The sequence below is a fragment of the Pseudomonas endophytica genome, from assembly GCF_001411475.1.
Taxonomy (GTDB): Bacteria; Pseudomonadota; Gammaproteobacteria; order Pseudomonadales; family Pseudomonadaceae; genus Aquipseudomonas; species Aquipseudomonas endophytica.
Genome location: NZ_LLWH01000057.1, coordinates 1 through 57,671 on the forward strand (window position 1 = coordinate 1; position 57,671 = coordinate 57,671).

Here is a 57,671-nt window from a genome sequence, read left to right on the forward strand (position 1 = left end):
CGAGGTCGTACGCCGCTTCCACCAAGCGCCAGTCGAGTTTTTCGAGGGTGGAGTAAATGGGCAGAATCATGAACGGCAAAAAGCTGTAGACCAGCCCTACGCTGACCGCAAAGTCGTTATAGAGGAGGGTGATGCCCCCGGCTTGAGGCAACAGCGCATTGAGGGTCTGGGCGACCCAGCCGTGCTCACGCAAGATGATTAACCACGCGTAGTTGCGGATCAGCAGGTTGGTCCAGAACGGAATGGTGATCAGCAACACCATGAGGTTGCGACGGCGCGGGGTCAGACTAGACATCCACAGCGCCACAGGGAAGCCAAACAGGAAACACAAAAGGGTTGTGCCGCCCGCCTGAAACACTGAACGCAGCAGTGCTTGGGCGTATACCCAATTGAGTTCCAACTCACCGTCGAAACCTTCTTGGAAAAAAAGCTGCACGTAGCTTTGTAAGTGCCAGTCAGCCTGCCAATCGACACCGCCATAGACGTTGCGCGGCAGCAAGCTGATGTAGCCCATGATGCCCAACGGAATGGCGATCAGCGCCAGCAAAGTGAGAATGACCGGGCTTAGCAACAGCGCACGGTTGAGCGCGGGAGAAGTGCTACTGACGCTCATCTCAAGCCTCCATCAACAGGCAGGCATGGGGCGGCAGGTTGACCGCTACGCGATCTCCGACCACACGACCGCGGTTAAGCCCTTCGTTGTTTTCACGCAGCATGACTTTAATGTCGTTGTTCAACCGGCACTGATAAAGCGTTGCGGTGCCGACGTACAAGACGGCTTCGATCACACCGCGCAAGTGATGCGGCTGCTCGAAGTCGACCAATTGTGAGCGCTCTGGGCGGAATGCCAGTTGCACTTTCGCCCCGTCGAAGCTTTCAGCCGGGCAGGGAATTTCTACCGGCATGCCGTTGGGCACAAAGAGTTTTTGGTTGTGCTGGCCGCGTTTCAAATGGCCCGGCAAGAAGTTGATGTCACCAATAAACTGGGCGACAAACTGATGCTGCGGACGCTCGTAAATATCATTCGGCGTTCCAATCTGTAGAATCTTGCCCGCGGACATCACAGCAATTCGATCTGACAGCGTCAGGGCTTCTTCTTGATCGTGGGTCACGAAAATAAAAGTGATCCCGGCTTCCTTTTGCACACGCTTGAGTTCGACCTGCATCTCTTTGCGCAGCTTGAGGTCCAGCGCCGACAGCGGCTCATCCAGTAGCAGTACTTTGGGCTTAGGTGCCAGAGCCCTGGCCAGTGCCACGCGTTGCTGCTGCCCACCTGATAATTCGGCAGGTTTGCGCTTGGCCAAGTGTTGCATTTGCACCAACGCCAGCATCTCGTCGACACGCTTGGGGATCAGTGTGCGATCAAGCCCCTGCATCTCGAGGCCGAAGGCGATATTCTGCGCGACACTCATGTGGGGGAACAGCGCGTAACTCTGGAAAACAGTGTTGACCCGTCGTTTGAACGGCGGCAAATCTTTGACCGGCTCCCCTGCGAGGCGAATCTCCCCATCGCTGACATGCTCGAAGCCCGCGATGGTGCGCAGTAGGGTTGTTTTTCCGCAACCGGAAGGGCCAAGCAAGGTGAAGAACTCGTTGTCGGCAATGTCGACTGAAACATCATCAAGGGCTGGCGTTAGCCCCGGATCGTCGGAATACCGTTTGAAGACGTTACGCACTTCGACTGCCACTGGATGACCCATAATGGTGCATTCCTCTAATTATTGTATGCAATATCTGGATGCAATCTAGGAATAACCGGATTAATCTGCCCATGCAACCCCCTTTTTTAAAGGCTGCTCACCGCTTGGGGCCGGTTGTCGGATGCTAAAGGAGTGTTTATATGACCGATAAGAAACTTGAAACCACGGTCGACCGCGTCTACCAAGGGGTTTACGAGGCCATTAGCAAGCGTTCGTTGAGGCCAGGGATGAAGCTCGGCGAGGCGTCTTTGGCCGAGCTTTTTAATGTGAGCCGAACGTCGGTTCGTGCTGCATTGAAGCAATTAGAGGCGGATGGGCTGGTTACCACAGAGCCCAATAAAGGTGCATCCGTGTCTTTGCCGAGTGATGAAGAGATTCGCTCGCTGTTCGAAACGCGACGTCTGGTTGAGATCGGTATCGTCAGTGAACTGTGTCGACGCCGGGACACTGCAGTGACCCGCGATTTACGAGATCACCTGTTGCTTGAAGACGAAGCACACCGCAACGGGGACCATGAGCGGTTGATTCACTTGCTCGGTGAGTTCCACATCAAACTGGCGCGAAGCCTGAACAATCCGGTGTTGCTGGACTGGTTCCAGAAGCTGATTTCTCGCGCCTCGTTGTATGCCGCCGCGCTCGATGATGACAGCCACCAAGCTTGTCGCGACGACGAGCATTTGCGTTTGATCGAATACATAGAGGCTGGTAATCAAAGTGCCGCGATTGAGCTGACGTGCATCCACTTGAATGGTATTGAGAAGGCGATTCTTGATGTCGCCGCCACGCTAAAAGCTGGCCATCACCCGCTAAAACATCTGATATCGCTTTAGGCCATGATTAAACGCAAAAAGCCCTGAAATTCAGGGCTTTTAGGGGTATCGCATAAGGCTTAACCGATGCGTGCCAGGGTATGCCTTACAGACGCATTGGCATAACAACGTAGGCCGAGTCGTCGTTATCCGACTCTTGTACCAGGGCGCTGCTGTTGGAGTCAGACAGAATCAGACGCACTTGCTCAGTGGTCATCACGCCCAGCACGTCTAACAGGTAGCTCACGTTGAAACCAATTTCGAGCGAGCCGCCGTTGTAGTCAACGCCCACTTCTTCTTCCGCCTCTTCCTGCTCCGGGTTGTTGGCCTGAATTTTAAGTTGGCCATTGACCAATTGCAGACGAATACCACGGTACTTTTCGTTGGACAGAATGGCCGTGCGGCTAAACGCTTCACGCAGCGCTTGACGATCACCAATCACAACTTTGTCACCGCCTTTAGGCAGTACGCGTTCGTAATCCGGGAACTTACCGTCTACCAGTTTGGAAGTGAAAGTGAACTCGCCCGTGGTCGCGCGGATGTGATGCGCGCCCAATACGATGCTCACTTCACCGTCCGGCTCAGTCAGCAAGCGCGCCATTTCAAGAATACCTTTGCGCGGCACGATCACTTGATGGCGGTCGGGTTGACCAATGTCAGCTTTCATCGAGCACATAGCCAAACGATGGCCGTCAGTGGCCACGGCACGAATGATCCCGGCCGAGACTTCCAGCAACATCCCGTTAAGGTAGTAACGAACGTCCTGCTGGGCCATGGCAAAGCTGGTGCGCTCAATCAGGCGGCGCAGTTTGCTTTGCTGCAGGCTGCACGTTAGCGAGCCAGGGCCTTCTTCAACCGTCGGGAAATCATTGGCAGGCAACGTAGACAAGGTAAAGCGGCTACGACCTGCCTTGACCACGAGCTTTTGATCATCGAGCTTGATGTCGATCAGAGCATCGTTGGGCAAGCTTTTGCAGATATCCATCAACTTGCGCGCAGGTACGGTGATCTCGCCAGGCTCAGCTGGCTCTTCGAGCTGAACGCGGCCGACCAGTTCAACCTCAAGGTCGGTACCGGTCAGCGACAGTTGCTGGCCTTGGACAACCAACAGCACGTTGGACAATACCGGCAAGGTCTGGCGGCGTTCAACAACGCCTGCGACCAGTTGCAGGGGTTTCAACAAGGCTTCGCGTTGAATGGTGAAATGCATGGTCTAGTCCCTTGCCTTAATTAGCTGCTTTGGTGTCATCAGGTTGTCAGGGTTCGCAGCAGGTTCTTGTAGTCCTCGCGGATGTCCGCGTCGGATTCCTTGAGTTCATTGATTTTGCGGCATGCGTGCAAAACGGTGGTGTGGTCGCGACCACCAAACACATCGCCGATTTCCGGCAGACTGTGGTTGGTCAGCTCTTTGGACAACGCCATGGCCACTTGCCGAGGGCGGGCTACCGAGCGTGAACGACGCTTGGAGAGCAGGTCCGAAATTTTGATCTTGTAGTACTCGGCCACTGTGCGCTGGATGTTATCCACAGAGACGAGTTTGTCTTGCAACGCCAGCAAGTCTTTTAGAGATTCACGAATCAGCTCGATGGTGATGTCGCGGCCCATGAAGTGCGAGTGAGCAATGACGCGTTTGAGCGCGCCTTCCAACTCTCGCACGTTGGAGCGAATGCGTTGGGCAATAAAGAACGCGGCATCATGGGGCAGGTCGACCTTGGCCTGATCTGCCTTTTTCATCAGGATCGCTACGCGCGTCTCAAGCTCAGGCGGCTCAACGGCTACCGTCAAACCCCAGCCGAAGCGAGATTTTAGGCGCTCTTCAAGCCCTTCGATCTCTTTTGGGTAACGGTCACTGGTCAGAATCACTTGCTGACCGCCTTCAAGCAAAGCGTTGAAGGTGTGGAAGAACTCTTCTTGAGAGCGCTCTTTGCGGGCAAAAAATTGAATGTCATCAATGAGCAGCGCGTCTACCGAGCGGTAGAAGCGCTTGAACTCATTAATAGCGTTGAGCTGCAAGGCCTTGACCATGTCGGCTACAAAACGCTCGGAATGCAGGTACACAACCTTGGCATTCGGGTTCTTCTTTAATAGATGGTTGCCCACCGCGTGCATCAAGTGGGTTTTACCCAAGCCAACACCGCCATATAGAAAGAGCGGGTTGTAGCCATGCTTGGGGTTGTCGGCAACCTGCCATGCCGCCGCACGGGCCAGTTGGTTGGACTTGCCCTCTACGAAGTTTTCGAAGGTGAACGTTCGGTTGAGGTAGCTGGTGTGCTTAAGCGCACCTTCAACCTGCACCGTGCGTTGCTCGGCACGGGCTGGCGCCTGTTGAGAACTGGCACCGGCCATCGGGTCGAAGCTATCACGTGAAGGTTCTTCGTTCGCCGGGTTCGACTGTTTAGGCGCCGGAGCAGGAGCGGGCGCGGTATTAGCAGGTGCGCTTGGCGCTGGCGCAGACGCGGCCTGCTGTTGAGAAGCCGCTGCGGCTAGTGGCGCATTAGGCGCGGCGCGCGGTGCCGAGCTGCGTTTGCTGCCTATTAATAAGGACAGCGCTGGCGCCATGCCGTTGCTGTGCTCATTTAGGAGTTCAAGCAAACGGCTCAGGTACTTCTCGTTAACCCAGTCGAGAACAAATCGGTTGGGTGCATACACACGCAACTCGTCGCCTTCGGCTTCGACTTGTAGTGGACGGATCCAGGTGTTGAATTGCTGGGCAGGCAGCTCATCGCGCAAAAGCTCTACGCACTGCTGCCAAAGTTCCACTGACACGGATATCCCCTAAGTTGAAAGCCGGTGAGGCAAAAACAGGCGCCATTGTAGCGATCACTCGCCCACTTATCCACATGTAGGTTGCCTGCCAATAAGGAGATGTCGCGTTTTCAGCGGTTAACAAAGCGACAAATGGTATGTGCATAAGGTCTGTGGATAAGCGCCCCTAAGCTCGTTGCACAAGTGGGGTCAAAACTCTGTGCATAAGTCGCCTGTGGATAAAGGCGCCTTTCGTGCACAGCTTATCCGAGGTCGCAGCACAGGCAGAGCACCGTTTCTCGACAGTGTTGTCATTCTCTGCATGCCTTGATTTATAAGGTCTTCATTAACTTATCCACAGTTAACTGGGTGGCTAAGAGTTATAAGTTCTTTAAAAGAGCTTTAAATACTTCGTTTTTTTATTTTTATGATTGGCCAAGGTTATTCGGTGTGTACAACCGCTGGCATCTATTTAGCCCTTAGCGTTGGTTGGAAATTGACCTATTGGCCTGCATTCACTAGAATCGCCGGTCTCTTAAAACGGGGGCCATTCCGGCCCGTTGTGGACGAACCAGGTAGCACGACATGAAACGTACTTTCCAACCAAGCACTATCAAACGCGCCCGCACTCACGGTTTCCGTGCTCGCATGGCTACTAAAAACGGCCGTGCAGTCCTGTCGCGTCGCCGCGCCAAAGGCCGTGCGCGTCTGGCAGTTTGATAATCAGACAATGGTGGTGAGTCAGGACTTCAGTCGGGAAAAGCGGTTACTCACTCCCCGACATTTCAAGGCGGTCTTTGACTCCCCCACCGGCAAGGTTCCGGGGAAAAATCTCCTGCTCCTTGCGCGCAGCAACGATCTTGATCACCCCCGTTTGGGGTTAGTGATCGGGAAAAAGAGCGTAAAGCTCTCCGTTCAGCGCAATCGCCTTAAGCGTTTGATGCGTGAATCGTTTCGTCTCCACCAGGAGTTACTGGTTGGTTGGGATATCGTTATCGTCGCGCGCAAAGGTTTGGGTGACGTAGAGAACCCCGAATTGATTCAGCATTTCGGAAAACTGTGGAAACGTCTGGCCCGTAACACGCCAGTTCCAACGGTTAAATCCGAAACTGTAGGGGTAGGCAGTCCTGATGCGTAAACTGGCCCTCGTTCCGATCCAGTTTTATCGTTATGCCATTAGTCCTTTGATGGCCAACCACTGCCGTTTCTACCCCAGTTGTTCCTGCTACGCGTTGGAAGCCATCGAAAATCATGGCGTTCTTCGCGGAGGCTGGCTGACCTTTCGTCGTTTAGGTCGCTGTCACCCGTGGAATCCCGGTGGTTACGACCCGGTTCCACCTATCCCTACCTCCCGTTCTTCTTGATGGCCGAGTAATCATGGATATTAAACGCACGATCCTGATCGTCGCTCTCGCAGTCGTGTCCTACGTTATGGTTCTGAAATGGAACCAAGATTATGGCCAAGCTGCGCTGCCGACTCAGAATGTTGCCGCCAGCAATACTACCGCGCAGGGTTTGCCTGATTCGGTACCAGGTAACAACGCTTCAAACAGTGCCGATGTACCCACTGCAAATACCGATACCAGCACACCGACTGAAACGCCGGTTGCTGCTAGCAAAGATTTGATCCACGTAAAAACCGATGTCTTGGATATTGCAATTGATCCACAGGGTGGTGATGTTGCCCAGTTGCGTCTGCCGCTTTATCCACGTCGTCAAGACCACCCGGATGTCCCTTTCCAGCTGTTCGATAACGGCGGCGAGCGCACTTATCTGGCACAAAGTGGCCTGACTGGCGTTGACGGTCCAGATGCTCGCGCTTCAGGTCGCCCGGTTTTCAGCACTGATAAAAAGACTTTTGAGTTGGCTCCAGGCCAAGATCAGTTAGTCGTTGACCTCAAGTTCAGTGAAGACGGCGTCAACTACATCAAACGTTTCACGTTCAAACGTGGTCTGTACGATGTTCAAGTCAGCTATTTGATTGATAACGAGAGCGGCAAGCCGTGGACCGGCAACCTGTTCGCGCAATTGAAACGCGATGCCAGCTCTGATCCTTCTTCCAGCACCGCTACCGGCACTGCCACTTACTTGGGCGCAGCCCTGTGGACAAGTGAAGAGCCGTACAAAAAAGTGTCGATGAAAGATATCGACAAGGGCCAATTGAAAGAAGCCGTTCAAGGCGGTTGGGTTGCTTGGTTGCAACATTACTTTGTGACCGCGTGGATTCCACAGAAAGGCGATAACAACGTCGTTCAGACCCGCAAAGATAACCAAGGCAATTACATCATCGGTTTTACTGGCCCAACCTTGACAGTTGAACCAGGCAAAACAGGTGAAACCAGCGCGATCTTGTACGCAGGTCCAAAAAGCCAGGGTGTACTCAAAGAGTTGTCCCCAGGTCTGGAACTGACTGTCGACTACGGCATCTTGTGGTTCATTGCCCAGCCAATTTTCTGGCTGCTGCAACATATCCACAGCTTGGTCGGTAACTGGGGTTGGTCGATTATCTTCCTGACCATGCTGATCAAAGGGATTTTCTTCCCGCTGTCGGCCGCCAGCTACAGATCGATGGCTCGTATGCGCGCTGTGGCACCAAAACTGGCCGCTCTTAAAGAGCAGTTCGGTGATGATCGCCAGAAGATGTCGCAAGCAATGATGGAGCTGTACAAAAAAGAGAAGATCAATCCACTGGGTGGCTGCTTGCCAATCCTGGTGCAGATGCCGGTGTTCTTGTCCTTGTACTGGGTACTTCTGGAAAGCGTTGAAATGCGTCAAGCGCCTTTCATGCTCTGGATTACCGACTTGTCGATTAAAGATCCGTTCTTCATTCTGCCGATCATCATGGGCGCAACCATGTTCATCCAGCAGCGTCTGAACCCAACACCTCCGGATCCGATGCAGGCCAAAGTGATGAAGCTGATGCCAATCATCTTCACCTTCTTCTTCCTGTGGTTCCCAGCGGGTCTGGTGCTGTACTGGGTAGTGAACAACTGCCTGTCCATCGCTCAACAGTGGTACATCACACGTAAGATCGAAGCCGCTACCAAAAAAGAAGCTGCTTAACTTACTCTGTTGATCACCACTCAAAACGCCCCCTAGTGGGGCGTTTTGCTATCCGTCACTTTTGTTTTTGAGGCCCGTTTTTATGAGTGTTCCGGCACAAACTATTGCTGCTGTGGCAACCGCCCAAGGCCGAGGTGGTGTGGGGATCGTGCGTATTTCCGGACCACTCGCCAGCCTCGCAGCGCACGCGTTCACTGGCCGTGAACTCAAGCCGCGCTACGCCCATTACGGACCTTTTCATGGTGAAAGCGGTGAGGTACTGGATGAAGGTATTGCGCTGTATTTTCCAGGCCCCAATTCTTTTACCGGCGAAGATGTGCTGGAGTTGCAAGGCCACGGCGGCCCGATCGTATTGGACATGCTATTGCAGCGCTGCGTTGAACTAGGGTGCCGCTTGGCCCGTCCGGGTGAGTTCAGTGAGCGCGCCTTTTTAAACGATAAACTCGATCTGGCTCAGGCCGAGGCCATTGCCGACCTTATCGAAGCAAGTTCTGCACAGGCAGCCCGCAACGCATTGCGGTCATTGCAGGGGGCTTTCTCGCACCGTGTGCATAACTTGACCGAACAACTGATCAGTTTGCGTATCTACGTTGAAGCGGCGATCGACTTCCCGGAAGAAGAAATCGACTTTTTAGCCGATGGCCATGTGCTGGGAATGCTCGACAAAGTGCGCGAAGAGTTATCCACAGTAAAGCGTGAAGCAGGCCAAGGGGCTTTATTGCGTGATGGCATGACGGTGGTGATTGCCGGTCGACCGAATGCCGGTAAGTCCAGTTTGCTTAATGCGCTGGCAGGCCGTGAAGCCGCCATCGTGACCGAAATCGCGGGGACGACGCGGGATGTATTGCGTGAACATATCCACATAGATGGCATGCCCCTGCACGTGGTGGACACCGCTGGCCTGCGTGATACCGAAGATCAGGTCGAGAAAATCGGTGTGCAACGAGCGCTTAAAGCCATTGGCGAGGCGGACAGAGTGCTACTAGTGGTGGATGCTACTGCGCCGGAAGCCAATGATCCCTTCGCCCTCTGGCCTGAGTTTTTGGAACACCGTCCAGACCCCGCCAAAGTGACTTTGATTCGTAACAAAGCAGACCTCAGTGGGGAAGCGGTTGAACTTGAAGTCAGTGCAGATGGCCATGTGACCATTAGCCTGAGTGCTCGCTCAACAGAAGGTCTCGATTTACTGCGTGAACACCTCAAGGCGTGCATGGGCTACGAGCAGACCTCTGAAAGCAGCTTCAGCGCCCGTCGTCGTCATTTGGAGGCCTTACAGCACGCTAGCGATGCCCTTGAGCATGGTCGATCTCAGCTGACCCTGGCGGGCGCCGGTGAGTTATTGGCCGAGGATTTGCGCATGGCCCAGCAATTTTTGGGCGAAATTACCGGGGCATTCAGTTCGGATGATCTGCTGGGGCGGATCTTCTCTAGCTTTTGTATTGGTAAGTAATTGAGCAAGCGAGTTTGTACGCGACCATTTGATTTTTTAAAAGATCGCGAGCAAGCTCGTTCCTACACATGTGTGGATAACTGAGGTATTAGTCCAATGCGCCATTGATGCCGCCGCGACGTTTGCGGCCAGTTCTTGATTCCCCTGCAACAGGGGTAGATCTGTGCATCTATGGAGTACCTATGACTCACGATACTTATGTGACGCTAGAAGGCGTTTCTTATCAGTTGCCTGATGGCAGGCTGCTATTTTCTGACCTCTCTTTACACCTCGATCAGCGCCACACCGGCCTTGTCGGCCGTAATGGTGTGGGTAAAAGTAGGTTGGCGCGACTGATTGCTGGGGATATCTCGCCAACCACGGGTCGTTGCCTACGCGCCGGAAAGGTGTATTACCTATCTCAGCACATCAGTTACGGCCCGGAGCAAACTGTCGCCGGTTTGACAGGGGTTCAGCCCATCATCCAAGCGCTTGAGCGCATCGAACAAGGCAGTGTGGCGCAAGCAGACTTTGACGGTGTCGGTGAGCACTGGAACATCCGCCAGCAGTTGCTCGATCAGTTAACTCAACACAACCTGACACACCTGACCCCATCGACACTGATATCAACACTCAGTGGCGGCGAAGCCATGCGCGTCGCATTGATGGGCGCCTTCATGTCTCAGGCGCAGTTGCTGATTTTAGATGAGCCAACCAACCATCTGGATCGCGAGCATCGTTTGGCCCTGCAAGAACAACTCAGTCGCTGGTCTCACGGGTTACTGTTGATAAGTCATGATCGCGAGCTGCTGGAGTCCATGGAGTGCATCCTCGAACTCTCATCCCAAGGGATCATTTGCTACGGCGGCGGTTACTCGTTTTATGCACAGGCTAAAGCTCAGCAGCAGCATGCAGCTGAACAGCAATTGGCACAGGCCAAGCTAGAGCGTAAACGAGAAGAACAGCGGTTACGCGAACAGGTTGAACGCCTAGAGCGCAGGCAGTCCCGAGGTCAAAAAAGCGCCAGCATCAGCAATCAAGCGAAGATTTTGCTAGGACGGCAAAAAGATCAAAGCCAAAACAGTTTCGGCAAAGTACGCCAGCATCAACATGCGTTACGTGAAACGTTATCGGCGCAGGTTAAGCAGGCGGCCAGCCAGGTCGAAGAACAAAAAGCGATCTTTATCTACGCGCCTGAAGCGCCTACGCACTCAGCCACTCTCGTCGCGCAGCTGATAGATGCTCGCTTGCCATACGGCTTCGAATCATTGCGTACGCTGAGTATTACGCTCTCTCGGGGCCAACGAGTCGCCTTGATCGGACCCAATGGATGCGGCAAGTCAACCTTACTCAAGGTTTTGGCCGGGCAACTCTCAGTCATGGCAGGGCAGATCGCGCTCAAGGTGGAAACCGCTTATCTCGATCAACACCTCGCGCTTTTAGAGCTCGATCGTTCAGTTCTTGAGCAATTACGAGATTTAAACAGGCAATTGGACGAAAGTGAGTGCCGTATCCGATTAGCGCAGCTAGGGCTTGGAGCGGCACACGTCAATCAACCCTGTGCACAACTCAGTGGAGGCGAACGCTTGAAAGCCGCCATGGCCTGCGTGTTTTACGCCCAAGACCCCGCACAGTTGTTATTGCTCGATGAACCCGCGAATCACCTAGATTTAACCTCATTATTGGCGCTGCAAACCATGCTCCAACAGTACACGGGCACCTTGATCGTGACCTCACACGACGAAATGTTCCTGGATGCGATTGGCATTACCCACAGGCTCTGCGCAAGTGCCGACGGCTGGCTTAACACGCCTGTTTAAACTCCACACGGGTTACCGTCATCCTATTGATCGCCTTGTATTCGAGTGTCAGCCAGAAGAATCACTCCTTCTGGCGGCTTTCGGCTGCCTGCTAAATGGCCTTCGGGCTGATTTTTGTCCCAATAAGCCCTGTGCATAACTGGCCCTTAGCTCAGTGGGTAACTGGGTCTGTAAACTGATGATAACCACCCTTGTGGATAACCACATGATTTACCCACAGGCTTAGTGCACTTATTCACGGGGCTCCTTGGCACATGACCACAGACTTTTGAATCTCTGTACAGTATGATAAATAAGGCTCTTAGAAATCTATCCACAGAAAGTAGCCTGCATAGAAATAAACATAAAAACAAAGCTTTTATAAATCTCTTCTTTATTTATTTTTCTATCTTGCCTTATCCACAAGCTGGTTAAATTTTGTGCAAAGGGTTCTTTAAGAAGGGCTAAGTCCCTATACTTCGCGGTCTATCCAAAAAACCCCTAGTAACAGGCACGAGGTGCGTGGTGAATTTCCCTTCCCGTTTTGCAGTGATCGTCATCGGTGGCGGTCATGCCGGAACCGAGGCTGCACTTGCTTCAGCACGTATGGGCGTAAAAACCCTGCTGCTGACCCACAACGTGGAAACCCTCGGGCATATGAGCTGCAATCCTGCAATTGGTGGGATTGGTAAAAGCCATCTGGTTAAAGAAATCGATGCCCTCGGTGGCGCGATGGCGACAGCTACCGATAAAAGCGGTATTCAGTTCCGTGTACTCAATGGCCGCAAAGGCCCAGCGGTACGGGCAACCCGTGCACAGGCCGACCGCGCGATCTATAAATCAGTCGTTCGTGAAATTCTGGAAAACCAACCCAACCTGTGGATATTTCAACAAGCCGCTGATGACCTGATCGTTGAACAGGATCAAGTGCGCGGTGTTGTTACCCAAATGGGTCTACGGTTTATGGCCGATGCCGTGGTTTTAACCACCGGTACGTTTTTGGGTGGGCTTATCCACATTGGATTGCAGAACTATTCAGGCGGACGGGCAGGTGATCCACCGTCGATTGCCTTGGCACACCGTCTACGTGAACTACCTTTGCGAGTGGGTCGCTTAAAAACCGGCACGCCTCCTCGTATTGATGGCCGTTCAGTTGATTTTTCGATGATGACCGAGCAACCCGGTGATACGCCAATCCCGGTCATGTCGTTTATGGGCAACAAAGAACAGCATCCGAGACAAGTCAGTTGCTGGATCACCCATACCAATGCCCGTACCCACGAAATCATTGCCTCTAACCTTGATCGTTCGCCGATGTATTCAGGCGTGATTGAAGGCATTGGCCCGCGTTACTGCCCGTCGATTGAAGACAAAATTCATCGTTTTGCTGACAAAGAAAGCCATCAGGTGTTTATCGAACCGGAAGGTTTGAACACCCATGAGCTTTATCCAAATGGGATTTCGACGTCGTTGCCTTTCGATGTACAGCTGCAACTGGTGCAGTCGATTCGCGGTATGGAAAACGCTCACATCGTGCGACCCGGTTATGCCATCGAATACGACTATTTCGATCCTCGCGACTTGAAATACAGCCTCGAAACCAAAGTGATTGGCGGTTTGTTCTTTGCAGGACAAATTAACGGCACTACCGGTTACGAGGAAGCGGGGGCACAAGGTTTGCTCGCAGGAACCAACGCCGCTTTGCTCGCTCAGGGCAAAGACACGTGGTGCCCGCGTCGCGATGAGGCTTACATCGGTGTTTTGGTGGATGACCTGATCACATTGGGCACTCAAGAACCGTACCGGATGTTCACTTCACGGGCTGAATACCGCTTGATTCTGCGTGAAGACAACGCAGATATGCGTCTGACTGAAAAAGGTCGAGAGCTTGGTTTGGTTGATGACGCCCGTTGGGCAGCGTTCTGCACCAAGCGCGAAAGCATTGTCCAAGAAGAGCAGCGTTTGAAAAGTACGTGGGTCCGCCCTGGTACTGAGCAAGGTGAAGCGATTGCGGCCAAGTTTGGTACGCCGTTGACCCATGAATACAATTTGCTAAGTTTGTTAACCCGCCCGGAAATCGACTACGCCGGTCTGGTCGAAGTCACCGGCGAAGGGGCGAGCGATCCATTAGTCGCTGAGCAGGTTGAAATCAAAACCAAATACGCCGGTTACATTGATCGTCAACAGGACGAGATTGCTCGTTTACGCGCCAGCGAAAATATCAAACTACCTGTGGATATTGATTACACGACCATTTCGGGGTTGTCGAAAGAGATCCAAAGTAAGCTCGGTGCTACACGCCCTGAGACGCTAGGCCAGGCTTCGCGGATTCCGGGTGTAACACCCGCGGCGATTTCCCTGTTGATGATTCACCTGAAAAAACGCGGCGCAGGTCGCAAGTTGGAGCAAAACGCTTGAGTTCGCTGGTAACCGCACAACACGCTGAAGAGTTATCAACAGGCGCTGGCCAATTGGGCGTCGACTTAACCGATACCCAGCAGGCGCAACTGCTGGAATATTTGGCCCTGTTGATAAAATGGAACAAGGCTTACAACCTCACGGCTGTGCGTAACCCCGACGAAATGGTTTCGCGTCATTTGCTCGACAGCCTGAGCGTGATGCCGTTCATCGAGAACGGTCGTTGGTTGGATGTCGGCAGCGGTGGAGGAATGCCAGGGATTCCCTTGGCGATCCTGTTTCCTGAATCTCAAGTGACCTGCCTAGACAGCAATGGCAAGAAAACACGCTTCCTGACTCAGGTTAAACTCGAACTCAAATTGGATAACCTGCACGTTATCCACAGTCGTGTTGAGGAATATCGACCTGAGCTGGCGTTCAACGGAATTGTATCCAGGGCTTTCAGCAGCATGGAGAACTTCACGAACTGGACGCGACACTTGGGTGATCACCAAACGCGCTGGTTGGCAATGAAGGGCGTTCATCCAACTGATGAGCTGGTAGCATTGCCGTCTGAATTTCGTCTAGATAGCGAACACGCCTTGACCGTTCCAGGTTGCCAAGGCCAACGCCATCTGCTGATACTGCGCCGAACGGCATGATTGGGAACGCAAGCAAGAATGGCTAAGGTATTCGCAATAGCGAACCAAAAAGGCGGTGTGGGTAAAACCACGACCTGTATCAACCTCGCAGCATCGCTGGTCGCGACCAAGCGACGCGTGCTGCTGATCGACCTCGATCCACAAGGCAATGCCACCATGGGTAGCGGTGTGGATAAACACGGTCTTGAGAACTCTGTTTACGATCTTTTGATTGGTGAATGTGATTTGGCTCAAGCCATGCACATCTCGGAGCACGGCGGTTACCAGTTGCTGCCAGCTAACCGCGACTTAACCGCGGCCGAAGTTGTGTTGCTCGAAATGCAGATGAAAGAAAGCCGTCTGCGTACCGCGTTGGCGCCCGTTCGAGAAAGCTACGATTTCATTCTGATAGACTGCCCACCGTCATTGTCGATGTTGACGCTCAATGCGCTGGTTGCGGCTGATGGGGTCATTATCCCCATGCAGTGCGAGTACTTCGCCCTTGAAGGGTTGAGCGACCTTGTGGATAACATCAAGCGTATTGCCGAGTTACTGAACCCGAACCTAAAAGTCGAGGGGCTGCTGCGAACCATGTATGACCCGCGCTTGAGCCTGATGAACGATGTGTCTGCTCAACTCAAGGAACATTTCGGCGAACAGCTGTATGACACGGTAATTCCACGAAACATTCGTCTGGCCGAGGCACCGAGTTACGGTATGCCTGCATTGGCCTATGATAAAAATTCCCGTGGCGCGATTGCTTACCTTGCCTTGGCCGGTGAGCTGGTTCGTCGTCAACGTCGCACCTCCCGCACTGCTCAGCCAACTTAAGGATATTCCATGGCCGTCAAGAAACGAGGTCTAGGACGCGGACTGGACGCTCTCCTGAGTGGGCCTACGGTCAGCTCGCTGGAAGAGCAAGCAGTTAAGGTCGATCAAAGCGAATTGCAGCATTTGCCACTGGACCTGATCCAGCGTGGTAAATATCAGCCTCGTCGCGATATGGACCCGCAAGCGTTAGAAGAATTGGCAAACTCGATCAAGACCCAAGGCGTAATGCAGCCGATCGTAGTGCGTCCTATCGCTGGCGAACGTTTTGAGATTATTGCCGGTGAGCGCCGTTGGCGCGCCAGCCAACAGGCCGGCAAAGACACTATCCCGGCGATGGTGCGCGATGTGCCGGATGAAACCGCTATCGCGATGGCGCTGATTGAAAACATTCAGCGTGAAGACCTCAATCCGATTGAAGAAGCGATTGCCTTGCAGCGTTTGCAGCAAGAGTTTCAACTGACGCAACAACAAGTAGCTGATGCAGTGGGTAAGTCCCGGGTGTCAGTGGCTAACTTGTTACGTTTGATTTCATTGCCGGAAGTGATAAAAACCATGCTGTCCCACGGTGACCTTGAAATGGGTCATGCGCGGGCTTTGCTCGGTTTACCCGAGAATAAGCAGGTTGAAGGGGCGCGACATGTTGTCGCACGTGGCCTGACTGTGCGCCAAACGGAAGCACTCGTTCGGCAGTGGTTGAGCGGTAAACAAGAGCCTGCTGAACCGGTTAAACCTGATCCGGACATCGCCCGTCTCGAGCAGCGTCTGGCCGAGCGCCTAGGCTCTGCGGTGCAGATTCGCCACGGAAAGAAGGGTAAAGGCCAATTAGTAATTGGCTATAACTCCCTTGATGAGCTTCAAGGGGTGCTGGCGCACATTCGCTGAAACATTTCCTTGTGTAGCGCGTAGTCGGAAATCACTACCTGACAGTTGAATAGGGGCTTCAGCGCCCCTATACTCTGCGCGCATTTTGTCGGCACAAATTATGCCAAGTTTTAGCTTTTGGCAGCCGACCTTTGAGGAGCAATTGTGATGGAGACACGCACGCCAAACCGCTTGCCGTTCCATCGCTTGGCGGTTTTTCCGGTTTTGCTAGCTCAATTTGTCATTTTATTGCTGGCTGCTTTGGGGCTCTGGCAATGGCATGGAGTTGTAGCCGGATATTCAGGACTCTGCGGAGGCCTGATTGCTTTGCTACCCAATGTGTATTTTGCTCACCGAGCTTTCCGGTTTTCCGGTGCTCGAGCAGCGCAAGCCATCGTCCGGTCGTTTTACGCTGGAGAGGCAGGCAAATTAATTTTGACGGCAGTGCTGTTCGCGCTGACGTTTGCAGGTGTGAAGCCATTGGCGCCGCTAGCTGTATTCGGCGTCTTCGTGTTGACCCAGTTGGTCAACTGGTTCGCTCCCCTGCTAATGAGAACAACACTTTCGAGACCTTAGGGCGTTTGAGGCAACCATGGCAGAAACAACCGCTTCGGGCTATATCCAGCACCACTTACAGAACCTGACCTTCGGGCAGCTACCTGATGGCGGCTGGGGCTTTGCTCACACCGTTGCAGAAGCTAAAGCAATGGGCTTTTGGTCATTCCACGTCGATACACTTGGCTGGTCTGTATTCGTAGGCTTACTGTTTATCTTCATCTTTCGCATGGCGGCCAAGAAGGCAACTTCCGGTCAGCCAGGCGCACTGCAGAACTTCGTTGAAGTTTTGGTGGAATTCGTTGATGGCAGCGTAAAAGACAGCTTCCACGGCCGTAGCGCTGTGATTGCTCCTTTGGCGCTGACTATTTTCGTCTGGGTCTTCCTGATGAACGTCATCGACTTGGTGCCGGTTGACTGGATCCCGCAGTTGGCCATCCTGATCACTGGCGATGAGCACTTCCCATTCCGTGCGGTACCGACGACTGATCCTAACGCTACCCTGGGCATGGCCCTGTCGGTATTTGCGCTGATCATCTTCTACAGCATCAAAATCAAGGGCATCGGCGGCTTCATCGGCGAACTGACCCTGCACCCATTCGGCAGCAAGAACATTTTTGTTCAGGCGCTGCTGATTCCGGTGAACTTCCTGCTCGAATTCGTGACGTTGATTGCCAAGCCAATCTCGCTGGCACTGCGTCTGTTCGGCAACATGTACGCTGGCGAACTGGTATTTATCCTGATCGCCGTAATGTTCGGCAGCGGCCTGCTTTGGCTTAGCGGTCTGGGCGTGGTGCTGCAATGGGCGTGGGCTGTATTCCACATCCTGATCATCACCTTGCAAGCGTTCATCTTCATGATGTTGACCATCGTTTACTTGTCGATGGCGCACGAAGAGAACCACTAAGACCCGTTTCGGCGAGTCTGGTGCCCCTCTCGCTTCGGTGAGAGGGCGTCGCAAAATGATTTTGTTTTACCGCTTTAATCTAAAAACCTAAACCATACGACGTAAAAGTCGGGAGGAAAGATGGAAACTGTAGTTGGTCTAACCGCTATCGCTGTTGCACTGTTGATCGGCCTGGGTGCACTGGGTACTGCAATTGGTTTCGGCCTGTTGGGCGGCAAGTTCCTGGAAGGCGCAGCGCGTCAACCAGAAATGGTTCCAATGCTGCAAGTTAAAATGTTCATCGTTGCCGGTCTGCTCGACGCCGTAACCATGATCGGTGTTGGTATCGCACTGTTCTTCACTTTCGCGAACCCTTTCGTTGGTCAACTCGCTGGCTAATCACTCGAATTGTCGAGTTGATTAGAGAGATGGACAACGAACGAGCGAGGTGTTGGCGTGAACATTAATGCAACCCTGATTGGCCAGTCCGTTGCGTTCTTCATTTTTGTACTGTTTTGCATGAAGTTCGTGTGGCCTCCGGTCATCGCGGCATTGCAAGAACGTCAGAAGAAGATTGCGGCTGGACTGGACGCTGCTAACCGAGCAGCTCGTGACCTGGAGTTGGCCCAAGATAAAGCGGGTCAACAACTGCGCGAAGCTAAGGCTCAAGCAGCTGAAATCATTGAGCAAGCCAAGAAACGCGGTACTCAGATCGTAGACGAAGCCCGTGAACAGGCTCGCGTTGAAGCTGACCGTGTGAAGGCTCAGGCTCAGGCCGAGATCGAGCAGGAACTGAACAGCGTTAAAGACGCCTTGCGTGCCCAATTGGGTGGCTTGGCTGTTGAAGGCGCAGAGAAGATCCTGGGTGCCACAATCGATCAAAACGCGCACGCGGAGCTGGTTAATAAACTGGCTGCTGAAATTTAAGCGAGGGCGATCATGGCAGAATTGACCACGTTGGCCCGACCTTACGCTAAGGCAGCCTTCGAGCACGCCCAGGCCCACCAGCAACTGGCCTCTTGGTCAGCCATGCTCGGCCTGGCTGCAGCGGTGTCGCAAGACGACACTATGCAGCGCGTGCTCAAGGCCCCGCGACTGACGAGCGCAGAAAAGGCCGCCACGTTTATTGACGTGTGCGGCGACAAGTTTGATGTAAAAGTGCAGAACTTCATCCACGTCGTTGCAGAAAACGACCGTCTCCTGCTTTTGCCGGAGATTGCCGCTCTGTTCGACCTGTATAAGGCCGAGCAAGAGAAGTCGGTAGACGTTGAAGTGACCAGTGCTTTTGCATTGAGCCAAGAACAGCAAGACAAACTCGCCAAGGTTCTCAGTGCACGACTCGACCGGGAAGTGCGCCTGCAAGTTGCGGAAGATAAGTCCCTCATTGGGGGCATTGTCATTCGCGCCGGCGACCTGGTTATCGATGGCTCGATTCGCGGCAAACTCGCGAATCTTGCCGAAGCATTGAAATCTTGAGTTTGAAGGGGCAGCAGAGCAATGCAGCAACTCAATCCTTCCGAAATAAGTGAAATTATCAAGGGCCGCATCGACAAGCTCGATGTGACCTCCCAAGCCCGTAACGAAGGCACTGTCGTCAGCGTATCTGACGGTATCGTGCGGATTCACGGTCTGGCCGACGTAATGTCCGGCGAGATGATCGAGTTTCCGGGCGGCGTCTTCGGTATGGCTCTCAACCTGGAGCAAGACTCTGTAGGTGCCGTAATTTTGGGCGCTTACCAGTCTCTGGCTGAAGGCATGAGCGCTAAGTGCACCGGCCGCATCCTCGAAGTTCCGGTAGGTAAGGAACTGCTGGGTCGCGTAGTCGACGCACTGGGTAACCCTGTTGACGGTAAAGGTCCACTGGGCAACACCGAGACCGACGCGGTCGAGAAAGTTGCTCCAGGCGTGATCTGGCGTAAGTCGGTAGACCAGCCTGTACAGACTGGCTACAAGGCTGTCGATGCCATGATTCCTGTCGGCCGTGGCCAGCGTGAGCTGATCATCGGTGACCGTCAGATCGGTAAAACCGCTCTGGCGATCGACGCGATCATCAACCAGAAAGACAGCGGCATTTTCTGTGTCTACGTAGCGATCGGTCAGAAGCAATCGACCATCGCCAACGTTGTTCGCAAGCTGGAAGAAAACGGCGCACTGAAAAACACGATCATCGTGGCTGCCAGTGCTTCTGAATCGCCTGCGCTGCAGTACCTGGCACCTTACGCCGGTTGCACCATGGGTGAGTTCTTCCGCGACCGCGGTGAAGACGCGCTGATCGTTTATGACGATCTGTCCAAGCAAGCAGTGGCTTACCGCCAGATTTCCCTGCTGCTGCGCCGTCCACCAGGCCGTGAAGCTTACCCAGGCGACGTGTTCTATCTCCACTCCCGTCTATTGGAGCGCGCATCCCGCGTATCCGAAGAGTACGTAGAGAAGTTCACCAATGGCGCAGTGACCGGCAAAACCGGCTCCCTGACCGCATTGCCGATCATCGAAACTCAAGCTGGCGACGTTTCCGCGTTCGTTCCGACCAACGTGATTTCCATCACTGACGGTCAGATCTTCCTGGAATCGGCCATGTTCAACTCCGGGATCCGTCCTGCAGTGAACGCCGGTGTTTCGGTATCCCGTGTGGGTGGTGCCGCTCAGACCAAGATCATCAAGAAGCTCTCTGGTGGTATCCGTACCGCTCTGGCTCAGTACCGTGAACTGGCGGCATTCGCCCAGTTCGCTTCTGACCTGGACGAAGCGACCCGTAAGCAACTTGAGCATGGTCAGCGCGTTACCGAGCTGATGAAGCAGAAGCAATACGCCCCAATGTCGATCGCTGAGACGTCGAAATCGCCAAGGTCGGCAGCTTTGAACAAGCGCTGATTGCTTACTTCAACCGCGATCACGCCGACTTGTTGGCCAAGATCAACGTGAAGGGTGACTTCAATGACGAAATCGACGCTGGCCTGAAAGCCGGTATCGAGAAGTTCAAGGCCACCCAAACCTGGTAAGCCGCAGCGGGAGCCGCAAGGCTCCCGCTTGCTAACCTGATAGGTGTTACATGGCAGGCGCAAAAGAGATTCGCAGTAAGATTGCGAGCATCAAAAGCACGCAAAAAATTACCAGCGCCATGGAAAAAGTGGCGGTCAGCAAAATGCGCAAGGCACAAATGCGTATGGCTGCTAGCCGTCCTTATGCGGAGCGCATCCGCCAGGTTATTGGGCATTTGGCCAACGCCAACCCGGAATACCGCCACTCGTTCATGATCGACCGCCCAGTTAAGCGTGTTGGTTATGTGGTTGTGAGCAGTGACCGTGGTTTGTGCGGTGGTTTGAATACCAACCTGTTCAAGGCCCTGGTCAAGGACATGGCGGTAAACCGCGATAACGGCGTCGAGATTGATCTGTGTGTCGTTGGTAGCAAGGGTGCGGCCTTTTTCCGTAACTTCGGCGGTAACGTCGTTGCAGCTATCAGCCACCTGGGTGAAGAGCCGTCGATCAATGATCTGATCGGCAGTGTGAAGGTGATGCTGGATGCGTACCTGGAAGGCCGGATTGACCGCCTGTCCGTGGTATCCAACAAGTTCATCAACACCATGACCCAGCAGCCAACCGTGGAGCAATTGATTCCACTGGTGGCGACCCCGGATCAAGAACTCAAGCACCACTGGGACTACCTCTACGAACCAGACGCCAAAGAGCTGCTTGACGGCTTGATGGTGCGCTACGTGGAGTCGCAGGTGTACCAGGCGGTGGTCGAGAACAACGCAGCTGAACAAGCGGCGCGGATGATCGCGATGAAAAACGCTACCGATAACGCCGGTGATCTGATCAGTGATTTGCAACTGATCTACAACAAGGCGCGTCAGGCTGCGATCACCCAAGAGATCTCGGAAATCGTCGGCGGCGCTGCCGCGGTTTAACGGTTCAAATATTCAGAGGATCCAGCTATGAGTAGCGGACGTATCGTTCAAATCATCGGCGCCGTTATCGACGTGGAATTTCCACGCGACAGCGTACCGAGCATCTACAACGCGCTGAAAGTACAAGGCGCGGACACTACTCTGGAAGTTCAGCAGCAGCTGGGCGACGGCGTAGTTCGTACCATTGCGATGGGTTCCACCGAAGGCTTGAAGCGCGGTCTGGACGTTGTCGACTCTGGTGCAGCCATCTCCGTACCGGTCGGTAAAGCGACCCTGGGCCGGATCATGGACGTACTGGGCAACCCGATTGACGAAGCTGGCCCAATCGACACCGAAGAGCGTTGGGGCATTCACCGTCCAGCACCTTCGTTCGCCGAGCAAGCGGGTGGTAACGATCTGCTGGAAACTGGCATCAAGGTTATCGACCTGGTTTGCCCGTTCGCAAAAGGCGGTAAGGTTGGTCTGTTCGGTGGTGCCGGTGTAGGCAAAACCGTAAACATGATGGAACTGATCCGTAACATCGCCATCGAGCACAGCGGTTATTCCGTGTTCGCTGGTGTGGGTGAGCGTACTCGTGAGGGTAACGACTTCTACCACGAGATGAAGGATTCCAACGTACTGGACAAAGTAGCTCTGGTTTACGGTCAGATGAACGAGCCGCCGGGTAACCGTCTGCGCGTAGCATTGACTGGCCTGACCATGGCTGAAAAGTTCCGTGACGAAGGTAACGACGTACTGTTGTTCGTTGACAACATCTACCGTTACACCCTGGCCGGTACTGAAGTATCCGCACTGCTGGGCCGTATGCCTTCTGCAGTAGGTTACCAGCCGACCTTGGCCGAAGAGATGGGCGTTCTGCAAGAACGTATCACTTCGACCAAAGAAGGTTCGATCACTTCGATCCAAGCGGTATACGTACCTGCGGATGACTTGACTGACCCGTCGCCAGCGACCACCTTCGCCCACTTGGACGCCACCGTCGTACTGTCCCGTGACATCGCTTCCTTGGGTATCTACCCAGCGGTCGATCCACTCGACTCGACTTCGCGCCAACTGGATCCGAACGTAATCGGCCAAGAACACTACGACACCGCTCGCGGCGTTCAGTACGTGCTGCAGCGTTACAAAGAACTGAAGGACATCATTGCGATCCTGGGTATGGACGAGCTGTCGGAAGCCGATAAGCAGTTGGTAAACCGTGCTCGTAAGATCCAGCGTTTCTTGTCGCAGCCGTTCTTCGTGGCTGAAGTCTTCACTGGCGCTTCGGGTAAATACGTTTCCCTGAAAGACACCATTGCTGGCTTCAAAGGCATCCTCAACGGTGACTACGACCACCTGCCAGAACAAGCGTTCTACATGGTCGGCGGCATCGAAGAAGCGATCGAGAAAGCCAAGAAACTGTAATTCGGGCGCCCGGTAACGGGCGCTAATCAGGTTGAGGCAATCAGATGGCTAATATGACAGTCCATTGCGATATCGTCAGCGCGGAAGGAGAAATCTTTTCCGGTCTGGTTGAGATGGTGATTGCGCACGGTGCACTGGGTGATCTTGGTATCGCTCTGGGTCACGCTCCGCTGATCACTAGTCTGAAACCAGGTCCGATCCGCCTGATCAAACAGGGTGGCGAAGCCGAGGTGTTTTACATCTCGGGTGGTTTCCTCGAGGTTCAGCCGAACATGGTCAAGGTTCTTGCCGACACCGTGCAACGTGCTGTCGACCTGGATGAAGCCTCCGCTCAGGAAGCCGTTAAGGCTGCCGAGAAGGCCCTGAACGAAAAAGGCGCAGATTTCGATTACGGATCTGCTGCTTCACGTCTGGCCGAGGCCGCAGCTCAGCTGCGCACCGTTCAGCAAATCCGCAAGAAGTTCGGCGGTTAAGCCGTTTGCTTATTGTGTGATTGATTAAAAAGGGTAGCCTCGGCTACCCTTTTTTCTTTTCCGCGAATCACTTTTTGGTCGCATCCGCTGACCACCCAGGATTGGTAGCCAGTCATGTCTCTCGATATCGTTATTCTCGCCGCAGGCCAGGGCACCCGCATGCGTTCTTCCCTGCCCAAGGTTCTTCATCCTGTGGCCGGCAACTCCATGCTCGGGCATGTTATCCACAGCGCTCGCCAACTTAAGCCGACGGGTATCCATGTAGTCATAGGTCACGGAGCTGAATTGGTCCGCGAGCGTTTGGCCGCTGACGATCTGAACTTTGTGCTGCAAGACAAACAACTAGGTACTGGCCACGCCGTGGCTCAAGCCTTGCCATTTTTGACTGCCGAAAACGTTTTGGTCCTGTACGGCGATGTGCCGTTGATTGAAGTCGAGACTTTGCAGCGCTTGCTCCAGCAAGTGGGCCCAGAGCAATTGGGCTTGTTGACCGTCAACCTCGCGGATCCAACGGGCTATGGTCGAATTGTGCGTGATGGCGCAGGAAAGGTCAGCGCTATCGTCGAGCATAAAGATGCCAACGACGAGCAACGTGCAATCACCGAAGGCAACACAGGAATTTTAGCCTTACCGACTGCGCGTCTTTCTGACTGGATGAGCCGCTTGTCGAACAACAATGCTCAGGGTGAGTATTACCTGACTGACGTTATCGCCATGGCGGTTAACGATGGTTTGGTGGTTGCCACTGAACACGCCCATGACCCAATGGAAGTGCAGGGCGCCAATGATCGCAAACAACTCAGTGAATTAGAGCGCCATTACCAACTGCGCGAAGGTCGCCGACTAATGGCATTGGGCGTCACGTTGCGCGATCCGGCCCGTTTCGATGTGCGCGGTGAAGTGACCGTCGGTCGTGACGTGTTAATCGACATCAACGTGATTCTAGAAGGTCGCGTAGTAATCGAAGATGACGTGGTGATTGGCCCGAACTGCGTGATCAAAGACAGCACCCTGCGTAAAGGTGTAGTGGTCAAAGCCAATAGCCACATCGACGGAGCGGTACTGGGGGAGGGCAGCGATGCAGGTCCTTTCGCACGCTTGCGCCCTGGCAGCGTGCTGGATGCTCGCGCCCATGTGGGTAACTTTGTTGAGTTGAAAAACACCCACCTTGGCGAAGAGGCTAAGTGTGGTCATCTGACCTATTTGGGAGATGCTGAAGTTGGCCCGCGCACCAACATCGGTGCGGGCACCATTACCTGTAACTACGATGGCGCCAATAAGTGGAAAACCGTATTGGGTGCTGATGTATTCATCGGCTCCAATAACTCATTGGTAGCCCCTGTGGATATCTTGGATGGTGCTACCACCGCAGCCGGTTCTACCATCAACCAACACGTAGCGGCTGAGCAACTGGCTGTGGGCCGTGCACGTCAGCGTAATATCGACGGCTGGAAGCGTCCGGTTAAACAACCAAAGCCTTAAGACACTGCGTTTGCAGGAGCGGCCGGTCGACGCTCGATTGCTCGCGATCTTTTTATAGATCAAAAGATCGCAGCCTACGGCAGCTCCTACGGAGTAGTTATCCACAGCTCAGCAGGGTTGTTTATTAGCGTTTCAAGTCATCGTATAACTGTTTTAAATCAATAACTTGCATTAAGCCTTATTCATCGACTGTGGATAAGGCTTTGTTTTACCCTCTGCACATCGCCCGCCAACCCCCAACCCGGTGGGGGCGAAAGCAAGTTATCCACATAACAATCTGCAACAAATCCTTGACGGCTATTTCGAGATCAGGTTTCATTGCTTTCGTTTTCTTTCGAACCGAAACTTAGAGCCTTCATGTCCAAGCGCAATACACCCCAACGCAGACACAACATCATGGCCTTGCTTACGGAGCAGGGTGAAGTCAGTGTGGATGAATTGGCCAAGCGCTTCGAAACCTCTGAAGTTACGATTCGCAAGGATCTGGCGGCGCTCGAAAGTAATGGCTTGTTACTGCGTCGCTACGGCGGTGCCATCACTGTGCCGCAAGAGCTGGTGAGCGACGTTACCCAACCGGTTTCTCTCTACAAACAAGCCATTGCCCGTGCGGCAGTTGGCCTGATTAAAGAACATGCGCGGATCATCATCGACAGTGGTAGCACGACGGCCTCGATGATTCCTCAATTGGGTCTGCAACCGGGGCTGGTTGTGATGACTAACTCTCTGCACGTAGCCAACGCACTCAGTGAACTTGAACATGAGCCCGTACTCTTGATGACGGGTGGTACGTGGGATCCGCACTCCGAGTCCTTTCAGGGGCAGGTGGCGGAGCAAGTACTGCGATCGTACGACTTCGATCAACTGTTCATCGGTGCTGACGGCATAGATCTGCAACGTGGCACGACAACATTTAATGAGTTGTTGGGTTTGAGCCGAGTCATGGCTGATGTTGCTCGCGAAGTGATTGTGATGGTCGAGTCCGACAAAGTCGGTCGCAAAATACCCAATCTGGAACTGCCTTGGGGCAGCGTCCATACCCTTATTACAGATGATCGCCTGCCGTTAGAGGCGCGCGAAAAGATTCAGGCCCGGGGCATAACGCTGTTATGCGCGGCCCTCGCTTAGGAGAAAATTATGTGTGGAATCGTTGGTGCAGTCGCTGAACGTAATATCACGGCCATTCTGCTCGAAGGTCTTAAGCGTCTTGAATACCGCGGCTATGACAGCGCCGGTGTGGCGGTGTTTACCAATAATGGAACACTGGAGCGTACGCGCCGTAATGGCAAAGTGTCAGAACTCGAACAAGCGTTGGCCGGTGAACCACTGGTCGGGCGTTTAGGGATTGCACACACTCGCTGGGCCACTCACGGCGCACCGTGCGAGCGCAATGCTCACCCGCATTTTTCGGGCTCAGATCTAGCAGTTGTCCACAACGGTATCATTGAAAACCACGAAGCCCTGCGCGCACAGCTCAAAGGTTTAGGGTACGAGTTCACCTCAGACACAGACACCGAAGTTATTGCCCACCTGCTCAATCACAAGCTCAAAGAGCAACCCGACCTGACCGAAGCGTTGAAGGCAACGGTTAAAGAACTGCACGGTGCTTATGGCTTGGCCGTCATCAGCGCCAAGCAACCCGATCGTCTGGTCGCCGCCCGTAGCGGTAGCCCGCTGGTAATCGGTTTGGGTCTGGGTGAAAACTTCTTGGCCTCTGATCAGTTGGCTTTACGCCAAGTGACTGACCGTTTCATGTACTTGGAAGAGGGCGACATCGCTGAAATCCGTCGTGATAGCGTACAAATCTGGGATGTAAACGGCCAGACCGTTCAACGTGAAACCGTGCAATACCGCGACGGTGCCGAAGCTGCTGACAAAGGCGAGTTCCGTCACTACATGCTCAAAGAGATTCACGAGCAGCCAAGCGTTGTACAACGCACGCTGGAAAGCCGTTTAGGTCAAGATCACGTTCTGGTTCAGGCGTTTGGTCAGAACGCTAAAGAATTGTTCGCCAAAGTGCGCAACGTTCAGATCGTGGCCTGTGGCACCAGTTATCACGCGGGTATGGTTGCGCGTTACTGGCTCGAAAGCCTGGCGGGTATTCCATGCCAAGTCGAAGTGGCGAGCGAGTTCCGCTACCGCAAAGTCGTTGTTCAGCCCGACACCTTGTTCGTCTCAATTTCACAATCGGGCGAAACCGCTGACACCTTAGCGGCGCTGCGTAACGCTAAAGAACTGGGTTTCCTCGGCAGTCTGGCGATTTGTAACGTTGGCATCAGCTCGCTGGTACGTGAGTCAGACCTGACCCTGCTGACCCAAGCCGGTCGTGAAATTGGCGTGGCCTCGACCAAAGCCTTCACCACTCAGCTCGTTGGCCTATTGCTGCTCACTTTGTCCTTGGGCCAAGCACGCGGCACCCTTGAGGCTGGTGTTGAAGCGCAATTGGTTGAAGAACTGCGCCGTTTGCCGACGCGCCTAGGCGAAGCGCTGGCGATGGACGGGACCATTGAGAAAGTCGCTGAACTGTTCGCCGACAAACACCACACCTTGTTCTTGGGCCGTGGTGCTCAATATCCGGTAGCGATGGAAGGCGCGCTCAAGCTCAAAGAAATTTCGTACATCCACGCCGAAGCGTATCCAGCGGGTGAACTGAAACATGGCCCGTTGGCCCTTGTGGATAACGACATGCCGGTGGTGACCGTTGCTCCGAACAACGAGCTGTTGGAAAAGTTGAAATCTAACCTGCAAGAAGTTCGCGCCCGTGGCGGTGAGTTGATCGTCTTTGCTGACGAGCAAGCGGGTATGAGCAATGGCGAAGGCACACACGTGATCAACATGCCGCACATCCACGACGTGCTGGCACCGATCCTCTACACCATCCCGCTGCAACTGCTGTCTTACTACGTTGCTGTGCTTAAAGGCACTGACGTCGATCAGCCGCGTAACTTGGCTAAATCGGTCACAGTGGAATAACGTCTGCCGCAACGACATGACTGATGGTTTTAGAGAATTAAAACTGTCACAGGAGCCGGTTAGGTTTGACCTACCGGCTCCTACTTTTTGTAACGGGCTCCGATCGACCCTTGTACGCTCAGGTACGGACAGCGCAGTGCGGTCCTTTGTGGCTTCGTGCCTCCTGGACGAACACGGAGTAAGAGGCGCAGTTAAAGGTGGAAATCACCCGCAGCCTCCGGCTGGTAAAGCACTTTCCTGATCTCAATCCGGCGGGTCCGATCAGAAATTCGCCAGTCGATAGCGTCCCCCTCCTGATAGCCCAAGATGGCTGCGCCGATGTCGGAATACACGGAATGCTTGCCTGCGTTGCTGTCTGCGTCTTCAGGGTAGACCAAGGCGACTTCTAGCTCTTCGTCGTCCAGTTGCACCAAGGCCTTAGAGTTCATTGTCACGACACTGCTCGCGACGTGTTGCGGTTTGACGACAATGGCTCGCTCAAGCTCATGTTCGAGCTCAACAATGGCCGGGCCTTGCTCGAGCACGATTAGACTCTCGAGCCTAGCCTTGTCGATTTCAGTGATGTAGATACGGGTGGAGTCGCTAACGGCACCTTCGCGCAATAGCTCCAGATAGCGCCCCGCCGTCATGGAAAATGACTTCAATGTCGGCGTTTCGCTCTCAAGCACAAAGCCGCTGCGCAGAAAGGCTTTCAGCGAGCGTGCGTTGTCCGGGTGGATCTTGGCGACAAGCTTATCGGCCCGCATGTCGAGGAAGGCCAGCTTCATGCCTTCGCGGATCGTTCGGGCACCAAGGTTTCGGCCCCATTTTTGGCTGTCTCCGATGACCAAGACTATCTCGCACGTTGAACCGGTTTTGATTAGACGGACAAAGCCCACCGGCGCGTCATGCCTGTCAAAGGCCATGAAGAACCGGCCGCCCCTATTGAACAGATGCGTCAGGATCGGCAATTGAGTCCGATCAATGGCTTGCTCAATGGAGCGGGAGACATGACGCGAATCGCTTAGATAGCAGGTGACGCGTTCATCCTCCAACCAATCCATCAACGTCAGCGCGTGCGCACGAGTAACTTCAGGGCACAGCGAAATGAAAGGCTTGTTCATCTTGACCACACTTATTTGTAAAGGATGGAAGCCCTTCATGGCCAGGGTCATGACGGTTCTTCGGCAACCGGCTATTTTAAGATATAACGCGAGTAATGCCGAACCGCCTAGAGGGTTCGAAGAAGCCATCGCTTTATCGAAACTGAATCCGGAACATTCTGCTTAGCGCTTAGCCAAGTCCCTTTCCTTTATTGAGACTTTGATATGTTTAAGCAATTGCTCAAACCTGCGCGCACCCGCGTGGTGTTCTTGCTGTCTTGCCTGGCAGCGTCCATCGCCTGTGCTGGCGATAAAACAACTTACCCCGATGCTGCTGCCAGTGACCCCAAGACCATGGGCTGGATGGTCGGTGCGCCTCCACCGCCTGATCGTATTGTGCGGTTTGCCGATGGTAGTTATTTCAAGTTTCCGGCCATGCGCTGGAGTGTTTCCAACTTCCGTCAACTGATGCCTACCACCAATGTGCCCCGTGGGTTAGGGGCGCCTGTGCCATTGGCGCGGGCGTTGCGCAGCGATATTGATGCACTGACGTTTACTGTGCTCGGAGCACATAAAACGATGACGTGGGAGCAATCGCTGGCGGCTAATTACACCGACGGCATTGTGGTGCTGCACCGCGGCAAAATTGTGTATGAGCGTTATTTCGGTGTCTTGAGCCCTGAAGGTCAGCACGGCGCCATGTCGATGACTAAATCGGTGGTAGGCACAATGGGCGCCATGTTGGTGGCTAATGGCACCTTGGATGCTAATAAAAAAGTGGCTGATTACGTGCCTGAGCTGGCCAAGTCAGCCTTTGGCAACGCGACGTTGCGCCAAGTACTGGACATGACCACCGGGCTTAAATATAGCGAAGACTATGCCGACCCTAGCGCTGAAGTCTGGAAGCATGCGCAGGCGGGCAATCCACTGCCAAAACCCAAGGACTACACCGGGCCACAAAGCTACATGGAGTACTTGCAGACCGTTGAACCTGAGGGGGAACACGGTAAAGCCTTCGCTTATAAAACGGTGAATACCGATGTAATAGGTTGGGTGATCGCGCGGGCTACCGGGAAGAATGTGGCGCAACTATTGTCGGAAAAAATCTGGCAACGCCTGGGTGCCGAGCAGGATGCATACTTCAGCGTCGACTCTATCGGTACCCCGTTTGCAGGGGGAGGATTGAATACCGGGCTACGGGATATGGCACGGTTTGGCGAGATGATCCGTAATAACGGCCAGTATCTGGGCCAGCAAATTGTGCCTAAGTCAGTGGTTGATGATATTCGCGCGGGTGGCGATAAAGTCGCGTTTGCCAAGGCCGGTTATGACCTTCTCAAAGGCGGCAGCTATCGCGATATGTGGTGGGTGACGCACAACGAGGATGGTGCATTCATGGCGCGGGGTGTTTATGGTCAGCGGACCTACATCGATCCCAAGGCCGAGATGGTGATCGTGCGATATGCCTCCAACCCGATTGCCAGCAATTCGGCAAATGACCCGGTGACCATCCCGGCATTTGAGGCGTTGGCCAAGCTGCTGATAGCGCACCCTCAATAAGTCTGCGCAACTGCCGCTCATCCACTGCCGGCTTAGCTTCAACGTCTGTAACGCAGGAGCGTTGTTGAGTCGCTCCTGCCCTGCTCAGCAACGCGGCACCGTTGTTAGTGTTGGCGGCGGGAGTCATCAGCGCTTAGTTGTCAGCTCACCGTGCTGACAGTTTGTGTTAATCGGCTACCCTATAGTTTCGATGTCTGAATTGAAGGAGGACTCACTGATGCTCGCGCAACTGCCACCGGCTTTACAGAAACTTCAACTGCCGTTACGCCTTAAGCTCTGGGATGGGAACCAGTTCGATCTAGGGCCTGAGCCCAGCGTCACGATTGTGGTCAAGGATCCGCAACTCGTCGCTGAGTTTACTCACCCCAGCCTTGACCTTCTTGGTAGCGCTTTTGTTGAAGGAAAACTTGAACTTGAGGGCTCCGTCAAAGAAGTGATTCGTGTGTGTGATGAGTTGAGCCAAGCTCTGGTGGTGGATGACGAAACTCGTCCTACGCGCATTCACCATGACAAAGCCATCGACGCGGCGTCTATTTCCTATCATTACGACCTGTCCAACGAGTTTTACCAGCTCTGGCTTGACCGCGACATGGCCTATTCTTGTGGCTATTTTGAGACTGGCGAAGAAACTCTCGATGAAGCCCAGCAAGCCAAATTTCGCCTGCTGTGTCGCAAGCTACGCCTAAAGCCGGGTGAGTACCTACTGGACGTTGGCTGTGGTTGGGGCGGGCTGGCGCGTTTCGCCGCGCGTGAGTTTGGGGTCAAGGTATTTGGAATTACCTTGAGTAAAGAGCAATTGGCGCTGGGTCGTGAACGGGTGAAGGCCGAAGGTCTACAAGACAAGGTCGACCTGCAATTGCTCGATTACCGCGATCTGCCACAAGACGGGCGCTTCGACAAAATTGTCAGCGTCGGTATGTTTGAACATGTGGGGCACGCCAACCTGCGTGAATACTGCGAGATTCTTTCTAAAGCGGTACGCGAAGGCGGCTTGGTGATGAACCACGGTATTACCGCCAAGCACACCGACGGGCGTCCAGTGGGGCGTGGAGCCGGGGATTTTATCGACCGCTATGTGTTCCCGAATGGCGAGTTGCCGCACCTCTCAATGATTACCGCTGAGATCAGTGAGGCGGGACTGGAAGTAGTCGATGTCGAAAGCTTGCGTCTGCATTACGCGCGCACGCTGGAGCATTGGAGCCAGCGTCTAGAAAACAACTTGGCGGCAGCAACCAAGATGGTCCCTGAGAAAACATTGCGTATCTGGCGTCTTTATTTGGCGGGTTGTGCTTACGCTTTTACTCACGGTTGGATCAACATTGATCAAATATTGGCGACTAAACCGCATGCCGATGGCTCAATTGAATTGCCACCGACCCGTGCAGATATTTACCGCTAAGTTGTCTTTTTGAGCGTTATTAAAAAACCGTGTCGTCTTAACGCCACGGTTTTTTTTATGGGTTTTAGAGGATAGGGGAAACCAGTCGAGCTACACGCATGCCCAGTTGCTGCAAGCGATGGGTCGACTGAATCTCTTCACTGGTGATTTCATGACCCAGCGCAAAGTCATCTAAAAGCATATGTTCCACTTCAGTCGCGAACGCTTGATCGACCGTCAACAACATGACTTCGAAGTTAAGGCGGAACGAGCGGTTATCCATGTTGGCGCTGCCAATAGCGCTGATCTCGTTGTCTACCAGTACTGCTTTCTGATGAATAAAGCCGGGTTGATAACGGAAGACACGCACGCCCGCCCGCACCGCTTCGAAGGCATAGAGGCTTGAGGCGGCGAACACAATCTTATGGTCTGGACGCGAAGGTATCAGGATGCGCACATCGACCCCGCGTAACACGGCGAGTCGCAAGGCTGAGAACACCGCTTCGTCGGGCACAAAGTAAGGTGATGTAATCCACACGCGTTCATTGGCCGCGTGGATGGCTTCGACGAAAAACAGCGAGCAGGTTTCGTACGGATCGGCCGGGCCGCTGGCCATGAACTGGCAGAGCATGCCGCTCTCGGGGTAGCTCTTGGGAAGGATCAACGGCGGTAACTGCCGGGATGCCCAGTACCAATCCTCAGCGAATGATTCCTGCAAACAGGCAACGACCGGGCCGCTGACTTCGACGTGGGTGTCGCGCCACGGCGCGAGCGGAGGTTTTTCTCCCAAGTACTCATCGCCCACGTTATGCCCGCCGACAAAACCAAGTACGCCATCCACCACCACTACTTTTCGGTGGTTACGGAAGTTGACTTGGAAGCGGCTGATCCAGCTACCGCGTGTGGCAAAGGCATAGGTTTGAACACCACCAGCGCGCAGTGTCTCACTGTAACTTTTAGGCAAGGCGTGGCTGCCAATGCTGTCATACAGCACATACACCTGGACGCCTTGGGCGGCTTTTTCCAACAGCAGTGCTTGCAGCTGCTTACCGATTTTGTCGTCGTGAATGATAAAGAACTGAACCAGCACCACCTTTTCGGCCGCGCGAATGGCCTTAAAGATAGCGTCGAAAGTAGCCGTGCCATTGATCAATAAACGCACACTGTTGTTCGCCAAGCACGGCATCCGACCCAGCCGGGGCATCGCGCGTAGCGAGGTATAAGCTTTGGAGTTGCGTGCGGTGAGTGCTTCTTCAACCCAAGGGCGCCAGTTTAAATCTGAGATGGCTTCGCGCATTTCCTGATTGGCTTCACGGCGTGCCTTGATGTAATCGTCGAAGGTACTGCGGCCAAAAATCAGATAGGGGATGAGTGTGACGTAAGGAATGAAGAACAGTGACATTGCCCAAGCAATGGCTCCTTGAGCTGTTCTGACGGTTAATATCGCGTGCACCGCAGCAATCAAGCCTAAGCTGTGGAGCAATAAAATCAGATAACCAATAACGTGCGGGCCTAAGTAATCCATGCGTATCCTTACTCCTCAATGTCCAACGCTCAGTACAACAGACCGTGTTCTGCTGCGAATGTCCTAATGGGTTTCGAGTGCAACACTCGCTTTCATTTGACGTCTAACGCGGACAATTCCATAGGAGTGACTCAATGAATGTTCGTCTGCTAGGGGTGTTTCTAACGTGTGGTTTGTCTATCCCAGTGGCCCAAGCTCAAGTGCTGCAACCGGGTCTTTGGGAGGTGACAACGACTAATATGCAGGTAGACGGCCAGCAACTGCCAGACCTTCAGGTAATGTTAGGCCAGTTTCAAAATATGATGACCCCACAAATGAAAACCCAACTGGAAAGCCAAGGCATTACGTTGGGTGGCCAGGGTATTCGTGTGTGCCTTACACCCGAGCAGGTGCAGTCGGATGATATTCCGCTGGCCGATCCTAAATCAGGGTGCAATCAGCAGATCACTGAGCGTAGTGGAAATCAGTGGAAGTTTCGCTTTAGTTGTCCAAATGCTCAGGGGGCGGGCGTGGCGACATTTGCCAGTGATCGAGAGTTCACCACAGCCGTGCTTGGTTCATTCAATGCAACGGGCGTTCAGCAAAAAGGCAGTATGGACACGCGTGCTGTTTGGTTGGGGCAGAACTGTGGGGCCGTTAAGCCCCGATCGTAATATGAGTTGCCGCGCAGCGTGTTCCACGTGGAGCGCGGCAATCTCATCGACTTAGCGCGCTCCCCACTGCCAGTGACTTTCTGCAACCGCATCATGGCTGTGCAAACTTTCAGCGTGGATGACCTTCACCCTAAAACCTCTCACCTCCTGCACCCTCTTTAGCGCCCTATTTAAGCGGCGTGCTGCGTCTTCGCAAAACATCAAATTCTGCCCATTGGCTAATGCGAAGGCTTGCTCGTCTGCGCGTTTCACCGCGGTCTGCACGGCTGTGCCCAAAGCCCGCTCCGCCTCATCAATGATCAATTCGATCGGCAATGAAGGTGCATCGTTACTCAGCACCGTCTGCAAGCTCGCAGTGCTTCGTTGGCTGTGGGGCGTCGCAACTATGCCTTGAGAACTGCCCAACCACGTCAACACCTCATCGTGCTTTAGCGGCTTATTGGCAAAGTCACTCACGAATTGCTGCTGAATAAGTTGCCGAGCTAAGGCGGCCGAACAAGGGCAGGTGGACGAATAGTTAACCTCTATTTTTAGTTCCACGTGGAACATTCCGTTTTTCAGGGATGCATTGATGCTCACCGGGTAGGTCTTCCAGCCGCTCAATGGGCTGACCAGTGCCGGCCGTTTTAGCAACACTTGGGTATGAATACTCAGATAAGCACAGAGCGATAAGTCATCGTGACTGTCTAGAAACTGCTGCAAAATTTTTTTCAAAAGTAGCGGGTTCAGGTCCTGTGACTCCAGCTTTTCGAGCGCCAAATATAGTCGTGACATATGAATGCCTCGTGCTTCTGCGTCGTCCAGGCTGACACCTGCGTCGGCTGTTGCAGTGAGTCTTTGACCTTGGATCACAATCGGAAGAGCAATGCCGCACATGCCGACCCATTCCAGTGGAATAGCATGTCGGGCATTTTGCGCAGCGATGTCGGGGAGGGATAGAGCATTCATAAGGATCTTCCATCGAGGGAGCAGGCTGGTGTTACAAGATAACAAAATGATGGATTGTATTGTTATAATGTATCATTGTTGGCAGGCCCAAACAGGGCAGCCAACAAGCGGGCGCTTTGACCTGCCAACCCGGATGAGGAACTTCTATGCGTAAACGTCTACCAGTGACCGTGTTATCTGGTTTTCTCGGTGCAGGGAAAAGCACCCTGCTGAATTACATTTTGCGTAACCGTGATGATTTGCGCGTGGCGGTAATCGTCAACGACATGAGTGAGATCAACATTGACGGTGGCGAGGTTCAGCGGGACGTCAGTTTGAATCGTGCTGAAGAAAAATTGGTGGAAATGAGCAACGGCTGCATTTGCTGCACGTTGCGCGAAGACTTACTGGAAGAAGTGAGCAAGCTGGCCAATGATGGCCGCTTTGATTATTTATTGATCGAATCAACGGGGATTTCAGAGCCGTTACCCGTGGCAGAAACCTTCACCTTTCGCGATGATTCTGGCCAAAGTTTGGCCGATATCGCTCGCCTAGACACGATGGTTACAGTGGTTGATGGTGTTAATTTCTTACAGGACTACCAAGCAGCAGAAAGTCTGTCTTCGCGGGGGGAGACGTTGGGTGAGGACGATGAGCGCTCAATCACCGATTTGCTGATTGAGCAAATTGAGTTTGCTGACGTTATTTTGATCAGCAAAATTGACCTCATTAGCAGCGTTGAACGGCAGGAGTTAATCGCCATTCTTGAGCGTTTGAATGCTCAGGCCGAAATCATCCCCATGGTGATGGGCGAGGTGCCTCTGGGCAAAATTCTCCATACAGGCCGTTTTGACTTTGAACGGGCGGCCCAAGCGCCGGGTTGGCTGCAAGCATTGCGCGGTGGGCACGTCCCCGAAACCGAAGAGTACGGTATTGCTTCTACGGCCTATCGAGCGCGTCGCCCATTCCATCCCGAGCGTTTTTATAACTTCGTTGACCGCCCTTGGACCAACGGTAAATTACTGCGCTCCAAGGGTTTTTTCTGGTTGGCCAGCAAGTATCAAGAAGCAGGCAGTTGGTCGCAGGCGGGTGGCTTAATGCGTTATGGCTTCGCCGGGCGTTGGTGGCGTTTTGTACCCCGTGATCAATGGCCGCAAGACGCAGAAACCAAGGCTGAAATTCTTAAAAAATGGCTGCCAGACACCGCAGATTGCCGTCAAGAACTGGTGTTTATCGGCCAGCACATCGACTTTGCTCTGCTTTCAGCTGAACTTGATGCTTGCTTGCTCACTGACCAAGAAATGGCTTTAGGCGCAGAGGGTTGGCAGCAACTGAATGATCCTTTCGGCGACTGGTATGAAGAGGTGGCGGCATGAGTCAGCTTGCGCGCACGGCACTGCCGTTGGTGGGTCATATCTGTGGGCAAGCGCCGCAAGTCATGGCCCGGATAGTGGGTGATGACGTCAATTTGGTCATTTGGCAGCGACAACTACCGGTGCACATCAGCCATTTTGCGGCGTTATTGCTCTCGCTCGGCGAGCCGTTGGCCGAATCGTTGGTGCTTGAGCTGGCCGATGAAGCCGCTCAACCCAACCTCAACGGTTTGGCTTCACGGTTCAACGATCTAGATGGCTATGAGGGCTTTATTGCTGATATTTCGTGGTTGGTTAGCGCTTATGCGTGCTTACTCGGTGCGAAACGCGTTGGACTGCGTCTCAGAGCCTTAGAGAAGGCTATGTGCCCGCGGTTTCATGTCGATCACGTGCCTGTAAGACTTATTACTACTTATGCAGGGCAAGGAAGTCAGTGGTTGAAGGAAGGCGTAATGGAGCGTCGCCAATTAGGCCAAGAGCATGCAGAGCCTACAAATCCTTCTTACATTGATCAGATCAAGGCCGGTGAGGTGGCGTTGCTCAAGGGCGAGAAATGGCAAGGCAACGAAGGTGCGGGGTTGATTCATCGTTCTCCTGCCTTGGCAGAGGGGGAACGACGACTGATTTTGACCCTGGATTGGTTAGCCTGAGGCATATTGCGTCTCTCGATCAAAACAGAAGCTGGCGATGATGTTGCAGAACATTCCTACCCATGTAATTGCCGGGCCTTTAGGCGCCGGCAAAACCAGTCTGATTCAGCACCTGATGACACAAAAGCCCGATCACGAACGTTGGGCCGTACTGGTCAATGAGTTTGGTCAAATCGGGCTAGATGCGGCGCTGATGAGTGCAAGTGGGAGCGCCATCGCCATTGCTGAGGTGGCAGGAGGGTGTGTGTGTTGCGTCAACGGAGCGCCTTTTCAGATCGGTTTGAGCCGGTTGCTGCGCAAGGCCCGACCCGATCGTTTATTTATCGAGCCTTCGGGTTTGGGGCACCCTGCGCAAATAATAAAACAACTCAGTGAAGCCCCTTGGCTGGGGGTTTTGGCGTTGCAGCCCTGCGTTATGGTGCTCGATGCACATGCCTTGGCTCAGGGCAGAACGCTGCCCGAAACCCAGCAAATAGCCTTGGAAAGTGCCGGTTTACTGGTCATGAATAAATCTAATAGTGTGCCAAATGAGCAACGTGAGCAGATTGCATACGGCCTTCCAAAGTGCCCGATTTTATGGGTTGAGCAGGGCCAAATCCCTTTAAAAGCGCTGCCTTCAGCCGATATGAATAATATTCATCCTGTGGATAACTCTTTGATTTATAAGGATTTTAATGAAATACACAGTCTTTTTAGCGACCCGTCTAAGCCAATCCAAATGGCTCAACTCCGGCCAGAAGGCTGGAGCGTCGGTTGGCGTTGGCATGCCTCGCGGCAATTTGATCTGAGTCGGCTGCAGCAGTGGTTAAACACCCTGAATTGGCAGCGCGCCAAGCTGGTTGTCAGTACGGCAGAGGGCTGGTTCTCGAGTAATTCTGTGGATAACTCTTTGGAGCACTGGAAATTCAGTGAGTGGCGCCAAGATTCGCGCATTGAACTGATCTTTGCTCATCAGCAAGACCTGAGCTCACTCCGCGCTGGGCTGGAGAGCTGCTTAATGAAGGGCGTTTTTAGGGGGGCAGAATGAGGGAAGTGCTCTTGTAAGGCTGTATTTACAGTGGTTTTGTACTGGTAAAATTGTCCTACAATTAAAGCTGTTCGTAGGAAATATTCCTAGTGTGATCCCTTGCGAAGGCTCTATATCAAGGGTTTTAGAGGAGTTATCCACAGCTCAATAGAGGCTAAGAACCCCGATAACTCTGCTCGTCAGTGGCGAGTCTTGCTGTGTTCCTGCCGCCATTGGCTGAGTTCAATCACCTGAGCGCTGTGTACAACGTCTGGTTGGGCTTGCGCCTCGGGTTTGACCGGGTAGGGCGGTAAGTCGATTTTGGCGCTGTGGGCTCCAAATTGAGTGATGGTGCCGGTATGACGTTGATCACCGGTGACGGTGAATTCGAAGTTATACACACGGGCCAAGCGCTTGTGACCGTTGGCATCAGCGATGAAGCCGATTTTTTTAAGCGCCACATTGTCATCCAGTAACTCAATGTCGAGTTTTCGGCAGTGTTGCTTGACCCGGCCTAGCGCACGCTCACGCAGCCCGTGGTTATGCCACAGCCAAGCGGCGCCGGTTGCCAACAGCATCAGCACAAACATATTTCCCAGGGTCAGCATTCGGTGTGCTCCAACAAATTAGGTTCAGCTTAACTGTGTCTTCAGCCTGTCGTACAGGTTGTGTTTAGCCGCATACTGCGTGCCTTGAATCCACTTGCAGTCTGGAATCCGGCATGAAACGTACACCTCACTTACTCGCCATCCAATCCCACGTGGTTTTCGGCCATGCCGGCAACAGCGCAGCCGTGTTTCCTATGCAGCGTGTCGGGGTAAATGTTTGGCCGTTGAACACGGTGCAGTTCTCCAACCACACTCAGTATGGTCAGTGGGCGGGAGAAGTGTTGGCTCCTGAGCAAATTCCTGCGCTGGTTGAGGGGATAGCGGCGATTGGCGAGTTGGGTCATTGCGATGCCGTACTGTCCGGCTACTTAGGCAGTGCCGCCCAAGGGCGGGCGATTCTGCGGGGTGTGGCGCGCATTAAGGCCACCAACCCGAACGCGCTTTATCTCTGTGACCCGGTCATGGGGCATCCAGAGAAGGGTTGTATCGTGCCGCAAGAGGTCAGTGATTTTCTGCTCGACGAAGCGGCAGCCGTCGCTGATTTCTTGTGCCCTAACCAGTTGGAGCTGGACAGCTTTTGTGGCCGCCAGCCGCAATCGCTCTTAGATTGCCTAGCGATGGCGCGCAGCCTGTTGGCGCGTGGTCCAAAAGCTGTGTTGGTGAAGCATTTGTCTTATCCGGGTAAGCCAGCAGAGAGTTTTGAAATGCTGCTGGTGACCGGCAACGGCAACTGGCACCTGCGTCGGCCATTGTTGGCCTTCCCGCGTCAGCCTGTGGGCGTGGGCGATCTGACGTCTGGATTGTTCCTAGCACGTGTGCTGCTCGGTGACAGCCTGGTGGCGGCGTTTGAGTTCACGGCATCAGCGGTGCATGAAGTACTGCTCGAAACCCAAGCTTGCAGCAGCTATGAGTTGCAGTTGGTGCGTGCACAAGATCGTATTGCTCACCCGCGAGTGCGCTTTGAGGCTGTGCCTATCAATATGTGAGCTGGTTACCCCTGAATACCCTGTAGGAACAGCCGAAGGCTGCGATCTTTTTTTAAAATCAAAAGATCGCGAGCAAGCTCGCTCCTACAGGATCAGATATCTAGGCGGGGGTATTTTTACAGCGTTTCGTCTTTCAATTCGCGATAGCGTTGTTCCAGTTCCTGACGGATTAAGCGACGTTGCTTACCCTGAACAAAACGACGCTTATCTTCACTGCTCTGCGGCTGCAGAGGCGGCACAGCGGCTGGTTTACGATCGTCATCTACCGCGACCATGGTGAAGAAGCAACTATTACTGTGGCGCACTGACCGCTCACGAATATTTTCGGTGACCACTTTGATACCGACTTCCATCGAGGTATTGCCGGTGTAGTTGACCGACGCAAGAAAGGTCACCAGTTCGCCGACATGCACCGGCTCACGAAAAATTACTTGGTCTACCGACAACGTGACCACATAACGCCCTGCATAGCGGCTAGCGCAGGCATAAGCGACTTCGTCGAGGTACTTGAGTAGGGTTCCACCGTGAACATTGCCAGAAAAGTTGGCCATGTCCGGGGTCATCAAGACCGTCATCGACAATTGGGAGTTTCCGGGTTCCATAGCATCAGGCTCGTGGTTGTGTGGCAGCGTTGGAATGATGAGTATCTCTGCGGATACCTTGTGATTTTTTGAAACAGTTAATAACGGGACGCTGCTGTTTTGGCTGTCGTCACGCCCTGTCGTATCTGTTTCCATATATTGCACTGGCTTTTAGCCAGAAGTCGCGGTGCTAGCGTGTAAAAGTCCGTTGTGCGGACAATCCTATATTTATATCAATCGAGATGCGCAGCTTACCAAGCTGGGTTTGTCGTTTTGTTGCTGGGCAAAAATTTTCTAAGGAGCGTCACGCCATGCATGCCATCAGCTTTATCCAGGATTTGGCAGTCATCATGTTGGTCGCAGGCGTGGTGACTATTCTGTTCCACCGGTTCAAGCAGCCGGTGGTATTGGGTTACATCGTGGCTGGTTTCATTATCGGCCCGCACACCCCGCCTTTTGGCTTGATTCACGATGAAGAAACCATCAAAACCTTAGCCGAACTTGGGGTTATTTTTTTGATGTTTTGCTTGGGGCTGGAATTTAGCCTGCGCAAATTGTTTAAGGTCGGAGCTACAGCGTTTATCGCAGCGTTCATGGAAATTACGCTGATGATCTGGATCGGTTACGAAATCGGTCGTTGGTTCGACTGGAGTACCATGGACTCGCTGTTTTTGGGCGCGATTTTGGCGATCTCCTCGACCACAATCATCGTTAAAGCGCTTAACGATCTGAAGATGAAAAACGAGCGATTTGCTCAGCTGATTTTTGGCGTGCTGATTGTTGAGGACATTTTGGGCATTGGGATCATTGCCTTGCTGTCGAGTATTGCCGTCAGCGGCAGTGTCAGCCCCGAAGAGGTTTTTTCGACGGTCGGCAAGCTGTCACTGTTTATGATCGTGGCGCTGGTGATAGGCATTTTGTTGGTGCCGAGAGTGCTGGCCTATGTTGCTCGGTTCGAGAGCAACGAAATGCTACTGATTACCGTGCTGGGGCTGTGTTTCGGCTTTTGCCTGCTGGTGGTCAGGCTGGAATACAGCATGGTACTGGGAGCCTTCTTGATCGGTGCGATCATGGCCGAGTCGCGTCAGCTACTGAAAATCGAACGCTTGATAGAGCCTGTACGTGATCTGTTCAGCGCCATCTTTTTTGTCGCCATCGGGCTGATGCTCGACCCTGTGATTTTGTTGGAATATGCGCTACCGATCGTGGTGATCACCATCGCCGTGGTGCTGGGCAAGATGCTGTCCTGTGGGCTTGGCGCATTTATCGCAGGTAATGACGGACGAACCTCTCTGCGGGTTGGGATGGGGCTTTCGCAGATTGGAGAGTTCTCATTCATCATTGCGGCGCTGGGCATGACCTTACAGGTCACCAGCAGCTTCCTGTACCCCGTAGCGGTCGCTGTATCGGTTCTGACTACCTTGATGACGCCTTACCTGATTCGGGCCGCAGATCCGCTCTCGCTCAAGCTAGCGCACGTTGTGCCAAAGCGTGTTTCTCGGGTTTTTGGGTTGTATGGCGAATGGTTGCGCAGCATTCAGCCGCAAGGTGAGGGCGCCTTACTCGCCGCAATGATCCGTAAAATATTGCTACAGGTGGGCGTTAACTTGGCTTTGGTTATCGCTATCTTCTTTGCGGGCGGCTATTTCGCCCCGCGGATCGCGAGTTATCTACAGGGCTGGATTCTAGAGCCAGGCTGGCAAAAAGCGATGATTTGGGGCTTTGCTTTGTTGCTGTCGCTGCCATTCTTAATCGCGGCCTATCGCAAGCTTAAAGCGCTGTCGATGTTGCTGGCGGAAATGGGCGTTAAGCCGGAAATGGCTGGCAGGCACACCCAGCGCGTTCGTCGGGTGATCGCCGAAGTAATTCCGATTTTGTCGTTGTTGATGATTTTTCTGCTGCTGTCGGCTCTGTCAGCGAGCATATTGCCCACCAATGAGTTGCTAATCGTGATTGCGGTGGTGGCGGCGGGGGTTGCAGCGGTGTTGTGGCGTTGGTTTGTGCGCATTCATACGCGTATGCAGGTCGCGTTACTGGAGACGCTGGATAACCACAAGGAGGGCGGGCACTAACCTGAGTTGCTGCGACAGCAACCGGCGCTGCTGTTGCTTCCTGTAGGAGCAGCCGGTCGACGCTCGATTGCTCGCGATCTTTTGAGCATTAAAAAACAAAAGATCGCAGCCTACGGCAGCTCCTACAGTCCATCTTTGTGATCTTTTTTGTGTCGTCACTTGGATGCACCGATGCTGGCGCGCATTTAGCTTGAGAACACAGTTGCTACTGTTTCGTTGGGATTAGCTCTCCAGCCAGACGTCCCGTGCCCAGTGCCAGACAGACTCCCAAGTTTCTTCAGTCAGTAGCTCTTCTTCGCCAGACCACAGCACCACGGTGCCGTCTTCTTCGACGCAGTAGTAGTCGTCGCCGTCTTGGCAGATCGGGATCAGGCTGCGGTCAACACCGGCATCCCAAGCGTTAGCTGCCACATCCGGTAGGTAAGTATGCGACTGAGGGTCGGTCACTGTGACCGGCTCCAGACTGCCGTACACAACGTCGCTAACCGTCAGCAAAAATTCTCTGAAGACGAAAGGAATGTCGATGAACAGTTGTTCTTCGATTTCGACCAGTTGGTCTTCGTCAGGCAGTTCCAGAGGAACAGGCACAGGTTCGTTGGCTTCACGCAATTGTTCGATAATTTCTTCCACGACCTCAATCCTCATACTCTATATGGCGCGGTTTATATGACGCGCTTTATACATTAGCTGGTAACGCGTGTAATCGTGAAATGCAAAGCCCCGGACAAGTCCGGGGCTTTGGTTACAACATGTGATGCCTGAGGGATCAGCCGTTCTGGCGGATACCGGCAACCAGCCAAGGCTGGTTCTCGCCTTGTGGGCGCTCCATGTTCCAGCTTTCGCTGAACGCTTCGCCTTGGTCGAAACGCGAGTTTTTCGATACGCCGCTGAAGGTCAGAGTCGCGATCGTTTTGTCGGCGCGATCATCTACACCTTCAAGCTGTACCTGCAGGTCGTCGATGTAAGTCGACTGGAAGCCGTCGCCCAGCTCAGCACGCTCGCGCTTGAGGAACTCAAGCATTTGCGGGGTCACGAACTCGGAGATTTTATCCATTTCGTTGGCATCCCAATGCTGTTGCAGGGATTGGAAATGATTACGCGCAGCGTCCAAGAAGCTCTGCTCGTTGAACCACGCCGGTGCGTTGATCACCGGGCGAGCAGCAGGTGCGGCAGAACCGCCAAAGATCGAGCCCATTGCTGGCTTTTGCTCGAATACTTCGCGTTGCATTGGCGCGTGGCCGGCTGGCGCCATGTCAGCTTGTTGCTTGCGGCGACGAGCGGAAATGAAGCGGAAGATCAGGAAGGCGATGACCGCCATGATCAAGATGTCGAAGAACTGCATGCCCTGGAAGCCATCGCCCATGAACATGGAGGCCAGTAGGCCGCCAGCCGCGAGGCCAGCCAGAGGGCCAAGCCAGCGGGAAGCACCGCCGGCTTTAGCAGCTGCGCCTGCAGCGCCTGCGGCAGCAGCAGGAGCTGCAGCTGGAGCGGCTTGACGAGTTTGGTGGCTCGGCGCTGCACCTGCGCTTTTGCCGCCGCCGAAGCGCTTGGCGTTCGCGTCGATGCTCATCGTTAAACCGATGCACAGCGCCATGGCGATGCTAAGAAAACGTTTCATAAAGGGGGTTCCCATTTGTGGATGACACGCGCGCCATGTTGCACAGGTGAGGTGTGACTGGCTAGTAGTGAAATGTTTCGGGCTTTTGCCTAATTAGGCGTAGGAGGAGTCCTACAATTGAGTAATACCTGTAAGAGCGAGCTTGTGTCGCGATCTTTTGAATGTTTAAAAGATCGCGGCACAAGCTCGCTCTTACACAGGGTGTTCCTTCAGATTGCCTCTAGCTTGGCGTAGCCCATCATCAGCCACTTGCTACCATCAGGGAAGTTCACCTGCACCCGTGCTTGTGCGCCCGCGCCTTCAAAATTAAGGATCACGCCTTCACCAAAAACGGCGTGCTTAACCAATTGGCCGAGTTTGAATTCGGTTTCCGGAATGTCCGAACCGCCAAACAGTGTACTTGCCCCTTGCTTCTGACCACCGAAAGGGCGACTGACACTGTTTGACAGACGCACTTCTTGGATCAGACCTTTTGGTATTTCACGGACGAAGCGCGAAACCTTGTTGTAGGTTTCTGCACCATAAAGGCGTCGGGTTTCTGCATAGGTCATCACCAGATTGTGCATCGCTCGGGTAATGCCCACATAGGCCAGCCGACGCTCCTCCTCAAGACGGCCAGGTTCTTCCAAGCTCATCTTGTGCGGGAACAAGCCTTCTTCCATGCCCACTAGGAACACATACGGGAACTCCAAACCTTTGGCGCTGTGCAGCGTCATCAGCTGAATGCCGTCTTCATGGTCTTCGGCCTGAGTATCACCGGCTTCCAACGACGCATGACCCAAGAAGGCTGCTAAAGGTGACAGTTCTTCGTCTTCTTCAGCGCTTTCGAAGTTGCGCGCCGCGCTCACCAGCTCCTCAAGGTTTTCTACCCGAGCCTGGCCTTTTTCGCCTTTTTCCGCCTCGTGGTAGGCAATCAGCCCACTTTGTTCGATTACGGTTTGGGTCATCAGGTGCAGCGGCTGATCCATGACTTTGGCTGCCAAGTTCTCGATCAGCTCAATAAAGCCTGCGATGGCGCCAGAGGCCCGACCGGGCAAGGCTTTGTTGGCGATCAGCAAGCGCATGGCCTCCCACATCGACACATTGCTGTGCCGTGCGTGTTCGCGAATAGCCTCGACTGTTTTTTCACCGATCCCACGCGCTGGCACATTGATCACTCGTTCCAGTGCGGCATCATTGCCGCGGCCTTCGAGCAAGCGCAAATAGGCCATCGCGTTTTTAATTTCTGCGCGTTCAAAGAAGCGCTGACCGCCATAAATGCGGTAGGGGATGCGCTCGCGCAGCAACGCCTCTTCGAGTACCCGCGATTGGGCGTTGGAGCGATACAAAATAGCGATGTCGTTGCGCGCAAGGCCGGTGTTCAGAGCGCTCTGAATGGTTTCGACCACATAGCGTGCTTCATCATGTTCGTTGAAGGCGGCGTACAAATTGATCGCTTCGCCATCACTGCCATCGGTCCACAGCTCTTTGCCCATGCGTCCGCTGTTGTTAGCAATTAGGGCGTTGGCGGCTTTGAGGATGCCCGCCGTAGAGCGATAGTTTTGCTCCAGACGAATGGTTTCGGCGTCCGGGAAGTCGGTCGAGTACTGGTAGATGTTCTCAATCTTGGCGCCGCGCCAGCCGTAAATCGACTGATCGTCATCGCCCACCACCATCAAGCTGTCGCCACCTTTAGCCAGTAGCCGCAGCCACGCGTATTGCACGGCGTTGGTGTCTTGGAACTCGTCGACGAGAATGTGTCGGAAGCGTTTTTGATAATGCTCGAGCAAGCCCGGGTGGTCGCGCCACAAATCGAGGGCACGCAGCAGCAGTTCAGAAAAGTCGATCACACCTGCGCGCAGGCACGCGGCCTCATAGGCTTCATAAATGCTGCGCATGGTGCCCAGGAACAAATCGCCGCTGGCTTGAATATGTTGTGGGCGCAGACCTTCGTCTTTCTGGCCGTTGATAAACCACTGTGCCTGACGCACTGGCCAGCGCTGTTCATCCAGCCCCAGCTCGCGAATCACACGTTTGACCAAACGTTGTTGGTCATCACTGTCGAGAATCTGGAAAGTCTGGCTCAAACCGGCTTCTTGCCAGTGAGCCCGAAGCAGGCGGTGCGCCAGGCCGTGGAATGTGCCGACCCACATGCCGGCCGGGTTGATACCCATGAGCTGCTCAATACGATGACGCATCTCGGCAGCGGCCTTGTTGGTGAACGTCACCGACAGCACGGAGTGTGGGGACGCGTTTTCGACTTGGATCAACCAAGCGATACGGTGCACCAGCACACGGGTTTTGCCGGAACCTGCGCCGGCCAGAACCAACTGACGGCCAATACTGGCCGTGACGGCCTGACGTTGGGCATCGTTGAGGGAATTTAACAAGAGAGAGAGATCTTCGCGCATGGCGCATTCTAGGGTGCTGGCTCAAACCGGGCAAACCCCAATCCAGTTCTGTCTGGCCGTCTGTCGCGGCTTTAGACTGAACGTCAAAAAAGAGTGTCGACACGCCAAGAGGCTGGCGTATTAGTTAAGTGCAAAAAAATCGTCTATTTTTTGACATCTCTTCGTTTGGTCGTGGGCATCGCTTGTGTATGCTCAGGCGACTTTTTGGCTCTTCTCCCTTAAATAAGAACGTTGCCGATGAATCAGAGTTTTACCTCGTTGGGGATTAATTCCGGCTTAGGGTTTGGGATTCTTCTGGCGCTGCTAGGTGCGTTTATCTGGCAAATCAATCTGGTTATTCAGCGTCGCAAAGAACGTCTCGAGCACCATAAGGGCTTGTTCCTAGACTTGCAGCAAGCCAATGTGCGCAGTGAACATTTGAACGCAGAGCTCGCCCGCGAGGTTGAGCAGCGTCGGCTGGCTTCGACGGTATTTGAGGCGGCCAGCGAAGGTATTGTCATTCTTGACCCCTCCTACAAAATGCTGGCGGTCAATCAGGCGTTCAGTCGGATCAGTGGTTATGCGGTTGCAGAGCTGGTCGAGCGCAGAGTCGATGAGTTGGCCTGTACGCGGGATGCGAGTAGGCATTTCACGATCATCCAGGCTTCGCTCAATGAGCACGATAATTGGCAGGGTGAGCTGGTCGAAAACCGCAAAAACGGCGAGCTTTATCCTCAGTGGCTGCAACTTAAGGTGGTGCGTGACAGTGCCGGTAGAGTTAGCCATATCGTGGCTTTTATCACGGACCTCTCGGCGCGGCGTCTTGCTGAAGCGCGGGAACGTCATTTGACACATTTTGACGAATTGACGGGTCTGGCTAATCGTTTGTTGTTCAAAGAGCGCCTAGAAGAGGCCAATCAGCGTATTCGCCAAGGCACTTCGCGTAATTTAGCACTGCTGCATATCGACCTTGATCGCTTCAAGCTGCTCAATGACAGCTTAGGGCCAGAGTTGGCAGATCAAGTGCTGCAAAAAATCACTCGACGTCTGACTAAGGCGCTGCCAGAGGCCGACACGATTGCGCGGATCTCCAGTGATGAGTTCGCCGTGTTATTCGATGCGTACGGCAGCCTGACCAGTCTGGCGCGGGTTGCTACCCGGCTACTGGGCAAACTGAGCCGACCGTTAGTCATTGATGGCCATGAGTTAGTCATCAGCGCATCAATAGGTATCAGTCTGTTACCAGACAGCGCTCAAGATACCGCGCGGTTGGTCAGCCAAGCCAATAAAGCCATGCGCCAGGCCAAACACATGGGTGGCGGGACTTTTCAGTTTTTCAGCTATAGCCTGCAACACAGCACCCTTGAGCGTTTGCAGCTAGAAAATCAACTGCGCAAGGCTATTGCCGAGCGCCAGCTCAGTGTTTTTTATCAGCCCAAACTCTGTCTGAAAACAGGGCGTCTAAATGCTGCTGAAGCCTTAGTGCGCTGGGATCATCCGCAGTTGGGTAGCGTATCGCCGAGCGACTTTATCTCGCTGGCTGAGGAAACTGGCTTGATCAGCCTGATCGGTGAGTTCGTACTGCGTGAAGCGTGCTCACAAGCCGCTGAGTGGCAGCGTGCGGGGCTGGCGCCGATTCGGGTGTCGGTCAACCTGTCAGGTCAGCAGTTGCGTCAAGGCAACCTGGTCAGCCTGGTGCGCCAAGTACTTGAAGACACCGGGCTAACGCCGCATAACTTGGAGCTTGAATTAACGGAGAGTCAGTTACTCGACAATGTTGAGTTCGTGATTGCCACCTTCCAGCAACTGCACGCGTTGGGTGTGAAGCTGGCCATTGATGATTTTGGTACGGGCCACTCTTCGCTCAGTTATCTCAAGCGTTTTGCTGTGGACTACGTAAAAATCGACCAGATTTTTATCCGTGGCGTTGGCAGCTGTGTAGAAGACGATGCCATCACCAAGGCGATTATTGCCATGGCCCATAGCCTTGACTTGAAAGTGGTGGCCGAGGGTGTTGAAAACGAGGTGCAACTGGATTTTTTAAAGGCGCAACAGTGCGATGAAGTGCAGGGTTTCTTGATCAGCAGCCCGACGAATGCCCTAGCCATGGGGGATTTATTGCGTGCTGGAAGCGCTATTGGGTAGTGGTAAAAAAAGCGGCAAGCCTTAGAAACACGGCATTTGATGATTGTCATGGCCGTTGTAACAACGTATTGGCTGGGCAAAAAACGAATTCTTGTAGTATAACTACAAGATTGCTACATCCCCGGCGCCCGCCGCTTCCAGACCGAGTCCTGCCTTTTGAACCTGCTGCAACATATTGCCCAGTCACGCCACTTGTTACGTAAATCGGAACTCAAGGTCGCCGATCACGTGCTGCTTGATCCTGCGGCTGTAATGCACAGTTCCATGGCCGACCTTGCGCATAGCGTCGGTATCAGCGAACCGACCATTGTGCGTTTTTGCCGGGCGATTGGCTGCTCCGGGTTCCAAGACTTAAAACTCAAGCTGGCGCAAAGCTTGGCTGCGGGCGCCAGCTTTGGTCAGTTCGCGATCCATGAAGACGACTCGGTTGCGGACTACAGCCTGAAGATTTTCGATACCACGCTGCACACCTTGATGGATGTGCGCGAGAAGCTTGATCCGGTGGCGTTGCAGCAGGCCGTGACCGCCATGTCACAAGCGCAACGGGTTGAGTTCTATGGTTTTGGAGCCTCGGGCGCTGTAGCCGCCGACGCCCAGCATAAGTTTTTCCGACTATTGCTGACGGCGGCCGCGTACTCCGATCCGCACATGCAAGCCATGTCGGCGGTGACCTTAAAGCCGACAGACGTCGCGATTTGTATCTCGCAGTCCGGTCGCTCCAAAGACTTGTTGATCACCGCCAACCTAGTGCGCGAAAGCGGCGCAACCCTCATTACGCTGTGCCCAAGCCAAACGCCATTAGCTGAACTGGCGACGGTAAACCTGGCAATTGACGTGCACGAAGACACCGAGATCTACACCCCGCTTACCTCGCGTATCGCCCACTTGGTGGTGATTGACGTGTTGGCGATGGGTGTTGCTATGGCCCGCGGCCCGAGCTTGGTCAATCACCTTAAAAGCGTTAAGCGCAGCCTGCGCAGTTTGCGCTTGTCGCCCAAATCGCTCAAAAGCCACGAAGATTAACCCCCCTCAAGCCAACTGCGCGCCAGCATTCGTGCGCCCAGATGACGACACAAAAAATCCCAACGATGGGCTGAGCTGCCGCAGGCTGCGATCTTTGTTTTTAGCGATCAAAAGATCGCGAGCTCGCCCTTACAGATAATGCACCGGGTCACCGTTCATCCGCCTGTCATCGCGCGTTCGCCAAGTCGTCACAAATTGCGTCCATCGTGAAACTCCCGTACACGCCTTGGGAGACTCGAAATGGCTCAGCCTTACGAAGAACGCAACAGCGCCGTCAAAACCCGCCGTCAACAAGAAGACCAGCGCCGCATGGCCTTTCGTCGTGCGATTGAAGACCTTGCGAGCCAGCGCCAACTGCGCTTGGAAACCGCCGATTACCCCGACCTTGGGGCGCTCAATTACTGGCAGACTTCGCCGGTAAGTGACCGTCGAAACGCTCAACCAGCGCGCTGATTTGCTGGCGTTCACTGCGAACAAACGCCAGGAACGCATGCGCTACCGGTGACAGGCGCTTGGCTTTAGCCTGTACCACGCACCAGCTGCGATACAGCGGCAACTCTTCGACTGGCAGCTCATGCAGTAGGCCAGTCGCCAGCTCTAGGCTAACGGCGTGGCGCGTTAACAGCGCCACGCCTAACCCGGCCACTGCGCACTCGCGTTGCGATTCGTTGGATGACACTTCCAGCGTTTGATTGAAGTGCACACGCTTCTCTTTGAAGTACTCCTCACAGGCCATGCGCGTCCCTGAACCTTGCTCACGCATCAGCAAGGTATACGGCTCAAGGTCTTGCAAGCGCAGCGGGCCGCGGTCGCACAGCGGATGGTCAGCCACTGCGACAGCCACGATGGGGTTATTCAAAAACGGCAGAAATTCCAAGCCCATGTCCAGCGGCACCATCGACATAATCACCAAGTCATCGCGATTGTCCGAGAGCCTGCGCACCGCCTGCGCCCGATTGACCACCGTGAGTTGCAAATTGACTTCGGGATGCTGGCGCTTAAACGCGGCAAACAAGTGCGGCACGAAATATTTTGCGCTCGATTCAATGGCCAATTTCAACTGGCCTTGCAAAGAGCCGAGCATGTCTGACAGCTGCATATCGAGGTTTTCGAGGCGCCCGAAAATATCTCGACTGGCCAGCTTAAGCGCTTCAGCTGCTTCGGTCAGGTACAACTTTTTGCCCACATAATCGAACAACGGCTGGCCAATCAGCTCTTCTAGCTGTCGAATTTGTAGACTTACGGCGGGTTGCGTCAGCGACATTTCTTCTGCCGCCCGGCTGTAAGAGCGTAAATCGCAGACTTCATTGAACACCTGAAGCTGTCTAAAAGTTATACGCATCAATGACTTACGCATTTTATTCGTCGCCCTTAGGCTTTTGGATTGGCTGACTATAAGTCTTTACTAATGCATGACCCAAGAATTATTGATTTTTGTTTATTCATGGGGAGGGATAGTGTGACAACGCAACGGTTCAGACACATTTGGACACGTGCGGACCTGGTCTAGCAGGTCGTTTGTTCCATGGGCTTTAGGGAAAATCCAAGTGATAAAAAAGATCCTGATCGCCAATCGCGGAGAAATTGCCGTCCGTATCGTGCGTGCTTGCGCAGAGATGGGCATTCGCTCCGTAGCGGTGTATTCCGACGCTGACCGTCACGCTTTACATGTAAAGCGCGCAGACGAGGCGCACAGCATTGGTGAAGACCCGCTGGCCGGCTACTTGAACCCGCGCAAGCTGGTGAACTTGGCGGTTGAAACCGGCTGCGATGCCTTGCATCCGGGCTACGGTTTCTTATCAGAAAACGCCGAATTGGCTGACATTTGTGCCGAGCGTGGGATCAAGTTCATCGGGCCTGCGGCAGAAGTCATTCGCCGCATGGGCGACAAGACAGAAGCCCGCCGCAGCATGATTAAAGCCGGAGTGCCGGTCACGCCGGGTACTGAAGGCAACGTGGCAGACATCCACGAAGCACTGCTCGAAGGTGACCGTATAGGTTATCCAGTCATGCTTAAAGCCACGTCTGGTGGTGGTGGCCGTGGTATTCGCCGTTGCAACAGCCGTGAAGAATTGGAACAAGCCTTCCCTCGCGTCATTTCCGAAGCCACTAAAGCATTTGGTTCGGCTGAAGTGTTCCTCGAAAAATGCATCGTCAACCCAAAGCACATTGAGGCGCAGATCCTCGGTGACAGTTTTGGCAACGTCGTGCATTTGTTTGAGCGCGACTGCTCGATCCAGCGCCGCAACCAAAAACTCATCGAGATTGCCCCGAGCCCTCAGTTGACCCCGGAACAACGCGCCTACATCGGCGATTTGTCCGTGCGCGCAGCCAAGGCCGTGGGTTATGAAAACGCCGGTACTGTGGAATTCCTACTCGCCGAGGGCGAGGTGTATTTCATGGAGATGAATACCCGGGTGCAGGTGGAGCACACCATCACCGAAGAAATCACCGGTATCGACATTGTGCGCGAGCAAATCCGCATCGCCTCTGGCCTGCCGCTGTCGATCAAACAAGAAGACATTCAGCACCGAGGCTTTGCCCTGCAATTTCGGATCAACGCTGAAGACCCGAAAAACAACTTCCTGCCCAGCTTCGGCAAGATCACCCGTTACTACGCGCCCGGCGGGCCTGGCGTGCGTACCGACACGGCGATCTATACCGGCTACACCATTCCACCGTATTACGACTCCATGTGTCTGAAACTGGTGGTATGGGCACTGACATGGGAAGAGGCGATGGACCGTGGTTTGCGCGCCCTCGACGACATGCGTCTGCAAGGGGTCAAAACCACCGCCGCGTATTACCAGGAAATCCTGCGTAACCCGGAATTTCGTAGCGGCCAGTTCAACACCAGCTTCGTAGAAAGCCATCCAGAACTGACCAACTACTCGATCAAGCGCAAACCCGAAGAGCTGGCCCTGGCAATCGCCGCCGCCATCGCCGCCCACGCGGGCCTGTGAGGAATAAAACAATGTCCAAGAAAATTTTTGTAACCGACACCATCCTGCGTGATGCTCACCAGTCTCTGCTGGCCACCCGCATGCGTACCGAAGACATGCTGCCCATCTGCGACAAGCTCGACAAAGTCGGCTATTGGTCGCTGGAAGTATGGGGCGGCGCGACCTTTGATGCCTGCGTGCGCTTTCTTAAAGAAGACCCGTGGGAGCGTCTGCGTCAACTGCGTGCGGCGCTGCCTAACACCCGCCTGCAAATGCTGCTGCGGGGGCAGAACCTGCTCGGCTATCGCCACTACAGCGATGACGTGGTCAAAGCCTTCGTCGCTAAGGCGGCGGTTAACGGGATCGACGTGTTCCGCATCTTCGACGCCATGAACGACGTACGTAACCTGCGCGTCGCCATCGAAGCGGTAAAAGCCGCGGGTAAGCACGCCCAAGGCACGATTGCTTACACCACCAGCCCGGTGCACACCATTGACGCGTTCGTGGCTCAGGCCAAGCAAATGCAAGCCATGGGCTGCGACTCAATCGCGATCAAAGACATGGCGGGCTTGCTGACACCGTTTGCCGCTGGCGATCTGGTCAAAGCATTGAAGGCTGAAATCGACCTGCCGGTGTTCATCCACTCCCACGACACGGCTGGATTGGCTGCCATGTGCCAGCTCAAGGCGATTGAGAACGGCGCAGATCACATCGACACTGCCATCTCCAGCTTCGCTTGGGGCACCAGCCACCCTGGTACCGAGTCGATGGTTGCCGCCCTCAAGGACAGCGAATACGACACTGGTATTGATCTGGCGTTGCTGCAAGAAATCGGCCTGTACTTCTACGCGGTGCGTAAGAAGTACCACCAGTTTGAAAGCGAATTCACCGCCGTCGACACACGTGTGCAGGTCAACCAAGTGCCAGGCGGGATGATCTCCAACCTCGCCAACCAGCTCAAAGAGCAGGGCGCACTGAACCGCATGAGCGAAGTGCTGGCAGAAATCCCCCGTGTGCGCGAAGACCTAGGCTTCCCGCCGCTGGTCACGCCGACCTCACAAATTGTGGGCACGCAGGCATTCTTCAACGTACTGGCGGGCGAGCGTTACAAGACCATCACCAACGAAGTGAAGCTCTACCTGCAAGGCGGCTACGGTAAAGCGCCGGGCGTTGTGAATGAGCAACTGCGCCGTCAAGCCATTGGTAACGAAGAGCTGATCGACGTACGCCCTGCTGATCTGCTCAAGCCAGAAATGACCAAGTTGCGTGGCGAAATTGGTGCGCTGGCTAAGTCTGAAGAAGACGTGCTGACCTTCGCAATGTTCCCGGACATTGGCCGTAAGTTCCTGGAAGAGCGTGAGGCGGGGACCTTGGCTCCAGAAGTGCTGCTGCCGATCCCGGAAGCGGGAGGTGTGAGCAAAGCGGGCGGTGAAGGCGTACCGACTGAGTTCGTAATCGACGTACACGGCGAAAGCTACCGCGTCGACATTACCGGTGTGGGCGTTAAATCCGAAGGCAAGCGCCACTTTTACCTGTCCATTGACGGCATGCCGGAAGAAGTAGTGTTCGAGCCGCTCAACGAATTCGTCGGCGGCGCCTCCAGCAAGCGCAAACAAGCCAGCGAGCCGGGCCACGTCAGCACCGCCATGCCGGGCAATATCGTCGACGTGCTGGTCAGCGTGGGCGACACCGTCAAGGCGGGCCAATCGGTGCTCATCACCGAAGCCATGAAAATGGAAACTGAAGTGCAGGCCTCTATCGCCGGCAAAATCGTCACCATCCACGTCATCAAAGGCGATCGCGTTAATCCAGGCGAAATCTTGATCGAAATCGAAGCCTGATACGCCTCTGATCCAAACGTTTTAAACCTCGGGGGAGCATGTGCTCCCCTTTTTTTACCCGAGACTTGACCCCGCCTCTAGGCGAGGGTGAAATCAGGCATTTCGTACGACGTTTCCCTTTCAGTCCACAGAAACTTCCGAGAAAATTCGCATCGCTTGTGATCTGGCCCGAGCATACGTAGACAAATCGCTTGACGTTTTGAATACGCATTGATGCTGTGCGCGCTTGGTGACAGCAGGCGCGTTTAAAGCGTTTGGTCGAGGGCGGACTCGATCAGGCCAAGGTGCAGCCCTTGGGTGATTAATTGCTTTACGGGGATATTGATCCAGGTGTTAACGCCTTCTTTATCAACCACCGCCGTCAGCACAGCATCGCCAGAGCTCTTGAGGTTCGAGTAAGTGGGAAAGTCCACTTTGTCGATGGCTTGGCGATCCAGCACTGACTGTGCGTGTGCATGCAGTTCATGGGCTGGCATCCAGCCACGCCATGTACGTTCTCCCTCGCTCATTCCGGCCGCCATCTGGGCATCTCTCAGGTGGCTGGCGAGAGTGTTCCACGGCGTTTTGAAGTCTTTGCCGTTTAGCGGGTCAGGTAGATCAAATGTCTGGTTGCGAAACTCAATATCGCGCGCTGTCAAATCCAGAAACGCGACCTGACGTTCGATCGAGGTAAATGAGCCTGAAGCATCAAAGGCAATATTTGAAAGTGAAAGCCTGTCTAGTGCCCTGAATGGATTGTTAGAGGTGGCGGTGTGGTGCAGCTTTTCGCCGCCGTAGAGCGATGTCAGAAGATAGTTGCTCGCCTGCATAGACAGGGCGATACGTTGCTGCGTCTGCCCCTTAGGCAACTCCTGCAGCGCCTGCGCCTCTTTGCCGTGGGTGGAGAGTTGCAGGTGAAGGTCTTCCATCAAAGGGTCAAAGCCTTCCGCCGCCGAGGCATTACTGGTCACCGAGCGGTGTAACAAGGCTGTTATCTCTAGGGCGGCAGCAGATAAAGACACATTGACACTTGCACCGGCGGGCATCGCTTTAGCTGCTGCAGCTTGTGGGGTTGCGGCGGCTGAGTTATCAACCCGCTTAGTCGTCACGCCTAAGGCAATAGCCCGATTGTTCATCAGAAAATCTGCTCGAATTTCGGTCATAACAATTCCTCTGAATCGGCAAGCCTCGGCAACTCAGGTTTGCAGATAGGGTTTCTTTAGAAGTCATTAAATGCCTGTATCGAGCAGTACATCGACAGTCTGTTGAGATAACTTTAATAATTAATCTGCAACTGGCTGGCTGCGCATATTTGTTCAGAAAGTCCGGATTATCGATGCCCTAAAGTATTAATAGTAAAAGGCGAAAGTTGCCGTGTAGTTGTAGGGGATCCTCCATGTAGGAGATTGAAATGTAAGACATGTCGCAGATGTTGCGCCGGTTGATACAGCGCTTTTAGCAAAGCGTGGGCCGGATACATACACTACGTGGGAAACCGAAAACCTACAGGTAGTCCCAGTCCCTACACGCTTGTAGGTAGCGCTCATTTCTGAAGAGGTTCCCCCAAAACCATATGAGACCGGAAGTGACTGTCCAGGCCCGACAGTGGCTGGGAAAACTCCGGAAGGGGAGCTAGATACAAGTTGCAAAACTTCAGGGGTTGAGTTTTGAACGTTTAGGTTGACAGCATTTGCCTGCACGATACTTGTGCTTAAAACACATCCGTTGAAAATAGTGAAAAGCAGAGTTTTTTAAGACGTAGGTTTCTCATTTGTGTTGTCCTTAAAGGCCAAGTGACTATTTCATGTGAAACCCGAAAGTAACGTATGCGATCCTTGATAAAGAGTATTTGTTTATCGTAAGCGCGTTAAGTAATCGATATTCAGCGCAGAGGTAAGCATTTAAGAACAGGCCTGCTTTGCTGGGGGCGTAAATCTGGCAGATGATATCTGCACGCTAATGCAGATTTTCTTAATAAAGCCTCGTTTATCTGCAATGTATTGCACTTTCAGGACGTGACGATAGGCGTGAGGATGAATCAAAAAGTCTGGACGAGCTTCAGCAAGAATGGGCGCTGAAATGACCCTGAGCATTGATGTGCGCCAACTGAAGATCGAGGGCATTGAGGCCGATCTGGCGCAAGGCAAGATCACGCTAGGCGAAGCGGTGAAGCGCTTGAGGATGGATGTCACTACGCTGCAGCAAACCCAATTCGCCGGGATGTGCAAAATTTCGGTCCGAACTTTGATTCAAATCGAGCACAACGAAGGTAATCCCACCCTTAAATCCTTGAATGCCATCTTTAAACCGTTCGGTCTGCAAATGGGTGTGGTGCGTCGGCCAAGAAAATTTTAAGTCCCTTAAGAACACAAAAACGCCCAACAGACCTTGCTGGGCGTATTGATCAAAATTTAATCAGTTAAAGCTCTGCATTCTTCAAGCGTCTTGATTTGACCGCTTTTTGGTTGGTTATCCAGTGCCAGCCATTTTTCGAAGCCTTGCGCGATAGAGGGCCATTCCGTACTAATAATGCTGTACCACGTGGTATCCCTGTTTTTACCTTTAATCACCATATGCTGACGAAAAACGCCTTCGTACGTGTACCCCAATCGTACCGCAGTACGCTTTGATCTGGCGTTACCGTTGTCGCACTTCCATTCCAAGCGGCGATTGCCTAAGGCGAAAGATTCTTTGGCTAGCAGGTAAACGGCTTCAGTGCTTTTTGGCGAGCGCTGCATCGGCGCGCCGAAGGTGACGTGGCCGATCTCTATGCGCCCATGCTCGGGCACGATGGACATCAAGCTCAGAATGCCTTGGGCCTGCCCTGTGGCGAGGTCAATGACGGTGTAGAAATAAGGATCAAGGCTGGTGGCATTGTTGTTGAGCCACTGTTCAAAGACCCCGCGCTCCCCGAAAGGGCCGTAGCCCATGTAATCCCAAAGCTTGGGATCGCCTTGAGGTCCCTCAAAGGCAAGCCATAAATCCTCGCCATGACGCTTTGGGTCGAGTTTTTCCAGACGAATGTAACGCCCCTCAATGATGCCTTTGTGTGGGCGCTTGGCGGGTTGCCAGTGTTCTAGAGATTCAGGCATCACGGGCTCCATTTCTATTACAAAGCTTTGCGAAATTGGATAAAGCCAGGGCGCTCGGCAATACGCTCATAGAGGTGGATCGCCGTGGCGTTGGTTTCGTGGGTCAGCCAATGGACTTTAGTGCAGTCGTTGTCTCGGGCGGTGGCATAAACGTGTTCGATCAGCAAACGACCTGCGCCGGTGCCACGCACGTCGGGGCTTACAAATAGGTCCTGCAGGTAGCAGGAGTTACCGATGCTCCAGTTGGAGCGGTGATAAATGAACTGCACGATGCCCACGGCTTTGTCGGCTTGCCAAGCGATGGCC

At 53.8% G+C, this 57,671-nt stretch carries 51 protein-coding genes and 2 pseudogenes (1 of these 53 running past the window's edge); 37 read left to right on the top strand and 16 right to left on the bottom strand.

The window, feature by feature from the left end:
• Nucleotides 1-613 (bottom strand): ABC transporter permease (locus AQS70_RS05475; protein ID WP_055101897.1); only part of this gene is annotated, 613 nt, incomplete at its 3' end.
• A 1-nt stretch (nt 614) separates the two neighbouring features.
• Entirely contained in the window at nt 615-1,700 is a 1,086-nt protein-coding gene (locus AQS70_RS05480) for an ABC transporter ATP-binding protein (RefSeq protein WP_055101898.1), read from the bottom strand.
• A gap of 140 nt (nt 1,701-1,840) precedes the next feature.
• On the opposite strand from AQS70_RS05480, the gene AQS70_RS05485 reads away from it, so the two are divergent.
• Nucleotides 1,841-2,530 (top strand): GntR family transcriptional regulator, encoded by a 690-nt coding sequence (locus AQS70_RS05485; RefSeq protein ID WP_055101899.1) that lies wholly within the window; start codon nt 1,841-1,843, stop codon nt 2,528-2,530.
• Between the two features lie 85 nt (nt 2,531-2,615).
• On the opposite strand, the gene dnaN is transcribed toward AQS70_RS05485, so the two are convergent.
• Complete coding sequence (dnaN, locus tag AQS70_RS05490; protein WP_055101900.1) at nt 2,616-3,719, bottom strand: DNA polymerase III subunit beta; 1,104 nt, start codon at nt 3,717-3,719, stop codon at nt 2,616-2,618.
• A 38-nt stretch (nt 3,720-3,757) separates the two neighbouring features.
• Nucleotides 3,758-5,275 carry a chromosomal replication initiator protein DnaA gene (gene dnaA, locus AQS70_RS05495; protein ID WP_055101901.1) on the bottom strand — a complete coding sequence of 506 codons (1,518 nt, stop codon included), beginning with the start codon at nt 5,273-5,275 and terminating at the stop codon, nt 3,758-3,760.
• A gap of 564 nt (nt 5,276-5,839) precedes the next feature.
• Between dnaA and rpmH the strand changes: the two genes are divergently transcribed.
• The 22 genes and pseudogenes from rpmH to glmS all read left to right on the top strand — a co-directional run bounded on the left by rpmH (nt 5,840) and on the right by glmS (nt 27,955).
• Nucleotides 5,840-5,974, top strand: a complete 135-nt coding sequence (rpmH, locus tag AQS70_RS05500) for a 50S ribosomal protein L34 (RefSeq protein WP_003213577.1) — start codon at nt 5,840-5,842, stop codon at nt 5,972-5,974.
• A 16-nt stretch (nt 5,975-5,990) separates the two neighbouring features.
• Complete coding sequence (gene rnpA / locus AQS70_RS05505; protein WP_206542128.1) at nt 5,991-6,392, top strand: ribonuclease P protein component; 402 nt, start codon at nt 5,991-5,993, stop codon at nt 6,390-6,392.
• Nucleotides 6,385-6,618, top strand: coding sequence for a membrane protein insertion efficiency factor YidD (yidD, locus tag AQS70_RS23130; protein WP_082428040.1), 234 nt, complete (start codon nt 6,385-6,387; stop codon nt 6,616-6,618). Before rnpA ends, yidD begins: the two co-directional genes overlap by 8 nt.
• Before the next feature lie 13 nt (nt 6,619-6,631).
• Complete coding sequence (gene yidC, locus AQS70_RS05510) at nt 6,632-8,317, top strand: membrane protein insertase YidC (RefSeq protein ID WP_055101903.1); 1,686 nt, start codon at nt 6,632-6,634, stop codon at nt 8,315-8,317.
• Between the two features lie 82 nt (nt 8,318-8,399).
• A complete protein-coding gene (gene mnmE, locus AQS70_RS05515; RefSeq protein ID WP_055101904.1) occupies nt 8,400-9,767 on the top strand; it encodes a tRNA uridine-5-carboxymethylaminomethyl(34) synthesis GTPase MnmE in 1,368 nt (455 codons plus the stop codon).
• 182 nt (nt 9,768-9,949) lie between these two features.
• Nucleotides 9,950-11,566, top strand: coding sequence for an ABC-F family ATP-binding cassette domain-containing protein (locus AQS70_RS05520; RefSeq protein ID WP_055101905.1), 1,617 nt, complete (start codon nt 9,950-9,952; stop codon nt 11,564-11,566).
• A 504-nt stretch (nt 11,567-12,070) separates the two neighbouring features.
• Complete coding sequence (mnmG, locus tag AQS70_RS05525) at nt 12,071-13,963, top strand: tRNA uridine-5-carboxymethylaminomethyl(34) synthesis enzyme MnmG (RefSeq protein WP_055101906.1); 1,893 nt, start codon at nt 12,071-12,073, stop codon at nt 13,961-13,963.
• Nucleotides 13,960-14,604, top strand: a complete 645-nt coding sequence (gene rsmG / locus AQS70_RS05530; protein WP_055101907.1) for a 16S rRNA (guanine(527)-N(7))-methyltransferase RsmG — start codon at nt 13,960-13,962, stop codon at nt 14,602-14,604. The genes mnmG and rsmG overlap by 4 nt, the downstream gene beginning before the upstream one ends.
• 18 nt (nt 14,605-14,622) lie before the next feature.
• Nucleotides 14,623-15,414 (top strand): ParA family protein, encoded by a 792-nt coding sequence (locus AQS70_RS05535; RefSeq protein WP_055101908.1) that lies wholly within the window; start codon nt 14,623-14,625, stop codon nt 15,412-15,414.
• Between the two features lie 9 nt (nt 15,415-15,423).
• Nucleotides 15,424-16,296, top strand: a complete 873-nt coding sequence (locus tag AQS70_RS05540; protein ID WP_055101909.1) for a ParB/RepB/Spo0J family partition protein — start codon at nt 15,424-15,426, stop codon at nt 16,294-16,296.
• 147 nt (nt 16,297-16,443) lie between these two features.
• Nucleotides 16,444-16,851, top strand: coding sequence for a F0F1 ATP synthase subunit I (locus AQS70_RS05545; RefSeq protein ID WP_055101910.1), 408 nt, complete (start codon nt 16,444-16,446; stop codon nt 16,849-16,851).
• Nucleotides 16,852-16,867: 16 nt separating this feature from the next.
• A complete protein-coding gene (gene atpB / locus AQS70_RS05550; RefSeq protein ID WP_055101911.1) occupies nt 16,868-17,737 on the top strand; it encodes a F0F1 ATP synthase subunit A in 870 nt (289 codons plus the stop codon).
• A gap of 120 nt (nt 17,738-17,857) precedes the next feature.
• Nucleotides 17,858-18,115, top strand: a complete 258-nt coding sequence (gene atpE / locus AQS70_RS05555) for a F0F1 ATP synthase subunit C (protein ID WP_002555987.1) — start codon at nt 17,858-17,860, stop codon at nt 18,113-18,115.
• A gap of 57 nt (nt 18,116-18,172) precedes the next feature.
• Nucleotides 18,173-18,643, top strand: coding sequence for a F0F1 ATP synthase subunit B (locus AQS70_RS05560; protein WP_048373561.1), 471 nt, complete (start codon nt 18,173-18,175; stop codon nt 18,641-18,643).
• Nucleotides 18,644-18,655: 12 nt separating this feature from the next.
• Complete coding sequence (locus AQS70_RS05565; protein ID WP_055101912.1) at nt 18,656-19,192, top strand: F0F1 ATP synthase subunit delta; 537 nt, start codon at nt 18,656-18,658, stop codon at nt 19,190-19,192.
• Nucleotides 19,193-19,213: 21 nt separating this feature from the next.
• Nucleotides 19,214-20,715: pseudogene (gene atpA, locus AQS70_RS05570) on the top strand (F0F1 ATP synthase subunit alpha).
• Between the two features lie 50 nt (nt 20,716-20,765).
• A complete protein-coding gene (gene atpG, locus AQS70_RS05575; protein ID WP_055101913.1) occupies nt 20,766-21,626 on the top strand; it encodes a F0F1 ATP synthase subunit gamma in 861 nt (286 codons plus the stop codon).
• A 27-nt stretch (nt 21,627-21,653) separates the two neighbouring features.
• Nucleotides 21,654-23,030, top strand: a complete 1,377-nt coding sequence (gene atpD / locus AQS70_RS05580) for a F0F1 ATP synthase subunit beta (RefSeq protein ID WP_010207684.1) — start codon at nt 21,654-21,656, stop codon at nt 23,028-23,030.
• Nucleotides 23,031-23,083: 53 nt separating this feature from the next.
• Nucleotides 23,084-23,503: a F0F1 ATP synthase subunit epsilon gene (locus AQS70_RS05585; RefSeq protein WP_420912336.1), complete on the top strand. Its 420-nt coding sequence runs from the start codon at nt 23,084-23,086 to the stop codon at nt 23,501-23,503.
• A 114-nt stretch (nt 23,504-23,617) separates the two neighbouring features.
• Entirely contained in the window at nt 23,618-24,985 is a 1,368-nt protein-coding gene (glmU, locus tag AQS70_RS05590; RefSeq protein WP_055101915.1) for a bifunctional UDP-N-acetylglucosamine diphosphorylase/glucosamine-1-phosphate N-acetyltransferase GlmU, read from the top strand.
• A 357-nt stretch (nt 24,986-25,342) separates the two neighbouring features.
• On the top strand, nt 25,343-26,110 hold the full coding sequence (locus tag AQS70_RS05595) for a DeoR/GlpR family DNA-binding transcription regulator (RefSeq protein ID WP_055101916.1): 768 nt from the start codon (nt 25,343-25,345) through the stop codon (nt 26,108-26,110).
• A gap of 9 nt (nt 26,111-26,119) precedes the next feature.
• Nucleotides 26,120-27,955: a glutamine--fructose-6-phosphate transaminase (isomerizing) gene (gene glmS / locus AQS70_RS05600; protein ID WP_055101917.1), complete on the top strand. Its 1,836-nt coding sequence runs from the start codon at nt 26,120-26,122 to the stop codon at nt 27,953-27,955.
• A gap of 191 nt (nt 27,956-28,146) precedes the next feature.
• Here the strand turns inward: glmS and AQS70_RS05605 are convergent, their stop codons facing one another.
• Entirely contained in the window at nt 28,147-29,109 is a 963-nt protein-coding gene (locus tag AQS70_RS05605) for a bifunctional GNAT family N-acetyltransferase/nucleoside diphosphate kinase regulator (RefSeq protein ID WP_055101918.1), read from the bottom strand.
• Between the two features lie 153 nt (nt 29,110-29,262).
• On the opposite strand from AQS70_RS05605, the gene AQS70_RS05610 reads away from it, so the two are divergent.
• Together AQS70_RS05610 and cfaB are read left to right on the top strand one after the other, a co-directional pair.
• On the top strand, nt 29,263-30,597 hold the full coding sequence (locus tag AQS70_RS05610; protein WP_055101919.1) for a serine hydrolase domain-containing protein: 1,335 nt from the start codon (nt 29,263-29,265) through the stop codon (nt 30,595-30,597).
• Between the two features lie 217 nt (nt 30,598-30,814).
• A complete protein-coding gene (gene cfaB / locus AQS70_RS05615) occupies nt 30,815-31,996 on the top strand; it encodes a C17 cyclopropane fatty acid synthase CfaB (protein WP_055101920.1) in 1,182 nt (393 codons plus the stop codon).
• Between the two features lie 64 nt (nt 31,997-32,060).
• On the opposite strand, the gene cls is transcribed toward cfaB, so the two are convergent.
• Nucleotides 32,061-33,500: a cardiolipin synthase gene (gene cls, locus AQS70_RS05620; RefSeq protein WP_055101921.1), complete on the bottom strand. Its 1,440-nt coding sequence runs from the start codon at nt 33,498-33,500 to the stop codon at nt 32,061-32,063.
• A gap of 134 nt (nt 33,501-33,634) precedes the next feature.
• On the opposite strand from cls, the gene AQS70_RS05625 reads away from it, so the two are divergent.
• Entirely contained in the window at nt 33,635-34,153 is a 519-nt protein-coding gene (locus AQS70_RS05625; RefSeq protein WP_055101922.1) for a DUF3617 domain-containing protein, read from the top strand.
• Between the two features lie 51 nt (nt 34,154-34,204).
• Here AQS70_RS05625 and folE2 read toward each other — a convergent pair whose 3' ends face one another.
• Nucleotides 34,205-35,101 carry a GTP cyclohydrolase FolE2 gene (folE2, locus tag AQS70_RS05630; protein WP_055101923.1) on the bottom strand — a complete coding sequence of 299 codons (897 nt, stop codon included), beginning with the start codon at nt 35,099-35,101 and terminating at the stop codon, nt 34,205-34,207.
• Nucleotides 35,102-35,247: 146 nt separating this feature from the next.
• Between folE2 and zigA the strand changes: the two genes are divergently transcribed.
• Genes zigA through AQS70_RS05645 form a run of 3 tightly spaced genes read left to right on the top strand, consistent with a single transcriptional unit; the run spans nt 35,248 to nt 38,130 of the window.
• On the top strand, nt 35,248-36,456 hold the full coding sequence (gene zigA / locus AQS70_RS05635) for a zinc metallochaperone GTPase ZigA (protein ID WP_055101924.1): 1,209 nt from the start codon (nt 35,248-35,250) through the stop codon (nt 36,454-36,456).
• The gene (locus tag AQS70_RS05640; protein WP_055101925.1) at nt 36,453-37,103 is read left to right on the top strand and encodes a DUF1826 domain-containing protein; all 651 of its coding nucleotides are present in this window, start codon (nt 36,453-36,455) and stop codon (nt 37,101-37,103) included. The genes zigA and AQS70_RS05640 overlap by 4 nt, the downstream gene beginning before the upstream one ends.
• Nucleotides 37,104-37,143: 40 nt before the next feature.
• Nucleotides 37,144-38,130, top strand: coding sequence for a CobW family GTP-binding protein (locus AQS70_RS05645; RefSeq protein WP_055101942.1), 987 nt, complete (start codon nt 37,144-37,146; stop codon nt 38,128-38,130).
• A gap of 179 nt (nt 38,131-38,309) precedes the next feature.
• On the opposite strand, the gene AQS70_RS05650 is transcribed toward AQS70_RS05645, so the two are convergent.
• Nucleotides 38,310-38,717: a DUF3301 domain-containing protein gene (locus AQS70_RS05650; RefSeq protein WP_055101926.1), complete on the bottom strand. Its 408-nt coding sequence runs from the start codon at nt 38,715-38,717 to the stop codon at nt 38,310-38,312.
• A 113-nt stretch (nt 38,718-38,830) separates the two neighbouring features.
• Here AQS70_RS05650 and pdxY point away from each other — a divergent pair, with 113 nt between their 5' ends.
• Entirely contained in the window at nt 38,831-39,703 is an 873-nt protein-coding gene (gene pdxY, locus AQS70_RS05655; RefSeq protein WP_055101927.1) for a pyridoxal kinase PdxY, read from the top strand.
• A gap of 116 nt (nt 39,704-39,819) precedes the next feature.
• Here pdxY and AQS70_RS05660 read toward each other — a convergent pair whose 3' ends face one another.
• Nucleotides 39,820-40,305: an acyl-CoA thioesterase gene (locus tag AQS70_RS05660; RefSeq protein ID WP_055101943.1), complete on the bottom strand. Its 486-nt coding sequence runs from the start codon at nt 40,303-40,305 to the stop codon at nt 39,820-39,822.
• A 290-nt stretch (nt 40,306-40,595) separates the two neighbouring features.
• Here AQS70_RS05660 and AQS70_RS05665 point away from each other — a divergent pair, with 290 nt between their 5' ends.
• Nucleotides 40,596-42,356, top strand: coding sequence for a cation:proton antiporter (locus AQS70_RS05665; protein ID WP_055101928.1), 1,761 nt, complete (start codon nt 40,596-40,598; stop codon nt 42,354-42,356).
• A 222-nt stretch (nt 42,357-42,578) separates the two neighbouring features.
• Here AQS70_RS05665 and AQS70_RS05670 read toward each other — a convergent pair whose 3' ends face one another.
• The 3 genes from AQS70_RS05670 to uvrD form a co-directional block, all read right to left on the bottom strand.
• Nucleotides 42,579-42,986: an SMI1/KNR4 family protein gene (locus AQS70_RS05670; protein ID WP_055101929.1), complete on the bottom strand. Its 408-nt coding sequence runs from the start codon at nt 42,984-42,986 to the stop codon at nt 42,579-42,581.
• A gap of 136 nt (nt 42,987-43,122) precedes the next feature.
• Nucleotides 43,123-43,974, bottom strand: coding sequence for a Tim44 domain-containing protein (locus tag AQS70_RS05675; RefSeq protein WP_055101930.1), 852 nt, complete (start codon nt 43,972-43,974; stop codon nt 43,123-43,125).
• 209 nt (nt 43,975-44,183) lie between these two features.
• On the bottom strand, nt 44,184-46,364 hold the full coding sequence (gene uvrD / locus AQS70_RS05680) for a DNA helicase II (protein WP_055101931.1): 2,181 nt from the start codon (nt 46,362-46,364) through the stop codon (nt 44,184-44,186).
• A gap of 444 nt (nt 46,365-46,808) precedes the next feature.
• Here uvrD and AQS70_RS05685 point away from each other — a divergent pair.
• From AQS70_RS05685 to AQS70_RS05695, 3 genes and pseudogenes are all read left to right on the top strand, one after another.
• Nucleotides 46,809-48,488 (top strand): annotated as a pseudogene (locus AQS70_RS05685) (putative bifunctional diguanylate cyclase/phosphodiesterase); the annotation flags it as partial.
• Between the two features lie 156 nt (nt 48,489-48,644).
• Nucleotides 48,645-49,511 (top strand): transcriptional regulator HexR, encoded by an 867-nt coding sequence (hexR, locus tag AQS70_RS05690; protein ID WP_048373728.1) that lies wholly within the window; start codon nt 48,645-48,647, stop codon nt 49,509-49,511.
• Between the two features lie 240 nt (nt 49,512-49,751).
• Nucleotides 49,752-49,964 (top strand): PA3496 family putative envelope integrity protein, encoded by a 213-nt coding sequence (locus AQS70_RS05695; protein WP_055101932.1) that lies wholly within the window; start codon nt 49,752-49,754, stop codon nt 49,962-49,964.
• Here AQS70_RS05695 and AQS70_RS05700 read toward each other — a convergent pair.
• Nucleotides 49,906-50,868 carry a LysR family transcriptional regulator gene (locus AQS70_RS05700; RefSeq protein ID WP_055101933.1) on the bottom strand — a complete coding sequence of 321 codons (963 nt, stop codon included), beginning with the start codon at nt 50,866-50,868 and terminating at the stop codon, nt 49,906-49,908. The two genes, AQS70_RS05695 and AQS70_RS05700, sit on opposite strands and share 59 nt — an antisense overlap.
• Nucleotides 50,869-51,058: 190 nt before the next feature.
• Between AQS70_RS05700 and AQS70_RS05705 the strand changes: the two genes are divergently transcribed.
• Together AQS70_RS05705 and oadA are read left to right on the top strand one after the other, a co-directional pair.
• Complete coding sequence (locus AQS70_RS05705; protein WP_055101934.1) at nt 51,059-52,474, top strand: acetyl-CoA carboxylase biotin carboxylase subunit; 1,416 nt, start codon at nt 51,059-51,061, stop codon at nt 52,472-52,474.
• Between the two features lie 11 nt (nt 52,475-52,485).
• Nucleotides 52,486-54,294: a sodium-extruding oxaloacetate decarboxylase subunit alpha gene (oadA, locus tag AQS70_RS05710; RefSeq protein ID WP_055101935.1), complete on the top strand. Its 1,809-nt coding sequence runs from the start codon at nt 52,486-52,488 to the stop codon at nt 54,292-54,294.
• 245 nt (nt 54,295-54,539) lie between these two features.
• Here oadA and AQS70_RS05715 read toward each other — a convergent pair whose 3' ends face one another.
• Complete coding sequence (locus AQS70_RS05715; protein ID WP_055101936.1) at nt 54,540-55,436, bottom strand: hypothetical protein; 897 nt, start codon at nt 55,434-55,436, stop codon at nt 54,540-54,542.
• A 916-nt stretch (nt 55,437-56,352) separates the two neighbouring features.
• Here AQS70_RS05715 and AQS70_RS05720 point away from each other — a divergent pair.
• Nucleotides 56,353-56,628 carry a helix-turn-helix domain-containing protein gene (locus AQS70_RS05720; RefSeq protein WP_055101944.1) on the top strand — a complete coding sequence of 92 codons (276 nt, stop codon included), beginning with the start codon at nt 56,353-56,355 and terminating at the stop codon, nt 56,626-56,628.
• A gap of 56 nt (nt 56,629-56,684) precedes the next feature.
• Here AQS70_RS05720 and AQS70_RS05725 read toward each other — a convergent pair whose 3' ends face one another.
• Together AQS70_RS05725 and AQS70_RS05730 are read right to left on the bottom strand one after the other, a co-directional pair.
• Nucleotides 56,685-57,365 (bottom strand): GNAT family N-acetyltransferase, encoded by a 681-nt coding sequence (locus AQS70_RS05725; RefSeq protein ID WP_055101937.1) that lies wholly within the window; start codon nt 57,363-57,365, stop codon nt 56,685-56,687.
• 17 nt (nt 57,366-57,382) lie between these two features.
• A protein-coding gene (locus tag AQS70_RS05730) for a GNAT family N-acetyltransferase (RefSeq protein ID WP_055101938.1) crosses the window boundary here: on the bottom strand, nt 57,383-57,671 show its 3' portion. 161 nt of this gene lie beyond the right edge of the window; the window shows 289 of its 450 coding nt (coding positions 162-450); the start codon falls outside the window, past its right edge; it ends in the stop codon at nt 57,383-57,385.

Bases quoted from the DNA above. Each gene is read 5' to 3' on its own strand.
- AQS70_RS05480 (WP_055101898.1), bottom strand. From the start codon at position 1,700: ATGGGTCATCCAGTGGCAGTCGAAGTGCGTAACGTCTTCAAACGGTAT.
- AQS70_RS05485 (WP_055101899.1), top strand. From the start codon at position 1,841: ATGACCGATAAGAAACTTGAAACCACGGTCGACCGCGTCTACCAAGGG.
- dnaN (WP_055101900.1), bottom strand. From the start codon at position 3,719: ATGCATTTCACCATTCAACGCGAAGCCTTGTTGAAACCCCTGCAACTG.
- rpmH (WP_003213577.1), top strand. From the start codon at position 5,840: ATGAAACGTACTTTCCAACCAAGCACTATCAAACGCGCCCGCACTCAC.
- yidD (WP_082428040.1), top strand. From the start codon at position 6,385: ATGCGTAAACTGGCCCTCGTTCCGATCCAGTTTTATCGTTATGCCATT.
- yidC (WP_055101903.1), top strand. From the start codon at position 6,632: ATGGATATTAAACGCACGATCCTGATCGTCGCTCTCGCAGTCGTGTCC.
- mnmE (WP_055101904.1), top strand. From the start codon at position 8,400: ATGAGTGTTCCGGCACAAACTATTGCTGCTGTGGCAACCGCCCAAGGC.
- AQS70_RS05520 (WP_055101905.1), top strand. From the start codon at position 9,950: ATGACTCACGATACTTATGTGACGCTAGAAGGCGTTTCTTATCAGTTG.
- AQS70_RS05535 (WP_055101908.1), top strand. From the start codon at position 14,623: ATGGCTAAGGTATTCGCAATAGCGAACCAAAAAGGCGGTGTGGGTAAA.
- AQS70_RS05540 (WP_055101909.1), top strand. From the start codon at position 15,424: ATGGCCGTCAAGAAACGAGGTCTAGGACGCGGACTGGACGCTCTCCTG.
- AQS70_RS05545 (WP_055101910.1), top strand. From the start codon at position 16,444: ATGGAGACACGCACGCCAAACCGCTTGCCGTTCCATCGCTTGGCGGTT.
- atpB (WP_055101911.1), top strand. From the start codon at position 16,868: ATGGCAGAAACAACCGCTTCGGGCTATATCCAGCACCACTTACAGAAC.
- atpE (WP_002555987.1), top strand. From the start codon at position 17,858: ATGGAAACTGTAGTTGGTCTAACCGCTATCGCTGTTGCACTGTTGATC.
- AQS70_RS05565 (WP_055101912.1), top strand. From the start codon at position 18,656: ATGGCAGAATTGACCACGTTGGCCCGACCTTACGCTAAGGCAGCCTTC.
- atpG (WP_055101913.1), top strand. From the start codon at position 20,766: ATGGCAGGCGCAAAAGAGATTCGCAGTAAGATTGCGAGCATCAAAAGC.
- atpD (WP_010207684.1), top strand. From the start codon at position 21,654: ATGAGTAGCGGACGTATCGTTCAAATCATCGGCGCCGTTATCGACGTG.
- AQS70_RS05585 (WP_420912336.1), top strand. From the start codon at position 23,084: ATGACAGTCCATTGCGATATCGTCAGCGCGGAAGGAGAAATCTTTTCC.
- glmU (WP_055101915.1), top strand. From the start codon at position 23,618: ATGTCTCTCGATATCGTTATTCTCGCCGCAGGCCAGGGCACCCGCATG.
- AQS70_RS05595 (WP_055101916.1), top strand. From the start codon at position 25,343: ATGTCCAAGCGCAATACACCCCAACGCAGACACAACATCATGGCCTTG.
- glmS (WP_055101917.1), top strand. From the start codon at position 26,120: ATGTGTGGAATCGTTGGTGCAGTCGCTGAACGTAATATCACGGCCATT.
- AQS70_RS05605 (WP_055101918.1), bottom strand. From the start codon at position 29,109: ATGACCCTGGCCATGAAGGGCTTCCATCCTTTACAAATAAGTGTGGTC.
- AQS70_RS05610 (WP_055101919.1), top strand. From the start codon at position 29,263: ATGTTTAAGCAATTGCTCAAACCTGCGCGCACCCGCGTGGTGTTCTTG.
- cfaB (WP_055101920.1), top strand. From the start codon at position 30,815: ATGCTCGCGCAACTGCCACCGGCTTTACAGAAACTTCAACTGCCGTTA.
- cls (WP_055101921.1), bottom strand. From the start codon at position 33,500: ATGGATTACTTAGGCCCGCACGTTATTGGTTATCTGATTTTATTGCTC.
- AQS70_RS05625 (WP_055101922.1), top strand. From the start codon at position 33,635: ATGAATGTTCGTCTGCTAGGGGTGTTTCTAACGTGTGGTTTGTCTATC.
- folE2 (WP_055101923.1), bottom strand. From the start codon at position 35,101: ATGAATGCTCTATCCCTCCCCGACATCGCTGCGCAAAATGCCCGACAT.
- zigA (WP_055101924.1), top strand. From the start codon at position 35,248: ATGCGTAAACGTCTACCAGTGACCGTGTTATCTGGTTTTCTCGGTGCA.
- AQS70_RS05640 (WP_055101925.1), top strand. From the start codon at position 36,453: ATGAGTCAGCTTGCGCGCACGGCACTGCCGTTGGTGGGTCATATCTGT.
- AQS70_RS05645 (WP_055101942.1), top strand. From the start codon at position 37,144: ATGTTGCAGAACATTCCTACCCATGTAATTGCCGGGCCTTTAGGCGCC.
- AQS70_RS05650 (WP_055101926.1), bottom strand. From the start codon at position 38,717: ATGCTGACCCTGGGAAATATGTTTGTGCTGATGCTGTTGGCAACCGGC.
- pdxY (WP_055101927.1), top strand. From the start codon at position 38,831: ATGAAACGTACACCTCACTTACTCGCCATCCAATCCCACGTGGTTTTC.
- AQS70_RS05660 (WP_055101943.1), bottom strand. From the start codon at position 40,305: ATGGAACCCGGAAACTCCCAATTGTCGATGACGGTCTTGATGACCCCG.
- AQS70_RS05665 (WP_055101928.1), top strand. From the start codon at position 40,596: ATGCATGCCATCAGCTTTATCCAGGATTTGGCAGTCATCATGTTGGTC.
- AQS70_RS05675 (WP_055101930.1), bottom strand. From the start codon at position 43,974: ATGAAACGTTTTCTTAGCATCGCCATGGCGCTGTGCATCGGTTTAACG.
- uvrD (WP_055101931.1), bottom strand. From the start codon at position 46,364: ATGCGCGAAGATCTCTCTCTCTTGTTAAATTCCCTCAACGATGCCCAA.
- AQS70_RS05695 (WP_055101932.1), top strand. From the start codon at position 49,752: ATGGCTCAGCCTTACGAAGAACGCAACAGCGCCGTCAAAACCCGCCGT.
- AQS70_RS05700 (WP_055101933.1), bottom strand. From the start codon at position 50,868: ATGCGTAAGTCATTGATGCGTATAACTTTTAGACAGCTTCAGGTGTTC.
- oadA (WP_055101935.1), top strand. From the start codon at position 52,486: ATGTCCAAGAAAATTTTTGTAACCGACACCATCCTGCGTGATGCTCAC.
- AQS70_RS05715 (WP_055101936.1), bottom strand. From the start codon at position 55,436: ATGACCGAAATTCGAGCAGATTTTCTGATGAACAATCGGGCTATTGCC.
- AQS70_RS05720 (WP_055101944.1), top strand. From the start codon at position 56,353: ATGACCCTGAGCATTGATGTGCGCCAACTGAAGATCGAGGGCATTGAG.
- AQS70_RS05725 (WP_055101937.1), bottom strand. From the start codon at position 57,365: ATGCCTGAATCTCTAGAACACTGGCAACCCGCCAAGCGCCCACACAAA.